The 54,950-nt window shown below is 67.1% G+C and carries 54 protein-coding genes, 5 tRNA genes, 1 other RNA gene and 1 pseudogene (1 of these 61 only partly in view); 23 read left to right on the top strand and 38 right to left on the bottom strand.

What is annotated here, in order from left to right; genetic code table 11:
• Window positions 1-178: 178 nt before the first annotated feature.
• Both tig and ACVWZ7_RS19170 read right to left on the bottom strand, forming a co-directional pair.
• Entirely contained in the window at window positions 179-1,573 is a 1,395-nt protein-coding gene (gene tig / locus ACVWZ7_RS19175; RefSeq protein ID WP_456508763.1) for a trigger factor, read from the bottom strand.
• 67 nt (window positions 1,574-1,640) lie between these two features.
• A tRNA-Pro gene (locus ACVWZ7_RS19170) sits at window positions 1,641-1,715 on the bottom strand.
• A gap of 131 nt (window positions 1,716-1,846) precedes the next feature.
• Between ACVWZ7_RS19170 and ACVWZ7_RS19165 the strand changes: the two genes are divergently transcribed.
• Window positions 1,847-1,920 (top strand) — tRNA-Gly (locus ACVWZ7_RS19165).
• A gap of 74 nt (window positions 1,921-1,994) precedes the next feature.
• Here ACVWZ7_RS19165 and ACVWZ7_RS19160 read toward each other — a convergent pair.
• The 3 genes from ACVWZ7_RS19160 to ACVWZ7_RS19150 all read right to left on the bottom strand — a co-directional run bounded on the left by ACVWZ7_RS19160 (window position 1,995) and on the right by ACVWZ7_RS19150 (window position 4,610).
• Window positions 1,995-2,942, bottom strand: a complete 948-nt coding sequence (locus ACVWZ7_RS19160; RefSeq protein ID WP_456508762.1) for an Fpg/Nei family DNA glycosylase — start codon at window positions 2,940-2,942, stop codon at window positions 1,995-1,997.
• Window positions 2,942-3,433 (bottom strand): ribose-5-phosphate isomerase, encoded by a 492-nt coding sequence (locus ACVWZ7_RS19155; protein WP_091253711.1) that lies wholly within the window; start codon window positions 3,431-3,433, stop codon window positions 2,942-2,944. Before ACVWZ7_RS19155 ends, ACVWZ7_RS19160 begins: the two co-directional genes overlap by 1 nt.
• 175 nt (window positions 3,434-3,608) lie before the next feature.
• Entirely contained in the window at window positions 3,609-4,610 is a 1,002-nt protein-coding gene (locus ACVWZ7_RS19150) for a hypothetical protein (RefSeq protein WP_456508761.1), read from the bottom strand.
• Window positions 4,611-4,848: 238 nt separating this feature from the next.
• Here ACVWZ7_RS19150 and pepN point away from each other — a divergent pair, with 238 nt between their 5' ends.
• Together pepN and ACVWZ7_RS19140 are read left to right on the top strand one after the other, a co-directional pair.
• Window positions 4,849-7,404, top strand: coding sequence for an aminopeptidase N (pepN, locus tag ACVWZ7_RS19145; protein ID WP_456509153.1), 2,556 nt, complete (start codon window positions 4,849-4,851; stop codon window positions 7,402-7,404).
• A gap of 79 nt (window positions 7,405-7,483) precedes the next feature.
• Complete coding sequence (locus ACVWZ7_RS19140; RefSeq protein ID WP_116768447.1) at window positions 7,484-7,963, top strand: OsmC family protein; 480 nt, start codon at window positions 7,484-7,486, stop codon at window positions 7,961-7,963.
• 19 nt (window positions 7,964-7,982) lie between these two features.
• On the opposite strand, the pseudogene ACVWZ7_RS19135 reads toward ACVWZ7_RS19140, so the two are convergent.
• A pseudogene (locus ACVWZ7_RS19135) lies at window positions 7,983-8,784 on the bottom strand (epimerase).
• Window positions 8,785-8,885: 101 nt separating this feature from the next.
• On the opposite strand from ACVWZ7_RS19135, the gene ACVWZ7_RS19130 reads away from it, so the two are divergent.
• Together ACVWZ7_RS19130 and ACVWZ7_RS19125 are read left to right on the top strand one after the other, a co-directional pair.
• Window positions 8,886-9,545: a mechanosensitive ion channel family protein gene (locus ACVWZ7_RS19130; RefSeq protein ID WP_344366269.1), complete on the top strand. Its 660-nt coding sequence runs from the start codon at window positions 8,886-8,888 to the stop codon at window positions 9,543-9,545.
• Between the two features lie 4 nt (window positions 9,546-9,549).
• On the top strand, window positions 9,550-10,008 hold the full coding sequence (locus ACVWZ7_RS19125) for a globin (RefSeq protein WP_344366272.1): 459 nt from the start codon (window positions 9,550-9,552) through the stop codon (window positions 10,006-10,008).
• 24 nt (window positions 10,009-10,032) lie between these two features.
• On the opposite strand, the gene ACVWZ7_RS19120 is transcribed toward ACVWZ7_RS19125, so the two are convergent.
• Complete coding sequence (locus tag ACVWZ7_RS19120) at window positions 10,033-10,740, bottom strand: Pr6Pr family membrane protein (protein WP_456508760.1); 708 nt, start codon at window positions 10,738-10,740, stop codon at window positions 10,033-10,035.
• A 78-nt stretch (window positions 10,741-10,818) separates the two neighbouring features.
• On the bottom strand, window positions 10,819-11,478 hold the full coding sequence (locus ACVWZ7_RS19115; RefSeq protein ID WP_344366279.1) for a hypothetical protein: 660 nt from the start codon (window positions 11,476-11,478) through the stop codon (window positions 10,819-10,821).
• A gap of 62 nt (window positions 11,479-11,540) precedes the next feature.
• On the opposite strand from ACVWZ7_RS19115, the gene ACVWZ7_RS19110 reads away from it, so the two are divergent.
• Window positions 11,541-12,449 (top strand): acyl-CoA thioesterase, encoded by a 909-nt coding sequence (locus ACVWZ7_RS19110; protein WP_116768453.1) that lies wholly within the window; start codon window positions 11,541-11,543, stop codon window positions 12,447-12,449.
• A gap of 75 nt (window positions 12,450-12,524) precedes the next feature.
• Here ACVWZ7_RS19110 and ettA read toward each other — a convergent pair whose 3' ends face one another.
• Together ettA and ACVWZ7_RS19100 are read right to left on the bottom strand one after the other, a co-directional pair.
• Window positions 12,525-14,207 (bottom strand): energy-dependent translational throttle protein EttA, encoded by a 1,683-nt coding sequence (gene ettA / locus ACVWZ7_RS19105; RefSeq protein WP_091253738.1) that lies wholly within the window; start codon window positions 14,205-14,207, stop codon window positions 12,525-12,527.
• Between the two features lie 176 nt (window positions 14,208-14,383).
• Window positions 14,384-14,947 carry a single-stranded DNA-binding protein gene (locus tag ACVWZ7_RS19100; protein ID WP_456508759.1) on the bottom strand — a complete coding sequence of 188 codons (564 nt, stop codon included), beginning with the start codon at window positions 14,945-14,947 and terminating at the stop codon, window positions 14,384-14,386.
• A 253-nt stretch (window positions 14,948-15,200) separates the two neighbouring features.
• Here ACVWZ7_RS19100 and ACVWZ7_RS19095 point away from each other — a divergent pair.
• Window positions 15,201-15,273 (top strand) — tRNA-Arg (locus ACVWZ7_RS19095).
• A gap of 180 nt (window positions 15,274-15,453) precedes the next feature.
• Here ACVWZ7_RS19095 and ACVWZ7_RS19090 read toward each other — a convergent pair.
• Complete coding sequence (locus ACVWZ7_RS19090) at window positions 15,454-16,470, bottom strand: magnesium and cobalt transport protein CorA (protein ID WP_344366289.1); 1,017 nt, start codon at window positions 16,468-16,470, stop codon at window positions 15,454-15,456.
• A gap of 165 nt (window positions 16,471-16,635) precedes the next feature.
• On the opposite strand from ACVWZ7_RS19090, the gene ACVWZ7_RS19085 reads away from it, so the two are divergent.
• Together ACVWZ7_RS19085 and ACVWZ7_RS19080 are read left to right on the top strand one after the other, a co-directional pair.
• The gene (locus ACVWZ7_RS19085) at window positions 16,636-17,154 is read left to right on the top strand and encodes a LapA family protein (RefSeq protein ID WP_456508758.1); all 519 of its coding nucleotides are present in this window, start codon (window positions 16,636-16,638) and stop codon (window positions 17,152-17,154) included.
• A 26-nt stretch (window positions 17,155-17,180) separates the two neighbouring features.
• Window positions 17,181-17,792, top strand: a complete 612-nt coding sequence (locus tag ACVWZ7_RS19080; protein WP_456508757.1) for a GNAT family N-acetyltransferase — start codon at window positions 17,181-17,183, stop codon at window positions 17,790-17,792.
• A gap of 15 nt (window positions 17,793-17,807) precedes the next feature.
• On the opposite strand, the gene map is transcribed toward ACVWZ7_RS19080, so the two are convergent.
• Entirely contained in the window at window positions 17,808-18,575 is a 768-nt protein-coding gene (gene map / locus ACVWZ7_RS19075) for a type I methionyl aminopeptidase (protein ID WP_344366299.1), read from the bottom strand.
• 77 nt (window positions 18,576-18,652) lie between these two features.
• On the opposite strand from map, the gene ACVWZ7_RS19070 reads away from it, so the two are divergent.
• A complete protein-coding gene (locus tag ACVWZ7_RS19070; protein WP_456508756.1) occupies window positions 18,653-19,339 on the top strand; it encodes a DNA alkylation repair protein in 687 nt (228 codons plus the stop codon).
• A gap of 20 nt (window positions 19,340-19,359) precedes the next feature.
• Here ACVWZ7_RS19070 and mptB read toward each other — a convergent pair whose 3' ends face one another.
• Window positions 19,360-21,006 carry a polyprenol phosphomannose-dependent alpha 1,6 mannosyltransferase MptB gene (gene mptB / locus ACVWZ7_RS19065; RefSeq protein ID WP_456508755.1) on the bottom strand — a complete coding sequence of 549 codons (1,647 nt, stop codon included), beginning with the start codon at window positions 21,004-21,006 and terminating at the stop codon, window positions 19,360-19,362.
• Between the two features lie 158 nt (window positions 21,007-21,164).
• Between mptB and orn the strand changes: the two genes are divergently transcribed.
• The 4 genes from orn to def all read left to right on the top strand — a co-directional run bounded on the left by orn (window position 21,165) and on the right by def (window position 23,906).
• Window positions 21,165-21,812, top strand: a complete 648-nt coding sequence (gene orn / locus ACVWZ7_RS19060) for an oligoribonuclease (RefSeq protein WP_456508754.1) — start codon at window positions 21,165-21,167, stop codon at window positions 21,810-21,812.
• Between the two features lie 162 nt (window positions 21,813-21,974).
• A tRNA-His gene (locus tag ACVWZ7_RS19055) sits at window positions 21,975-22,047 on the top strand.
• 93 nt (window positions 22,048-22,140) lie between these two features.
• Window positions 22,141-23,295, top strand: coding sequence for an acyl-CoA dehydrogenase family protein (locus tag ACVWZ7_RS19050; protein ID WP_202615947.1), 1,155 nt, complete (start codon window positions 22,141-22,143; stop codon window positions 23,293-23,295).
• A gap of 38 nt (window positions 23,296-23,333) precedes the next feature.
• A complete protein-coding gene (gene def, locus ACVWZ7_RS19045) occupies window positions 23,334-23,906 on the top strand; it encodes a peptide deformylase (RefSeq protein WP_091253763.1) in 573 nt (190 codons plus the stop codon).
• A gap of 133 nt (window positions 23,907-24,039) precedes the next feature.
• On the opposite strand, the gene ACVWZ7_RS19040 is transcribed toward def, so the two are convergent.
• Both ACVWZ7_RS19040 and ppk2 read right to left on the bottom strand, forming a co-directional pair.
• Window positions 24,040-24,744 (bottom strand): alpha/beta fold hydrolase, encoded by a 705-nt coding sequence (locus ACVWZ7_RS19040; protein ID WP_456508753.1) that lies wholly within the window; start codon window positions 24,742-24,744, stop codon window positions 24,040-24,042.
• An 86-nt stretch (window positions 24,745-24,830) separates the two neighbouring features.
• The gene (ppk2, locus tag ACVWZ7_RS19035) at window positions 24,831-25,760 is read right to left on the bottom strand and encodes a polyphosphate kinase 2 (RefSeq protein ID WP_344366312.1); all 930 of its coding nucleotides are present in this window, start codon (window positions 25,758-25,760) and stop codon (window positions 24,831-24,833) included.
• A gap of 127 nt (window positions 25,761-25,887) precedes the next feature.
• Between ppk2 and ACVWZ7_RS19030 the strand changes: the two genes are divergently transcribed.
• Entirely contained in the window at window positions 25,888-26,856 is a 969-nt protein-coding gene (locus ACVWZ7_RS19030; RefSeq protein WP_456508752.1) for a 1-phosphofructokinase family hexose kinase, read from the top strand.
• Window positions 26,857-26,920: 64 nt separating this feature from the next.
• On the opposite strand, the gene ACVWZ7_RS19025 is transcribed toward ACVWZ7_RS19030, so the two are convergent.
• From ACVWZ7_RS19025 to ACVWZ7_RS19000, 6 genes are all read right to left on the bottom strand, one after another.
• A complete protein-coding gene (locus ACVWZ7_RS19025; protein WP_456508751.1) occupies window positions 26,921-27,274 on the bottom strand; it encodes a hypothetical protein in 354 nt (117 codons plus the stop codon).
• Between the two features lie 135 nt (window positions 27,275-27,409).
• Window positions 27,410-28,207 (bottom strand): HNH endonuclease family protein, encoded by a 798-nt coding sequence (locus ACVWZ7_RS19020; protein ID WP_456508750.1) that lies wholly within the window; start codon window positions 28,205-28,207, stop codon window positions 27,410-27,412.
• 109 nt (window positions 28,208-28,316) lie between these two features.
• Window positions 28,317-28,526 (bottom strand): hypothetical protein, encoded by a 210-nt coding sequence (locus tag ACVWZ7_RS19015; RefSeq protein WP_116768644.1) that lies wholly within the window; start codon window positions 28,524-28,526, stop codon window positions 28,317-28,319.
• A gap of 95 nt (window positions 28,527-28,621) precedes the next feature.
• Window positions 28,622-30,112 carry a glyceraldehyde-3-phosphate dehydrogenase gene (locus ACVWZ7_RS19010; protein ID WP_456508749.1) on the bottom strand — a complete coding sequence of 497 codons (1,491 nt, stop codon included), beginning with the start codon at window positions 30,110-30,112 and terminating at the stop codon, window positions 28,622-28,624.
• A gap of 231 nt (window positions 30,113-30,343) precedes the next feature.
• Complete coding sequence (locus ACVWZ7_RS19005) at window positions 30,344-32,011, bottom strand: GMC family oxidoreductase (RefSeq protein WP_456508748.1); 1,668 nt, start codon at window positions 32,009-32,011, stop codon at window positions 30,344-30,346.
• 231 nt (window positions 32,012-32,242) lie between these two features.
• Window positions 32,243-33,013: a site-specific integrase gene (locus tag ACVWZ7_RS19000; protein ID WP_456508747.1), complete on the bottom strand. Its 771-nt coding sequence runs from the start codon at window positions 33,011-33,013 to the stop codon at window positions 32,243-32,245.
• A gap of 335 nt (window positions 33,014-33,348) precedes the next feature.
• Here ACVWZ7_RS19000 and ACVWZ7_RS18995 point away from each other — a divergent pair, with 335 nt between their 5' ends.
• Window positions 33,349-33,600, top strand: coding sequence for a hypothetical protein (locus tag ACVWZ7_RS18995; RefSeq protein WP_344366329.1), 252 nt, complete (start codon window positions 33,349-33,351; stop codon window positions 33,598-33,600).
• 276 nt (window positions 33,601-33,876) lie between these two features.
• Here the strand turns inward: ACVWZ7_RS18995 and rnpB are convergent.
• Window positions 33,877-34,270: RNase P RNA component class A (gene rnpB / locus ACVWZ7_RS18990), an RNA gene on the bottom strand.
• A gap of 111 nt (window positions 34,271-34,381) precedes the next feature.
• On the opposite strand from rnpB, the gene ACVWZ7_RS18985 reads away from it, so the two are divergent.
• Entirely contained in the window at window positions 34,382-35,347 is a 966-nt protein-coding gene (locus ACVWZ7_RS18985) for a slipin family protein (RefSeq protein ID WP_456508746.1), read from the top strand.
• A gap of 121 nt (window positions 35,348-35,468) precedes the next feature.
• Window positions 35,469-36,233 carry a YaaA family protein gene (locus tag ACVWZ7_RS18980; RefSeq protein ID WP_456508745.1) on the top strand — a complete coding sequence of 255 codons (765 nt, stop codon included), beginning with the start codon at window positions 35,469-35,471 and terminating at the stop codon, window positions 36,231-36,233.
• 48 nt (window positions 36,234-36,281) lie between these two features.
• On the opposite strand, the gene ACVWZ7_RS18975 is transcribed toward ACVWZ7_RS18980, so the two are convergent.
• Complete coding sequence (locus ACVWZ7_RS18975; protein ID WP_456508744.1) at window positions 36,282-37,031, bottom strand: zinc ribbon domain-containing protein; 750 nt, start codon at window positions 37,029-37,031, stop codon at window positions 36,282-36,284.
• 123 nt (window positions 37,032-37,154) lie between these two features.
• Window positions 37,155-38,078, bottom strand: coding sequence for a Nif3-like dinuclear metal center hexameric protein (locus ACVWZ7_RS18970; protein ID WP_116768650.1), 924 nt, complete (start codon window positions 38,076-38,078; stop codon window positions 37,155-37,157).
• A 99-nt stretch (window positions 38,079-38,177) separates the two neighbouring features.
• Here ACVWZ7_RS18970 and msrA point away from each other — a divergent pair, with 99 nt between their 5' ends.
• The 3 genes from msrA to epsC all read left to right on the top strand — a co-directional run bounded on the left by msrA (window position 38,178) and on the right by epsC (window position 40,326).
• Complete coding sequence (gene msrA, locus ACVWZ7_RS18965; protein ID WP_116768651.1) at window positions 38,178-38,702, top strand: peptide-methionine (S)-S-oxide reductase MsrA; 525 nt, start codon at window positions 38,178-38,180, stop codon at window positions 38,700-38,702.
• A 65-nt stretch (window positions 38,703-38,767) separates the two neighbouring features.
• Window positions 38,768-39,703, top strand: a complete 936-nt coding sequence (gene cysK / locus ACVWZ7_RS18960; RefSeq protein ID WP_344366354.1) for a cysteine synthase A — start codon at window positions 38,768-38,770, stop codon at window positions 39,701-39,703.
• Window positions 39,704-39,741: 38 nt separating this feature from the next.
• Window positions 39,742-40,326: a serine O-acetyltransferase EpsC gene (epsC, locus tag ACVWZ7_RS18955; RefSeq protein ID WP_091253804.1), complete on the top strand. Its 585-nt coding sequence runs from the start codon at window positions 39,742-39,744 to the stop codon at window positions 40,324-40,326.
• Window positions 40,327-40,332: 6 nt separating this feature from the next.
• Here epsC and ACVWZ7_RS18950 read toward each other — a convergent pair whose 3' ends face one another.
• Both ACVWZ7_RS18950 and gndA read right to left on the bottom strand, forming a co-directional pair.
• Entirely contained in the window at window positions 40,333-41,166 is an 834-nt protein-coding gene (locus tag ACVWZ7_RS18950; protein ID WP_116768653.1) for an oxidoreductase, read from the bottom strand.
• Window positions 41,167-41,256: 90 nt separating this feature from the next.
• Complete coding sequence (gene gndA / locus ACVWZ7_RS18945) at window positions 41,257-42,693, bottom strand: NADP-dependent phosphogluconate dehydrogenase (RefSeq protein WP_116768654.1); 1,437 nt, start codon at window positions 42,691-42,693, stop codon at window positions 41,257-41,259.
• Between the two features lie 263 nt (window positions 42,694-42,956).
• Between gndA and ACVWZ7_RS18940 the strand changes: the two genes are divergently transcribed.
• A complete protein-coding gene (locus tag ACVWZ7_RS18940) occupies window positions 42,957-43,685 on the top strand; it encodes a FadR/GntR family transcriptional regulator (protein ID WP_091256819.1) in 729 nt (242 codons plus the stop codon).
• Window positions 43,686-43,761: 76 nt separating this feature from the next.
• On the opposite strand, the gene ACVWZ7_RS18935 is transcribed toward ACVWZ7_RS18940, so the two are convergent.
• Genes ACVWZ7_RS18935 through ACVWZ7_RS18925 form a run of 3 tightly spaced genes read right to left on the bottom strand, consistent with a single transcriptional unit; the run spans window position 43,762 to window position 46,566 of the window.
• On the bottom strand, window positions 43,762-44,826 hold the full coding sequence (locus ACVWZ7_RS18935) for an L-idonate 5-dehydrogenase (RefSeq protein WP_456508743.1): 1,065 nt from the start codon (window positions 44,824-44,826) through the stop codon (window positions 43,762-43,764).
• A complete protein-coding gene (locus ACVWZ7_RS18930) occupies window positions 44,826-45,596 on the bottom strand; it encodes an SDR family oxidoreductase (protein ID WP_456508742.1) in 771 nt (256 codons plus the stop codon). The genes ACVWZ7_RS18935 and ACVWZ7_RS18930 overlap by 1 nt, the downstream gene beginning before the upstream one ends.
• A 13-nt stretch (window positions 45,597-45,609) precedes the next feature.
• Window positions 45,610-46,566 carry an NAD(P)-dependent oxidoreductase gene (locus ACVWZ7_RS18925; protein ID WP_456508741.1) on the bottom strand — a complete coding sequence of 319 codons (957 nt, stop codon included), beginning with the start codon at window positions 46,564-46,566 and terminating at the stop codon, window positions 45,610-45,612.
• A gap of 62 nt (window positions 46,567-46,628) precedes the next feature.
• Between ACVWZ7_RS18925 and ACVWZ7_RS18920 the strand changes: the two genes are divergently transcribed.
• Window positions 46,629-47,693: a D-2-hydroxyacid dehydrogenase gene (locus ACVWZ7_RS18920; RefSeq protein ID WP_456508740.1), complete on the top strand. Its 1,065-nt coding sequence runs from the start codon at window positions 46,629-46,631 to the stop codon at window positions 47,691-47,693.
• 302 nt (window positions 47,694-47,995) lie between these two features.
• Here the strand turns inward: ACVWZ7_RS18920 and ACVWZ7_RS18915 are convergent, their stop codons facing one another.
• The 9 genes from ACVWZ7_RS18915 to ACVWZ7_RS18875 all read right to left on the bottom strand — a co-directional run.
• Window positions 47,996-49,345, bottom strand: a complete 1,350-nt coding sequence (locus ACVWZ7_RS18915) for an MFS transporter (RefSeq protein WP_344366377.1) — start codon at window positions 49,343-49,345, stop codon at window positions 47,996-47,998.
• Window positions 49,346-49,509: 164 nt separating this feature from the next.
• Window positions 49,510-50,307 carry an IclR family transcriptional regulator gene (locus ACVWZ7_RS18910; RefSeq protein WP_344366380.1) on the bottom strand — a complete coding sequence of 266 codons (798 nt, stop codon included), beginning with the start codon at window positions 50,305-50,307 and terminating at the stop codon, window positions 49,510-49,512.
• A gap of 38 nt (window positions 50,308-50,345) precedes the next feature.
• Window positions 50,346-51,218, bottom strand: a complete 873-nt coding sequence (locus ACVWZ7_RS18905; RefSeq protein WP_456508739.1) for a fumarylacetoacetate hydrolase family protein — start codon at window positions 51,216-51,218, stop codon at window positions 50,346-50,348.
• Between the two features lie 245 nt (window positions 51,219-51,463).
• Window positions 51,464-51,742, bottom strand: a complete 279-nt coding sequence (locus ACVWZ7_RS18900; RefSeq protein ID WP_091256832.1) for a hypothetical protein — start codon at window positions 51,740-51,742, stop codon at window positions 51,464-51,466.
• Window positions 51,743-51,852: 110 nt separating this feature from the next.
• Window positions 51,853-53,121 (bottom strand): glycosyltransferase, encoded by a 1,269-nt coding sequence (locus ACVWZ7_RS18895; RefSeq protein WP_456509152.1) that lies wholly within the window; start codon window positions 53,119-53,121, stop codon window positions 51,853-51,855.
• A gap of 142 nt (window positions 53,122-53,263) precedes the next feature.
• Window positions 53,264-53,339, bottom strand: a tRNA-Val gene (locus tag ACVWZ7_RS18890).
• 91 nt (window positions 53,340-53,430) lie between these two features.
• Complete coding sequence (locus tag ACVWZ7_RS18885; RefSeq protein WP_456508738.1) at window positions 53,431-54,336, bottom strand: NAD-dependent protein deacetylase; 906 nt, start codon at window positions 54,334-54,336, stop codon at window positions 53,431-53,433.
• Between the two features lie 31 nt (window positions 54,337-54,367).
• A complete protein-coding gene (locus ACVWZ7_RS18880; RefSeq protein ID WP_116768666.1) occupies window positions 54,368-54,829 on the bottom strand; it encodes a peroxiredoxin in 462 nt (153 codons plus the stop codon).
• 62 nt (window positions 54,830-54,891) lie between these two features.
• Window positions 54,892-54,950: the end of a DUF3052 domain-containing protein gene (locus ACVWZ7_RS18875; protein ID WP_091256835.1), read on the bottom strand. It continues 361 nt past the right edge of the window; the window shows 59 of its 420 coding nt (coding positions 362-420); its start codon lies beyond the right edge, outside the window — the gene reads right to left on this strand; it ends in the stop codon at window positions 54,892-54,894.

The following is a 54,950-nucleotide window of genomic DNA, read 5'->3' as shown; positions in this document are numbered from 1 at the left end:
CTGAACGACATCACTGAACTTTCCTACATGGACACTAACGGTTTTCACTGCCCGTTTGTGCGCAGGCGCAGGGCTGTTCGCTGACGGCGCACGATTGCCGGGAGCCTGCCAGCCGGGTCCCGGGGACTTAAAACAGACGGCCCCCGGATCGATGATCCGGGGGCCGTCAGCGGCAATGCTAGAACTTCACTGCTGCGGGGTCGTCGCTCGGCGTGGCGTCGGTGGCAGCTGCTTCCTCGGAAGCTTCTTCCTCAACGGACTCAGCGGCCGGGGCAGCTTCGTCGCCGGGGCGGACGAAGTCGCTCAGGTCAACCTTGTTGCCTTCGGAGTCGGTGACCTCGGCCTGGCCCAGGACGACGGCCAGAGCCTTGCGGCGGCGGACCTCGGACACCATCATGGGGACCTGGCCGCTCTGATCGATGATCTGGGCGAACTGGTTCGGGTCCATGCCGTACTGGCTGGCGGTGGTGACGATGTAGTCGATCAGCTCGTTCTGGCTGACGTTGACTTCTTCCTTTTCGGCGATGGCGTCAAGGATGATCTCGTTCTGGAAAGCGCGCTCGGTGTTGGCCTTGACCTCGGCGCGGTGCTCCTCGGTGTCGTGCTCGCCTTCACCGTGGGCGTTTTCGGCGTTGAAGTGCTGCTCGAGCTGCTCTTCGACGATCGATTCCGGGACGGGAACCGCAACGAGCTCAACGAGCTTGTCCAGGACCTTGTCGCGGGCCTCGACGCCCTGCTCCACAACCTTGGACTCGGCAGCCTGCTTGGCGAGGTCCTCGCGGAGCTCCGCCAGGGTGTCGAATTCGCTGGCCAGCTGGGCGAAGTCGTCGTCGGCGACGGGGAGCTCGCGCTCCTTGACGGCCTTGACCGTGACCTTGACCTGGGCGGACTCGCCAGCGTGCTCGCCACCCACCAGGGTGGTGTCGAAGATGGCGTCCTCGTCGGCGCTGAGGCCCGTGACGGCCTCGTCGAGGCCTTCAAGCATGGTGCCGGCGCCAACCTGGTAGGACAGGCCTGCTGCGGAGTCAACCTCGGCGCCGTCAATCGAGGCGGCGATGTCGATCGTCAGGAAATCCTTGTCCGCGGCCGGGCGGTCGACGGTCTTCAGGGTGCCGAAGCGGCCGCGGAGCTCGTCCAGGGCCTTGTCGACGTCGGCGTCGGACGACTCGGCGGCGGCGACCTCAACCTTGATGCCGGCGTAGTCGGGCAGTTCGATCTCGGGGCGGATGTCAACCTCTGCGTGGAACTTGAGCTCACCATCGGTGGCGGACGGGTCCGGAACCTCGGTGATTTCGACCTCGGGACGGCTCAGGGGGCGGATGCCCGTTTCCTGCACGGCAGCCTGGTACCAGCCGTTGAGGCCTTCGTTGATGGCCGTCTCCAGGACGTAGCCGCGGCCAACGCGCTGGTCAATGAGCTTGGAGGGGACCTTGCCCTTGCGGAAACCGGGGACCTGGATCTGCGAAGCAACAGTCTTGTATGCCTCTGCGATGCTGGGCTTCAATTCCTCAAAGGGGACCTCAACATTGAGCTTGACCCGCGTGGGGGTGAGGTTCTCGACAGCGCTCTTCACAGTCTAAGTACTCCTGGTGTGGGGGAATGGGGTTCTGCATTGCCACGGACTGGCAGTGCTTGCAGAGTCGGGGTGACAGGATTTGAACCTGCGACTTCCTGCTCCCAAAGCAGGCGCTCTAGCCAAGCTGAGCTACACCCCGTAAGTGCACAGAACAGTCTACGGTCATACTGTGCCGAATTGCACATTTGACACCGGGGCCCTGCATTAGGTTTAGTTGTATCCGGCTTGAACAGCCGACCGGAAGTTTTGCTGGATTTCCAGCATCACCCCGGGGACGTAGCTTAATGGTAAAGCCTCAGTCTTCCAAACTGATTACGCGGGTTCGATTCCCGTCGTCCCCTCCACCACAGCCGTCAGGCACACAGAGAAAGCCCCTCTCCGGAGGGGCTTTTTTCATGCGCGGCCCGGCGGAATCCGCTCAGGCCTGCTGGCACTGCGGGCACCAGTACAGTTTCCGGGCTCCCAGTTCCGTCAGCACCACAGGGGTGCCGCAGTCGCGGCAGTCCAGTCCGTGCCTGCGGTAGACGAAGTGCGCCTCATCAGGGTCCGGAAGGACGTCCGGCTGCCCGTCCCAGTACCGGGGCGGCGTCGTAATAATCCGGCCGTCCCGGACGCCGTCGGACATCATCGCCACGGTGTCGTCCCAGAGGCGGCGGGCCGCGTCAGGTGACAGCCCGGCCCCGGGAAGCCAGGGATTGAGGCGCTGCCTGAACAGCAGTTCGGCGCGGTAGACGTTCCCGACGCCGGCAATCACCTTTTGGTCCATGAGCAAGGTTGCCAGGGGCGTGCGTCTGCCCGCCAGGGTGGCGGTGAAGGCGTCGCGGTCCCCCGGCAGGTTGCGCAGCGGGTCCGGGCCGAGGCGGGCTAGGACGCCTCCGGCCTCATCCCCGGTGATCGCCTCACAGGTGGTAGCACCGCGCAGGTCCGCCCAGCCGTGCCCGCTCACCAGCCGGACGCGGACGGCGCCCACCGGCGCCGGCGGCCCTGCGTATGCAGACGCGAGTGCAGGGACAGCAGCAGGCGCGGCGTCCGCAGGAAGAGCGACTGCCGGTGCGTCGCCGTCGTCGTACACCTCCCGCTCCCCCACCTTCCGGGGCGCGCCGATGCTGGACGCGCCGCGGAAGGTGTCGTCCCCGCCGAAATCCCACGCGCCATAGAGGCCCAGGTGGACGTGCAAGACCAGGCCGTGGTCGAACTCGAGGAACAGGTGCTTCCCGTGGGCGGTCGCGGTCATCATGACGTGCCCGTCCAACAACGCGGCGCCGGGCGCGAACCGTCCTTGCGGGCTCGAGACGCTCAGCCTCTCCCCCGCGAAAACGTCACCGAACTGGCGTGCCAGCCGGTGGACGGAGTGCCCTTCCGGCACTACTGAACAACCTCGCCGGTGCGCTCGTAGATGGCGATCTTGCCGATCCGGCGGACGTGGCGCTCGTCGTTGCTGAACGGCTCGGCCAGGAAGGCCTCGATGATTGCTGTTGCCTCGTCCACGCTGTGCTGGCGCCCGCCGACGGCAACCACGTTCGCATCGTTGTGTTCGCGGGCGAGCTGCGCCGTGGACAGGTTCCACGCCAGGGCGGCGCGCACGCCTTTGACCTTGTTTGCGGCAATCTGCTCGCCGTTGCCGGAACCGCCCAGGACGATGCCGAGGGCGTGGGTGCCGGCTTCCTGGTCGGCGACGACGGCGAGGGCGGCGTTGATGCAGAACGACGGGTAGTCATCCAGGGCGTCGTAGACCTTGGGTCCGTGATCCACCACCTCGTAGCCCTTGGCGCTGAGGTGGCTGACGAGGTGGGCGCTGAGCTCCATGCCGGCGTGGTCGGTGGCGATGTGCACGCGCGGGAAGTCAGAAAGAGTCACGGCGATTCCGTTCAGTTGCGGCGCCGGGCGGCGGCCGGGGGCGGTTGGGGGCTGTTCCAAGCCTACTAGGCCGGGCCTTTCGGGGCGGCGCCGGACCGCGCCGGGCGCCGCCCTGCACTGTCGTGTTACAGCACTTGTTACAGCACTTGTTACAGCACTGCGCCACATCTTCGTGTCACACGGCGGGTGCATCACCGTTCCGCCGGGCCCTGTCCGCCACCCGGGAAAGCGTACGGGCAATGTTGTCCGCCGAGGCGGCACTTCCGCCGCTCACGGCCAGCCGCCGGCCGTCCAGACGGTCGACGACTACCGCGGGCCCGCTGCTGACCAGCAGCGCCGTGGTGTTGCCGTGGATCCGGTACCCCCACCCTCCGTAGTCGGCAGCCCGGACATCCCGAGGTGTGGCAGCGTCGATGGCCGCGGCCGGAACGTCCATGACCCGGACGAACCCTGCCGCGAAGACCCGCAGCCCGCTGCGGTCAACCCGGATCCGGGCAAACAGGAACGCCGCCGTTACCAGGGCCGCGGCCACCAGGAGCGCAGCCAGCCAGGGCACGGCAAGGGTGAGGAGGGCCGCGGGCAGGAGTGTCGCGATGCCGAGCATGACGAAGATCGAGCTGCGGGCGTGCACCCAGAGGCTGATGCGGTCCCTGGCCAGTTCCGGATCCTGTTCCCGCTCGAGGGCCTGCCGTATGGCGAGGTCGTCGTCGACGGACCAGCGTTCGTCGGCCTTGAAGACAAAGCCCATGACAACCCCCAGGCCCAGGGCCGCGCCGCTTCCGAGGGCCAGGACCGTGGCATCAACGTGGGACTCGCGCGCGTCGGGCAGCCCCATTTGGCCCACGAGCACAGCGGCGAGGACCGTGGTGATGAAGAGGCTCATGGATAGCCCGGCGCCCATCATGATGCGGCGCATCATCGCGGGGCGGGACAGCGGCACGGCCTGAAGCAGCACGGCCCAGCCGACCACCACGATCAGCGCCGCACCGGCGCCAGCGACGGCGGTGAACGGCGCGAAGTCGACGGCACCGGCGTCGGTCCAGCGGACGGCCAGCGGCTCGGGCAGGTCCGGCCGGACCAGCAGCGCACACACCACGAATCCGGCCGCCAGCATGAGGGGGAAACCGATGGCAAAGCGCAACGCCCTGACATCGACTGAGTCCCGAAACTTTCCCATACTCCAACGCTACCCCCGCCTGCACGTGGAGCGATCCGGGCGCGGCGCGAACGCCCGAAACGGAAATTTACGACGGAACTCGCGGCGGAAACCGGCCATCAGGACCGTCGCGGCGGCAGACATTGGGACAAGGATGCCTTGCCATCGGCCGCTGACGTGAAAGAATAATTTCACAGTATCGCCGGCGGCTGCGGCCGGCCGGCAGTATCCGACTCTTTTGGAGGCCCCCTTGCCCGGTATGAACCTGACCCGCGCCGAAGCCCGCGAGCGCGCCGCCCTGATCGACGTCGAGTCCTACGAGGTCAGCCTCGACCTGACGCGTGGCGAGAAAGTCTTCGGGACCACCACGGCCGTGAAGTTCACCGCCAAGCCGGGGTCTTCGACCTTCATCGACGCCGTGACCCACGCGGTGCACAGCGTGAGCCTCAACGGCCGCGAACTGGATCCGGCAGAGGTCTCAGACGGCGTACGGATCCAGCTGCCGGACCTGGAGGCCGAGAACCACCTCCTCGTGGTCGCGGAGGCGCCCTACATGAACACCGGCGAAGGCCTGCACCGCTTTGTGGATCCGGTGGATAACGAGGTCTACCTGTACACGCAGTTCGAGGTCCCGGATTCGCGGCGCATGTTCGCCGTGTTCGAACAGCCCGACCTCAAGGCCAGCTTCACGTTCACCGTCACCGCCCCTTCACACTGGGACGTGGTTTCCAACTCCCCCACCCCGGTGCCGGTGGAGACCATCCCCGGCGAGGACGGTAGCGCCCGCTCCGTCTGGGAATTCACGCCCACGCCCCGGCTCTCCTCATACGTCACGGCACTGATCGCCGGGCCGTACCAGTCGGTCCGCAGCGAGGTCACCTCGGCGGAGGGCCGCGTCACCCCCCTGGGTATCTTCGCCCGCAAGTCACTCATGCAGTACCTGGATGCGGACAACATCTTCGAACTCACCCGGCAGGGCTTTGAGTTCTTCGAGGCGCAGTTCGGCTGCCCGTACCCGTTCGAGAAGTACGACCAGCTCTTCGTACCGGAGTTCAACGCCGGCGCCATGGAAAATGCCGGCGCCGTCACCATCCTGGAAGGCTACGTCTTCCGCGGCAAGGTCGCCGACGCCCAGGTGGAGCGCCGCGCCATCACCGTGCTGCACGAGCTCGCACACATGTGGTTCGGCGACCTCGTCACGATGCGCTGGTGGAACGATCTCTGGCTCAACGAGTCCTTCGCCGAGTACATGTCCCACCTGGCCGCCGTGGAGAACACCGAGTTTGCCCACGCCTGGACCACGTTCGCCTCCATGGAGAAATCCTGGGCCTACCGCCAGGACCAGCTTCCCACCACGCACCCGATCTTCGCCGAGATCAACGACCTCCAGGACGTCGAGGTGAACTTCGACGGCATCACCTACGCCAAGGGCGCCTCGGTGCTGCGCCAGCTCGTCGCCTGGGTGGGCCCGGAGGAATTCATGTCCGGCGTCCGCGAGTACTTCAGCAAGCACGCCTGGCAAAACACCGAGCTCAGCGACCTCATGGCCGAACTCGAGAAGGCAAGCGGCCGCGACCTGGAAAGGTGGGGCCAGCTCTGGCTGGAGACCGCCGGCGTCAACACCCTGACACCGGAAATCACGGCAGGGGCGGACGGCACCATCAGTTCCTTCGCGATCGTGCAGTCGGCGGTCGAGAGCGAGCCGACGTTGCGGCCGCACCGCCTCGCCGTCGGCTTCTATGACCTCAACAGCGCCGGCAAGCTGGAGCGCGTCCACCGTGAGGAGCTCGACGTCGACGGCGAGCGCACCGAGGTTCCCGCCCTGGCCGGGCTTGCCCGGCCGGACCTGATCCTGCTCAACGACGACGACCTCGCCTACGCCAAGGTCCGGCTCGATCCGACGTCCCTCACCACGGCCACGGCTCACCTCAAGGACTTCAGCCAGAGCCTCCCCCGCACCCTGGTGTGGGGCTCGGCCTGGGACGCGGCGCGCGACGGCGAAACCCCGGCCCGCGGCTACGTGGACCTGATCCTGGCCAACATTGCCGAGGAGTCCGATTCCTCCGTGATCCTGGTCCAGCTCCGCCAGCTTGCCACCACGCTGGCCTTCTACGTGGCCGAGGAGCACAAGGAAGCCACCGCCGTGGCCGCGGCCGACACCCTGTGGGACCTGGCCTCGACCGTGCCGGCCGGCTCCGACGCCCAGCTGCAGTTCGTGAAGTCCTACGCCCTGCTGGCCCGCAGCGCCGGGCAGCTGGATACGGTGTCCGGGTTGCTGGACGGCTCCCGCACGCTCGACGGGCTGACCGTTGACCAGGACCTGCGGTGGGAGTTGCTGGCGTGCCTCGTGGCAGGTGGCCGCGCCGGACAGGAGCGGATCGACGAGGAACTCGCGCACGACAACACCTCCAACGGCCAGAACGCGGCAGCTCTGGCGAAGGCGGCCATTCCCACCCCTGAGGCCAAGGCCGAAGCCTGGGAATCGATTGTGGTCAAGGGCGATCTGTCCAACGCCCTGCAGGGCTCGGCCGTGACCGGTTTCACCCGGGTCCTGGACACCTCCCTCTTGGAGCCCTACGCCGAGAAGTACTTCGAGGCCGTCCCGGAGATCGTGGCCAACCGCACCCACGCGCTGGCCCAGCAGATCGTCGTCGGGCTCTACCCGGCCCTGCTCACCACGCAGGCCACTGTGGACCGGACCGATAAGTTCCTGGCCTCGCTGCCGGAAGACAGCTCCGCGCTGCGCCGGATGATGCTGGAAAACCGCGACGGCGTGGTCCGGTCCCTGCGCGCCCGCCAGGCCGACGTCGGCTAGGACGCGTTTTCCCGGAGTCCCGGCGCCGCCCTCCGGCGGTACCGGGACTCCGGCGTTTAAGCGCCACTAAACTGGCGTCATGAGCCTTGACGAACACCGCTACGCGCTGACTGTCCGCTGGACCGGGAACCTCGGGTCCGGGACGTCCTCCTACCGCGGCTATTCACGGGACCACGACGTCGAGATCCCCGGGCTGCCGGTGCTGCGCGGCTCGGCCGATCCGACATTCCATGGTGACCGCCAGCGCTACAACCCCGAGCAGCTCCTCCTGGCGGCGCTCTCGCAATGCCACATGCTCTCTTTCCTGCACGTGGCCGTGAAGCATGGCGTGGTGGTGACCGGCTATGAGGACCGGGCCGAGGGGCTGATGCGGACCAACCGGGACGGCAGCGGCCAATTCGAGTCCGTCACGCTCAAGCCCCGCGTGACGGTGGCGGAACCTGCGGCCCCGGAGCTTCTCGAGGAGCTCCATGCCGAGGCCAACAAGGTTTGCTTCATTGCCCGCAGCGTCAACTTTCCCGTGCTGCACGAGCCCGTGCCCGTGGCGGAACCGGCCTGATCGCCCAAGCGGCGGCAGCTCAGGCGGGCTGCGCCCGGTACGCGGCCAGGAGTGTCCGCTCCGTGTCCGGGCGCAGGCCGGCCTTGCGTTCACGGGTAAGGCCGCGCCGGCGTTCGTCCTCGAGGGTGTCGCGCAGGGTCTGTGTCCAGGGCCGGAGCCGCAGCCCGGCACCCCGGGCGGCGCTGTTGCTGCGGGCCGAGAAGCCGTCATGACCTGGCGGCAGCCACAACGGCAGCGAGTCGGGCCCGGCCCAGTAGTTCACGCCGTGCCCGGCCAGCCATTCCCCCGGGGCCGCCACCGTCCGGGCCTTCCCGCCGGTCAGCTGCCGGCATGCTTCCAGATAGGCGGCAAACAGCACCGGCTCGCCGACGGCGTTCAGGGCCCCGGTGACGTTTGACTCCGCCGCGGCCACGATCCAGGCCGCGAGGTCCCGCACATCGATGATCTGGGTGGAGTCGGCGGGGATGTCAGGGACCAGGACCGGATCGTCGTCCCGGGCGAAGCGGGCGGGCCAATACCCGTACCGGTCCGAGCCGTCCCCGGGTCCGCCGATCAGCCCGGCGCGGCACAGGTGCGACTTGTCCGCTGCCAGCGCACGCGCCCACTGTTCAATCGCGGTTTTCGCTTCGCCGTAGTTTTCCATCGTCAGTGCCGTGCCCGGGGCCAGTGGCGGGAGCACCTGCGCATCTTCGGCCGTGCCGGCAACCGAATGGTCCGCGTAGACCGAGCAGCTGGAGACGACGGTCATGCCCGGAATTGACGGCTTGCCGGGCTATTTCGGCGGAGAGAAAGGCTGTGCCGCCAAGGATGAGGATGCGCATGGGTGCCACGGTACGGCGCTAATGTTGAAGGGGAACAGAGTGTTATGCGGCCGGCGAACGCCGGCCCCATAGCCAACAACTGCAAGGAGCAAACCCTACCGATGTACAGCATGACAGCCGTCGAGCCCATCACCCCGCAGGAAATTTCGGCGATCAACCTGCCGGGCGTCCTCATCAGCATCGGCGTCGGCGTTGCGGTGTGGCTGGTGGCATCCTTTCTGATCTCCGGAATCACCAAGCGTGTCGCCGAGGGCAGCACCTTCTTCAAGAAGCGGCACTTCCGCTGGGTGACTCCGGCCCTGCGGGCACTGGACCACGAACGCCGGGTCCAGCGCGCCAACACGATCGGTGCGCTGCTCAGGAGCGTGGTGGGCGTCCTGGTCGCTGCATTCACCATCATGTATGTGCTCAACAACCTGAACGTAAACATTGCACCGCTGCTGACCAGCGTCGGGATCCTCGGTATCGCCATCGGCTTCGGCGCCCAGCAGCTGATCCGCGACTTCCTGGCCGGCATCTTCATCACGCTCGAGGACCAGTACGGAATCGGCGACATCATCGAGACCTCCGAGGTGGTGGGCGTCGTGGAGTCCATGAACCTGCGGATCACCCGGGTCCGGGCTGACGACGGCGCCATCTGGTACCTGCGCAACGGCGAAATCCTGCGCGTGGGCAACCGTTCGCAGGGCAATTACATCGCACCGACCGCCCCGCCGGCCGACGAGGCCGATGCCACGCCGCAGCAGCAGGCCGGAGAATAGAGAAATGACGATTCCCAGCGCCGGTGAACCCCGGCAGCCCCGCCAGTTGCTGCAGAACGATCCGTTCAGCCAGCCCGGCTACACCGACAACTTCTACGACGCCGTGGGCGGCCACGAAACCTTCGTCAAACTCATCGACGTGTTCTACGACGGCGTCGCGAGCGATCCGCTGCTGCGCCCCATGTACCCGGAAGAAGACCTCGGCCCCGCCAAACGGCGCTTCCTGATGTTCCTGGAACAGTATTGGGGCGGCCCGACGACCTACGGCGAGGAGCGCGGGCACCCCCGTCTGCGGATGCGCCACATGCCCTTCCGCGTGACGCCGGAGGCCAAGGAACGCTGGCTGCACCACATGCGCACCGCGGTGGATGCCCTGGCGCTTCCGCCGCTGTACGAGGGAACGCTGTGGGACTACATGGAGCGGGCAGCCCTCTCCATGGTCAACAGCCCGTCGGAGGCCTAATCCCCGTCGCGTCCGGAAGCAGGATCAGCGCCGCCCGGTGCCCGCGGCCAGCGCGGCGCGCCCGTTGCCGGCGCCGTGCACGAGGAACGCGATGAGCAGGAACGCGGCGAGCACCTGCGCCGTCGTCGTCAGCGCGGCCGGCCACCCGCCGTCGAGCGTCGGGTCGAGGAAGTCGTAGACGTACCAGCCGTCGATCCCGCCGCGCACCCACGAGAAGGCCAGGAAGGCGGTCGGGTAGCTGAGCCACACCAGCGGCCGCCACCATCTGCCGCGCAGTGTCTTCGTGACGAGGATCCAGTCGAGGACGACGAACAACGGAGCCAGGCGATGGTGTGCCAGCTGGGGCCAGTACATGTCCCAACTCCACCACGGTTCACCCGGCGGGGCGACGAGCACCGCGTAGATGATGCCCGTCATCACCAGATAGAAAACAAGTGCGCCGAAAACGTGGTCCCACCACTCCGGAAGCCGCGTCCGCTGCCAGGCGGCGGACGCGATGAGCACTAGCCCGAGGGCGAGGTTCGACTGGACGGTGAATTCCGAATAGAGCTGGAAGACGTCGACGTCGTTGCCGGGCAGCGTCGCGTCGTACGTCCTCCGGACGACGGCAAAGAGTACGAAGATGCCCACCGCGGCTCGGGGCAGGCGGATCCACGTCCGGTCCGGATGCAGCGCATCGTTGAAGCCAAAGTGTCGCCCGATTGGGGGATCCAGCACCGACACACCGCTCATGCGCCCAGTATGGCATGCCGGTCAACGCGGGGACGGCAACGACGGCGATCCGGGATTCCGCCTCCGGCTACCAGAGTCCTAAAGTCCGGAACCCGTCCGGACCAGCACGTGGCCGCGGGTGCCGCTGAGCCGGAACCAGCGCCCGGCCCGGAAGAGCCGCTGGTCGCCGTCGGCGAGGAAGCCCAAGGTGAGCGCGGCGAACGCGGCACCGGCCGGGAGGCCGCCGGCGTCGGGCAGTTCACGGCCCCAGACCGTTGCCCGGGCGTTGTTGACGATCAGCGCACCCGGCTTGTCCGGGATGATCGCGGCGATCTCCCGGATGCCGGCCTCGGCGGCGTCCCGCAGGGCGGTGTCCCGGAGGGTACCGAGCGGTTCCCAGCCGGCACGCGGCGCCCCGATCCCGGCCCACGACTCGCTGACGGTCATCGGCGGCACGGGAAGTTCGACGTCGGTCTCCCCCGCCCGTGCCAAACGGTCCAGTACGGCGGACAGCGGCACGGTCACGTCAGTGTCCGCCGGCTGTGCCAGCGCCATCGTCCGCAAGCCCAGGATGGTGGGCGTGGATTCGCCGAGGAGCCGGGGCCGCAGGACGCAGACGTAGGCGGCCAGGACCGGGCCCGCGGCTTGGAGCCGGATGGCGCCGTCGTCGATGGACCTGGCGCGCGTCGCGAAGGTGCGAAGGTCGGCGAGGTCACGGGGATCGGTGAACTGCAGGGGCTGGGTTAGGACATCAGACACACTACCGACTCTACCGGCTGCGCTTCTTTGGAGCGGCCCGGGCGTCCGTCTAGAGTCAGAGCATGACTGAAGCCGAAGCCGGACTGCGGGGACTTCCCACGCAGGACCCCACCTCCTCGCTCATCGAACTCCTCAACCTCGGCGAGCTTGAGGGCGCACGGACCGACGAGGACATCTTCATGGGTCCCTCCCAGCGGCAGCCGCGGCAGCGCGTCTTCGGTGGCCAGGTGCTGGCGCAGTCCCTCATTGCCGGGAGCCGCACTGTCGATCCGGACCGCAGCGTGCACTCCATGCACGGCTACTTCCTCCGACCGGGCGACGCCAACCAGCCGATCACCTTTGGGGTGCAGCGCCTGCGCGACGGCCGGTCCTTCTCGGCCCGCCGGGTCCACGCCTATCAGGAGGGCATGCCCATCCTGTCGATGATCGCCTCCTTCCAGGCCGAGGACGAAGGCATTGAGCACCAGTCGGAGATGCCGGCCGGCATCCCGGACCCCGAATCGCTGCCCAGCACCGCCGACCTGCTGGGGAAGTTCGACCACCCCGTGGCCCGGCACTGGGCCTATGAGCGGCCCTTCGATATCCGACACGTCGACCCTGCCCTGTACGTTTCGGCCCACGGGCCCAAGGAAGCGCGCAACGCCGTCTGGATGAAGACCTTCGGCCCGATGCCCGACGACGCCGGCCTGCACCGGGCCGCCCTGGCCTATGCGAGCGACTACACCCTGCTGGAGTCGGTTCTCCGCAGGCACGGGATGAGCTGGATTACGCCCGGGATGTCCGTGGCGAGCCTGGACCACGCCATGTGGTGGCACCGCCCGGTCCGGGTGGACGAATGGCTCTTGTACGTCCAGGAGTCCCCCAGCGCCCAGGGTGCGCGGGGCCTGGCCACGGGCAAGATCTTCAGCCGCGACGGCCGGCACGTGGCAACGGTGGCGCAGGAAGGCATGATCCGCGTCCCGAGACCCTAAGATCACACAACACGACGCGGCTTAACGCAGAAGGCGGGCTCCCCCGGGGGGAGCCCGCCTTCTGCGTTGCGGTGCTTAGTCGCGGGTGAGGCGGCGGTGCGTCACACGGTGCGGCTTGGCCGCGTCCGGGCCCAGGCGCTCCACCTTGTTCTCCTCGTAGGATTCGAAGTTGCCCTCGAACCAGTACCACTTGGACGGGTTCTCCTCGTCGCCTTCGTAGGCGAGGATGTGGGTGGCCACCCGGTCCAGGAACCAGCGGTCGTGCGAGACGACGACGGCGCAGCCCGGGAATTCGAGCAGGGCGTTTTCGAGGCTGCTGAGGGTTTCGACATCGAGGTCGTTAGTCGGTTCGTCGAGGAGCAGCAAGTTGCCGCCCTGCTTGAGGGTCAGCGCCAGGTTGAGGCGGTTGCGCTCACCGCCGGAGAGCACCCCGGCCTTCTTCTGCTGGTCGGGGCCCTTGAAGCCGAAGGCGGCAACATAGGCACGGGACGGCATTTCGACATGGCCGACCTGGATGTAGTCAAGGCCGTCGGACACGACCTCCCACAGGGTCTTGTTGGGGTCGATGCCGCCGCGGCTCTGGTCGGCGTAGGAGATCTTGACGGAGTCGCCGATCTTCAGTTCGCCGCCGTCGAGCGGCTCCAGGCCCACGATGGTCTTGAACAGGGTGGACTTGCCGACGCCGTTGGGGCCAATGACGCCGACGATGCCGTTGCGGGGCAGGCTGAAGGACAGTCCGTCGATCAGCGTGCGGTCATCGAAGCCCTTCTGGAGGTCCTTGGCTTCCAGCACAAGTCCGCCGAGGCGCGGTCCCGGCGGGATCTGGATCTCTTCGAAGTCGAGCTTGCGGGTGCGGTCTGCCTCGGCAGCCATTTCCTCGTAGCGGGCCAGACGGGCCTTGGACTTGGTCTGGCGCCCCTTGGCGTTGGACCGGACCCATTCGAGTTCCTCGGTGAGGCGCTTGGCCTGCTTGGCGTCCTTCTTGCCTTGGACTTCCAGGCGGGCACGCTTCTTCTCCAGGTACGTGGAGTAGTTGCCCTCGTACGGGTAGAGGTGGCCGCGGTCCACTTCGGCGATCCATTCGGCCACGTGGTCAAGGAAGTAGCGGTCGTGGGTGACAGCGAGGACGGCGCCGGGGTAGCTGGAGAGGTGCTGCTCCAGCCACAGCACGCTTTCGGCATCGAGGTGGTTGGTGGGCTCGTCGAGCAGCAGCAGGTCCGGCTTCTGCAGCAGGAGCTTGCAGAGGGCGACGCGGCGGCGCTCACCACCGGAGAGCAGGGTGACATCGGCGTCGGCCGGCGGGCAGCGCAGGGCGTCCATGGCCTGTTCCAGCTGCGAATCGATATCCCAGGCGTCGGCGGCGTCGATCGCTTCCTGCAGCTGACCCATTTCCTCGAGGAGGGCGTCGTAGTCAGCATCGGGGCTGGCCATTTCCTCGGAGATCTCGTTGAAGCGCTGGATCTTGCCGTAGATTTCACCGACACCTTCCTGGACGTTGCCCAGGACGGTCTTGTCTTCGTTCAGCGGCGGCTCCTGCAGCAGGATGCCGACCGTGTAGCCGGGGCTGAGCCGGGCCTCGCCGTTGGAGGGAGTGTCCAGGCCTGCCATGATCTTGAGAATGGTGGACTTACCGGCACCATTCGGGCCGACAACGCCAATCTTGGCCCCCGGGAAGAAGGACATGCTTACGTCATCGAGGATGAGTTTTTCGCCGACAGCCTTACGGGCCTTGGTCATTGTGTAGATAAATTCCGCCATGCCTACAAATCTAGTGGCTCGGCCGGGATAACTCACATTCCGGACGCCCCCAATCGGCCCTTTGACGATGCTAGAGGACGCCGGCGGGCATTGGACGGAGCTGCCCGGAATCCCCGCGCCAATCAGGGACGCGGATATCGTCGCTTCCTGGCTCGCCGCCGGCGTCTTGCCGGGATTCAGGCCGCCGCCCCTTTCAGTTCGCCGGTTTCCCGGTCCACTTCCTCTTCTTCACCGGTCGCCTCATCGATATACGTCGCGTCGTCGGGGGCGCCGTCGCTGTGTCCGTCGGAATCACCGGACTCCGTCGGCGCTGAGCCGCCATCCCCGTCCCCGGCACCGGGCGCGCCGGGTGCGCCCGGCCCGGCGGCCGTCTGGGTTCCGGCTCCGGCCGTGCGCGTGAAGTTGGCGGATCCCCACATGAGGTCGTGGCCAACGGACTCGGCGTCGATTTCTGCTGCATGGTAGATCCGGCCGTCTTTTTCCCAACTCCGCATCTTTAGCCTGCCAACGACAATGACCCGCTGGCCCTTTTTGACGCTGCAGCCCAGATTGCCAGCCAATTGCCGGTAGCCCTGGACGGTGAACCAGTTGGTGTTGCCATCCACCCAGGTGCTGGTCGCCCGGTCGAAACGGCGGTCGGTGGCGCCGAGCCGAAAGGACGCCGTGGCCACGCCACCGGGGGTGGTAGAGCTTCTGATCTCCGTGGCCACGAAGCCGCGGACGGTAATGTTGTCACTCATTCTCATGTCCTGTCTCGAGTTGTCGTGCCCTGGCGGGCAGTTCCAGCATCCTGCGCTGGACGGTCGCCGGGGAGGGCCCGGCTGAGCCATGTGGAAAACCTGCCGCCGGCACCCGCACCGGGGAGGTGTTGGGGAGGAGTTGGCGGGCGGCCCGGACTACCGACAAGCCGGGGGCGGGCGTTGACCGTCGGCGGCCGTCCGGCACTGTAAACTTTTTGAGGCGTCCCCGGCAGCAGCCGGCGGCAGCCAACGTGCCCCAGTAGCTCAGGGGATAGAGCAGCGGCCTTCTAATCCGCCGGTCGGGGGTTCGATTCCCTCCTGGGGCACAAGAAGAGCGGCTCTGGGCTGCGGACTTCCGCAGCCCAGAGTCCCATCAGGGACCTGGCCGCCACCGCAAAAACCGCCACCGCGCATCACGGCCGCACTCCCCCGAATCCGGCTGCGGTTCCCCACCCGGCTGCGGTTCCCCACCCGGCTGCGGTTCCCCATCCGGCTGCGCCGGGGCGTCAGATCCACTTGTTGTGTTTGAACGCCAGGTACAGGATCAAGCCCATGACCACCATGAGCCCGAGTGCCATCGGATAACCGAAGAACCAGTCGAGCTCGGGCATGAGCCGGAAGTTCATGCCGTAGATTGACGCGATCAGCGTCGGGGCGAACAGAATCGCAGCCCACGACGAAATCCGCTTGACCTGCTCGTTCTGGGCGAAGCTCGACTCCGTCAGGAGGCGCATTTCATCGTTTTGCCGTTGTGCCACGAGCGCGGCGTTGACTGCCAGCGCATTCTGCAGCAGCGCACGGAACGCTGCCACCCGTTCCCCGAGCCTGAGGGCATGGTCCAGGACATCGCGGAAGTGGTCCTGCAGTTCGGGATCCGGCACCCCGTCCGGTCCGCCCGCCATGAGTGTCTGCAGGATTCCGGCAAGAGGGGCTGTGGCGCGCTGGAACCCGATGACCTGACGGGAGAGCTCATAGATCCTGCGTGACACGCCGGGATCGGCCGCGAACAGATCATCTTCGATTTCATCGATGTCGTTTTCCAGCCCGGCGGCGACCGGCTCGTACTCGTCCACCACCTGGTCCACGATCGCGTACAGCACCGCATCCGGTCCTAGCGCCAGGAAGTCCGGCTCGGACTCCATGCGCCGGCGTACCCGGGCCAGATCCGGCGACTCGGCACGGCGGACGGTGACGACGAAGTCCGGGCCGGCGAAGACATGGATCTCGCCGAACTCGACCTTCTCCACATCATCCAGATACCGGGCCGGCCGAAGAACCAGGAACAAGGTTTCGCCGTAGTGCTCCAGTTTCGCCCGCTGGTGGCCGGCGAGCGCATCCTCCACGGCCAAGTGGCTCAGGTCGAATTCCTCGGCCACCGATCGCAGCTCGTCAGGTTCGGGCCGGTAGAGCCCGATCCACGCCATGCCCTGGCGCTGCCGCAGCAGGAAATACGTCTCCTCGAGATCTTCCGGGTCGGCGGTCCGGCGACCGTCCACATAAACAGCGTTGTCAATGATTGTCACGGCCGCGCCTCCTCTTCAAGGCTTCCCTTGGCTGTGACGTTATACCGTGCCCGCCCCGGTGCCAACAACCCGCCATCAGCCATCAGCACGCTTAGTATTGAGGGGACAGGCAGGGCACCAGGGAACGCCTGTGCTCCCTGCCCGCAACCGAAAGGTACGGCCGCCATGACCCAGACACCCCGCGGATTTGATCCCAACGATTCCTACGACGCCCCGACCACCCAGTACCCGAGGGCCGCTGACCGCGCGTCCGGATCCGCTGAGGAAGGCGCCAACACCGGAATCCAGTCCGGCCCGGACCTTGTTTCCCCGGCTCCGGCTGCCCCGGCCCCGGCCCCGGCGACGGGGATAGAAACGCCCCGGCCAGAGACGCCCGGAACACCGACTCCCGCACCGGAGGCGCGCCAGGTCACCCGTGCGGGAATGGTCTGGGCCGCGGTTGCCTGCGCGCTGGTGGTGCTGATCCTGCTTATCGCCTTCATCCTGCAGAACCAGGAATATGTGCAGGTCAAGTTCTTTGGCCTCACGGGCTCGGTCCCGCTGGGCATTGCACTGTTCATCGCGGCCGTTGGCGGCGGCGTGCTGGTCGCGATCGCCGGAGCCGCCCGCATCATCCAACTGCGCCTGGCCGCGCATCGTCAGCGTGCCGGCCGTCAGTCCGGCGCCGGCGCGCGCACGCGCTGACGCCGGCGGGGGGCTAGCCTGTTTCCATGGGCGGAGCAGAACCCCGGGGTCCGGAAGCCATCACCACCGCGGCGGCGGACTGGCCCGACGTCGAGCGCCTCTTTGGCGGCCGCGGCGAACCGTCGCGTTGCTGGTGCCGGTTCTTCGCCCTCACCGGAACACAGTGGTCCGTGTCCACCCCCGAACAGCGGAAAGTCCAGTTGCGGGACAAGTTCGACGGCGGCGGCCCGGCCCCGGGGGTGCTCGCCTTCCGCGGCGGGAACCCGGTGGGCTGGTGCGCCGTCGAGGCCCGCGGGTGCTATCCCAGGATCGTCCGATCGAAGGTCTTGACGGCGGCGGGGTCTGACATGGCCCGGGATCATGGCGGGAATCAGGTGTGGTCCGTGAGTTGTTTTGTTGTCTCCCCCGGCCAGCGCCGGACCGGCGTGGCGCGGGCGCTGCTCGCGGCCGCCGTCGAGCACGCCTTTGCCCACGGAGCCACGGTGGTGGAGGGCTATCCGGTCGATCCCGCGCAACGGCCCAAGGCCGGTCCGGCAGACCTTTACCACGGCACGCTGGGGCTCTTCCTGGCCGCTGGCTTCGAAGTGGTCAGCGACGCGGTGCCGGGACGCGCCGTCGTCCGCCTCACGGCGCCCTGACAGCTCCGACTGCCACTACGGCAGCGTCAGGATGACCGGGCCGTCCTTCGTGATGGCAACCGTGTGCTCGCTGTGCGCGGCGCGGCGCCCGTTCGCGGACCGGAGGGTCCACTCGTCCTCGTCATGGTAGTAGTCGTCCTTGCGGCCGAGAATGAGCATCGGCTCAATGGCGATCACAAGGCCCTCGGTCAGTTTGATGCCGCGGCCGGGCCGGCCGTCGTTGGGCACGTGCGGCTCGGCGTGCATGGTCCGGCCGATCCCGTGGCCGCCGTGGTCGGCAAGGAGCCCGTAGCCCGCCCGGCGCGCTTCCCCCCCGATCGCGTAGCCCAGATCGCCCATCTTGTTCCCGATCCGGGCAGCCTCGATCCCCCGCGCCAGGGCGGCGTCCGTGGCGTCGATAAGGGCCTGATCCACGGGGGCCGCCGTGCCGACGACGAAGCTGACGGCGGCATCGCCGCACCAGCCGTCCAGGAACGCGCCACAGTCCACGCTCAGCAGATCCCCGTCCTGCAGCCGGTAGCCGTTGGGAATGCCGTGCACGACGGCGTCATTGACGCTCGTGCAGATGACCCCGGGAAACGGGACGGATGCCCACCGGGGCCGGTAGTTCAGGAACGCCGGCGTGGCACCGGCGTCGGCGATGGACGCCGCGGCGACCTCGTCCAGTTCCTTGAGCGAGACACCGACTGCGGCGGCGTCCCGGACCCGGCCCAGCGTGGTGGCGACCACCCGGCCGGCCTCGCGCATCAGGGCGATCTCTTCGGGACTCTTGATCATGGACATGGGTTTCCTTCCGACGCGGATCCGCGGCTTGCTGGCTTCAACTCTAAAGCCCGCCGCAGGATGTCTACAGTGGCCTCATGGCCACCACCGAACTGATTGATGCGATCCGCGGCCGTCTGCAGGCTGCAGCCGATCCCGGCCGCGCCGCCGGGGCACAGGCCTATATGAGGTCGCAGATGCCGTTTCTGGGCGTGCGGGTTCCCGAAGTCCGCAGAATCGTCAAAGCCGCGGCCGCCGAGCACCCTCCGGGCAGCATCGCGGAATTGCGGTCCGCAGTGCTCGAACTGTGGCGGAACTCCGGCTGTCGTGAGGAACGCTATGCGGCGATCGAACTCACCGGGCTGAAACTCGCGGCCCGGGAGCTCGGCATGCTGGCCGTGTACGAGGAAATCATCCGCACCGGGGCTTGGTGGGACCTGGTGGATGGGGTGGCGCACCGGCTGGGCGGGCTCCTGCAGGCGCACCGGGCAGAACTGACGCCGGTCCTGGGGCGCTGGAGCAAGGACGAGGACTTCTGGATCCGGCGGGCCTCCATCACGGCGCAGCTCGGGGCGAAGGCTGCCACGGACACGGCCCTCCTGACCGCCGTGATCGAGGCCAACCTGGGCGATCAGGAGTTCTTCATCCGGAAGGCGATCGGGTGGGCGCTGCGCCAGTACGCCAGGACGGACCCGGACTGGGTGGTGGCGTTTGTGCAGCGGCACCGGGACGAGCTCAGTCCGCTCTCCCGCAGGGAAGCGCTGAAGAACCTGCCGCCTGACTGATCCAGACCGGACAAACAGATCTAGATGATCGGCCGTGTGGTGACGGGCTCGTCCGACTTGCTGAACAGCAGCTTGGTCTTCGGGTCCAGGAAGATCAGGTACAGCGCAAAGAGCAGGGCGATGATGGCCGCGGCGTTGCGGGCGAGCGCCAGGGCCAGGCCGAGGTCGGCGGTCTGCAGGTACGGGAAGACGTCCAGCTGGTCCGAGATCGCGTACACCATGAAGAAGGACACGATGAAGTAGAGCGCCTTGACCTGCCAGTCGTCGCGGATGCCCGTGACCGCGAACAGCGGAATGAGCCAGACGATGTACCAGGACTGGATCATCGGGGACAGGAGCACGACGGCGGCGAACGCCAGGGTGAGACGGCGCATCAGACGGTCGTAGTCACCGCGGAAGATCTGCCAGGCGACGATCCCGACGGCGACCAGCTTGCCGGCGTCGAACGCCCACTTGGCCAGTCCCCAGCCGTCCAGGCCGAACGCGTTGGAGATGGAGGCGACGACCAGGCCCATCAGACCCACGGGCGCGTACCAGATCCAGATGCTGCCCGGGGCGGACAGGCCGTTGATCCAGCCGAAGCCGAAGCCGTTGACCCGGCTCATGAGGTACAGCAGGGCCAGGCTGATGCCGGCCGTGAGGCCCCAGAAGAGAAACTTGCGCGGCCAGCTGGCGTTCCTTCCCGCCCAGAGCAGGCCGATGAACGGCAAGAAGACGATCGTGATGGGCTTCACCGCGATGGAGAGCGTGACCAGCACGATTCCGCGGATGACCCGGCGGGTTGCGCAGTAATACAGTCCGGCCAGGGCCAGCCCGATCATAAGGGCGTCGTTATGCACGCTGGCGATGAAGTTGGTGAGGAACAGCGGGTTGGCGGCCGTCAGCCACAGGGCCCGGTTCGGGTTCACCCCGTGGAGTTCGGCCAGTTTCGGCACGTAGATCACGCACAGGACGATGCCCACCAGCGCGGCCATCCGGAAGAGCATGATGCTGCCCTCGGGGTTCACGTTGGTGGCCCAGACCACGAACTGCTCGATCCACAGGAAGAGCTGGCCGTACGGAACGGGCGCCTCGGTCCACATCTTGTCCGCGCCGAGCTGGAAGTAGTTGGACAGCGCCGAAATGCCGTTTTCGTAAGGGTTGAACCCCTCCACCATGAGCCGGCCCTGGCCGATGTAGGCGTAGACGTCCCGGCTGAAAAGCGGCACGGAGAACATCAGCGGCAAGCCCCACGCCACGGTCGCCTGGAGCGTGGCCTTGCGGGCCCCCGGCCCCCAGACCCGGACGCGCTGGCCCAGCCGCAGCCACGCGCGGACCAGGAGCATGCCGCCGAAGGCCAGCAGGACAATGGACAGGGCGACGCCGATGGCTTCGGTGCGCATCCAGATGAACAGCGGAACGCGGCGGAGCCCGGACACGGGGGCGAGCCAGCCGACGCCGATCGAACCGATCGCCATGAACAACGATCCGAGGAACCCGGCAAGGATCGGGGACCGGGGGTTGTCGACTTCGTCGACGGCAGCGGGGCGGAGGTCAGCCGTGCCGAGGCCAGCCGTGCCGAGGTCAGCAGGGCGGGACCCGGCCTCGCGGGTCTCAGTCGTACGGGAGTCAGTCGGGCGGGACGTACCGGCAGCCGTTTCCCCCGCCGCAGGCACAGGCGCCGTCATGTCAGGATCGTCCAATCTGTCGTGGGCCATTTTTCCGCCCGCAGTCGGCCGAATTGTGCGGCCCGGGGCACGCCGGCTTGACGAAATACTTCGACGGCCGCGTACCCGAAATCCTAGCACCGGACGGCCCTGTGACGTCGGAACGGTAGGCTGGGCGGGTGCCTATAACTAACGAACGCATCGTCTGGATCGACTGCGAAATGACCGGCCTGGACACCAAGAACGACGCCCTGATCGAGGTCGCCGCCCTGGTGACCGATTCGGAGCTCAACATCCTGGGTGAGGGCGTCGACGTCGTCATCAAGCCCGACGAAGCCGCGCTGGCCCAGATGAACGACTTCGTCCGGGACATGCATACCCGGTCAGGCCTCCTGGCGGAGCTCCCGCACGGCAAGACCATGGCCGAAGCGCAGGCCGCCGTGCTCGACTACATCAAGAAGTGGGTGCCGGACCCCAGGAAGGCCCCGCTCGGCGGCAACTCGGTGGGCACCGACCGCGTGTTCCTGGTCCGCGACATGCCCGAGGTGGTGGAGCACCTGCATTACCGGGTCATCGACGTGAGCACCATCAAGGAACTCTCCCGCCGCTGGTTTGCCCGGGCCTACTTCCAGTCCCCCGCCAAGATGGGCGGACACCGTGCGCTCGGCGACATCAAGGACTCCATCGACGAACTCCGCTACTACCGCGAGGCGGTGTTCGTCCCCGCGCCCGGTCCGGACAGCGCCACGGCGCAGCGGATCGCCAAGCGCGTCATGGGCGACGGCCCGGCTGAGGGCACCCCGGCGGAGTCCACCCAGGCCGAGTAGCGGCACCGGGGACCGTGGCGCGGAAAAGTAATCTGCGCCACGTTTGGCGGAAATTTCGGCGAAAATCGCAAAAGTGGCAAAACCACCCCCAAACAACAGGTAAGCTATTTGTCGTTGCCTTTCCAGCCCGCCGGTTCGCCGGAGGGCCTGATACGGCACATGGTGGGCGTAGCTCAGTTGGCAGAGCGCCTGGTTGTGGTCCAGGAGGTCGCGGGTTCAACCCCCGTCGCTCACCCTCATGAAGGACGGCAGTGATTGTCCGACCTTTTCCAAAGGCCGCACCGGTTATCCGGTGCGGCCTTTGTTGTCTGTACTGGAAGGAAACGCAGTGAAGCGCAAGCTCTTTGAAGAAGACCACGAGATGTTCCGCGAGATGGCTGCCGAGTTCAATTCGCGCGCGGTGGCCCCCCACTATGCCCAGTGGGACAAGGAGCACATGATGTCCCGGGACCTGTGGTCGGCGGCCGGCGAGCAGGGACTGCTGGGCCTGGCCGTGCCGGAGGAGTTCGGCGGCATGGGCATGAACGACTACCGCTTCCGTGCGGTGCTGGACGAGGAGTTCGCCAAGAGCAACCACCTCGCCGTCGGCCTCGCGTTCCACCTGCACGACGACATGGTCCTCCCCCACCTGCTGGCCTACGGCTCCGATGACCTCAAGTCCCGCTGGCTGCCCGCCATGGTCTCCGGCGAAAAGGTCACCTCGATTGCCTGGACCGAGCCGGGCGCCGGCTCCGACCTTCGCGGCATCCGCGCCAAGGCCGTCCGCGACGGCGACGACTGGCTGATCAGCGGCCAGAAGACGTTCATCGGCAACGGCATTTCCGGCGACGCCTCCCTGGTCCTGGCCCGCACCGACGGCGGCACCGGTCGCGGCAACCACGACTCGTTCTCCCTCTTCATGGTCCAGAAGGGTGAGGGTTACAACACCGGCAAGCAGCTGGACAAAATGGGCCTGAAGGCCTCTGACACGGCGGAACTGTTCTTCGACAACGTCCGCGTCCCGCACGCCGATCTGGTGGGCGAGGTGGGCAAGGGCCTGCAGTACGCGGCCGAACAGCTCCCCCAGGGCCGCCTGGCGATCGCGGTGGCGAGCTCCGCCGTCGTGCGCGCCGTCTATGAGGCGACCGTCCGCTACACGAAGGAGCGCAACGCGTTCGGCGAGCGGATCATCGACTTCCAGAACAGCCGCTTCGAACTCGCCGACATCCTCACCGAGGTCGAGGTTACCGAAGCCTACGTGGACCAGGCCATCCTGGCCTTCAACGCCGGCGAACTCGACGCCGCAGGTGCTGCCCGCGCCAAGCTGTGGGCCTCCGAGCGCGCCAAGTCCGTCACGGACCGGTGCCTGCAGCTGCACGGCGGCTACGGCTACATCCTGGAATACCCGGTGGCCCAGGCCTACCTCGCCGCCCGGCTGCTGACGATCTTCGGCGGCACCAACGAAATCATGCGCGACGTCGTCGGCCGCACCATCGCCGGCTGATCCGCACGTCGCCACCAGCACCCGAGGAATCACCTGACATGACCGTCCTGCCCATCACGATCTGGGGCGAGCCCGTGCTGCACCGCCGGGCCGCGGAAGTCGACGTCTTCGACGACGAGCTCCGCACCCTGATCGCCGACATGTTCGAGACCAACGACGCCGCCAACGGGGTCGGGCTGGCCGCTCCCCAGGTGGGGGTCGGCAAACGGCTCTTCGTGTACAAGTACGAGAACGACGACGGCGCCCCGCCCACCGGCGTCGTGGTCAACCCGGTGCTGACCCTCTCCAAGGTCTCCGGCGCGCTGCCGGACCCGGACGAGGACGAGGAAGGCTGCCTGTCCTTCCCGGGCGGCCAGTATCCGCTCAAGCGGGCCGAATGGGCACGCGTCCAGGGCTTCGACGGCGACGGGAAGCCGGTGGAATTCGAGGCGACCGGCTGGTTTGCCCGGGTCATCCAGCACGAGTACGACCACCTCGACGGCAAGCTCTACGTCAACCGGCTGGTCGACCGCTATGCCCGCAAGGCCATGAAGCAGGCCAAACGGAGCGGCTGGGGCGTCCCCGGCCTGACATGGATGCCGGGGGTTGACCCGGACCCGTTCGGCCACTGACGCGTCCGGCGGGCTGCCGGCCAATGCGCCTGTTCTCCCCACCTTTGACCCGGCCGCCGCCAGGAACTTCGACGATTCGCCCGACACGCCGTCGTCACCCGGCCATAGGTGGGGAATTTCCGTCAGGCCGGTTTCAGGCGGTCCGGTCGACAGCGGCCAGGATGGCGGCGCCGAGCTCGGCGGGCCGGGTGAACTGCGGCCAATGCCCGGTGGGCAGGTCAACGTATTCGACGTCGCGGACACGGCCGAGCTCCGCCACATACGGGTGGCCCTCGGCGATCATCCGGGTCAGCAGCGAGGACGGGAATTCGCAGGCGATGATGGTGGCCGGGACCTCGTAGCGGCGTTCGTCACTTAGCTGCTGCCGGTCCTGGGCTACAGCGCGCGGCTCCGGCACGGCGCGGGCGCGGAACATGGCCCGCAGCTCATCGGTGAGGTCGGTGAGGTCTTCGTCCTCAAAGAGTTCCCACGGGGGCAGCGGAACGGCGTCGCCGTCGGCCGGGAGCTCGTCGTTGATGACCCCGCCGTCGCCCAGCGGTCCGCTGTCCACATAGATGGCGCGGGCCACCCGGTCCGGCCGGGCGTCCACCGCGCCATGAATGATGGCGCCGCCGCCCGAGTGCCCCACCAGGACCACAGGCGCGCCGAAGGCATCGATGGCTGCAACGACGGCGTCGATGTGGGTGCGCAGGCCGATGCCCGCCCGCGGCGCGTCCGCCGACTCGAGCCCGGGCAGCGTCAGCGGGTGCACCGCGTGCCCCGCCGCCACCAGCGGGGGCGTCACCTCCGCCCACGACGACGCATCCAGCCAGAATCCGGGAACCAGAATGATATCCATGCCGGTACCATACCCGCCCGGACAGATCCGCGGCACGGGCTCCACCCGGCCGGCAGCGTGTCCGGACCGGACAATGATCCGGCCGGTCAGTCGTCGACCGGGTTTTCCAGGTTGGCCGCGTGGTCCGGAACATAGCGGAAGAGTTCCCTGGGCGGCCGGGTGTAATTGATCGCGCGGGGCCGTTCCGGCAGCGTCACCGGTTCGGTCCGCACTTCGGTGTAGTCGATGCTGGAGAGCAGGTGGGCGATCAGGTTGATCCGGGCCCGGCGTTTGTCCTCGGCTTCCACGACGTACCAGGGTGACTCCGCCGTGTCCGTCTGGACGAACATTTCGTCCTTGGCCCGCGAGTAGTCCTCCCACCGCAGGATTGCCTCCCGGTCCATCGGCGAGAGCTTCCATTGCCGCATGGGGTCATCCAGGCGGGATTTGAACCGCCGTTCCTGCTCCGCGTGGCTGATGGAGAACCAGTATTTAAGGAGCAGGATGCCATCCTGGACCAGGAGCCGTTCAAAGACCGGGCACTGCGCCAGGAAGCGCTTGTGTTCGGCGGGGGTGCAAAAGCCCATGACGTGCTCGACGCCGGCCCGGTTGTACCAGGACCGGTCCATCAGGACAATCTCACCGGCGGCCGGCAGATGCGCTACGTACCGTTGGAAGTACCACTCCCCCCGCTGCCTCTCGGTCGGTGCCGGGAGCGCGACGATCCGGGCAAAGCGCGGATTCAGGTATTCGGTCACCCGCTTGATGGCACTTCCCTTGCCGGCGGCGTCCCGGCCCTCAAAGATCACCAGGACCCGCGCCCCGGTGCTCCGCACCCACTCCTGCAGCGCGACCAACTCCGCCTGGAGTCGCAACAATTCAGCCTCGTAGAGGCCGACGTCGAGCCGGGCGCGTTTGCGCGCCGAGCGACCGGAACCCTTTCCACGACCGTCCTTGCGACCGTCTCTGCGTCCGTTCTTGTGCCCGTCTTTGTGCCCGTCGCGCCCCTTGCCTGCGCCGCCGCTGTCATGTGCCATGTTTCCCGTTCCCGTGCTCCGGCGTGGCGGTTTACCCTGCCGCGCCCATTCTCCGCCGGGCAGCAGAACGGCGACAAGAGTCATCCAGCACGGGAACCGTGCCGGCCGGAACTCCTATGCTTGGGCCATGGAATCCCCCGCTCCGACGGCGATGCTGCCCATCCTCACGCTCACCGTGAACCCGGCCCTTGATGCCAGCACGGTCACCGACCAGGTCATTGGCGAGCACAAACTCCGCTGCCATACCGGTCGGCTGGACCCGGGCGGCGGCGGGGTCAACGTGGCGCGCGTGGTGCACCGGCTCGGAGGGCAGACCATCGCGGCCTACACGGCCGGCGGTCCGACCGGCGAAGCATACCGGCGGCTCGTCGAAGCCGAACGCATCCCCACCCTGGTGGTGCCGATCAGCGGGAGCACACGTCAGAACTTCACGGTCGATGAGACGAGGACCGGCAAGCAGTTCCGTTTTGTCCTTGAGGGGCCCGAGCTCAGCGAGCCGGAGTGGCGGGGGTGCCTGGCTGTGGTCGCGGAATGCGTCCCGGCGGGCGGCTACGTGGTGGCGAGCGGAAGCCTGCCGAAGGGCGTCCCGGACGACTTCTATGCCCGGGTGGCCCGCCTGGCGAACGAGCGCGGGGCTCGCTGCATCGTGGACGCCTCCGGAGCGCCCCTCGCTGCGGCGCTGACGGAGGGGGTCTTCCTGGTCAAGCCGAGCCGGCGGGAACTCGGCGCACACTTCGGCAGGACGCTGGACAGCGAGGAGAGCCAGGTTGAGGCCGCGTCCTCGCTCGTGGCGGACGGGTCATCTCAGCACGTCGCCCTGACCCTCGGTGGTGAAGGAGCGGTGCTTGCGTCACAGACCGGCGTCCTCCGCCTAGCGGTCCCGCACGTGCAGGTTCGCAGCACGGTCGGAGCGGGCGACAGTTTTCTGGCCGCCTTCGTGCTCCGGATGGCACAGGGCCGCAGCCTTCAGGACGCGTTCCGGGCCGCGGTCGCGGCAGGAACCGCCACCGTGACGACGACGGCCACGGAGCTGTGCAGCCGGGCCGACGTCGAACGTCTCGAGGCAGAACTCGGGGCACAGGCACTCGAGCCGTAGCCGGCAGCCGCTGAGACAGTCCCGACGAAACGGAGCTGATGACACTGAGTAGGGGCCTGAAGCGTCAGAGGAGGGGTGTCTGGCTGGCGGCTTCTATCGCCAGGGGAAAGAGCATGATCAGCAGGATTGAATAGAGCACGGTGGCCACGCCCACGGCGGCTGAGTCCTCGCGGCCCCAAAGCAGGTCGGTCCACAGGACCACTGCGATCACTGCAACCATGACCGTGACAAACCAGCCGACGGAGTTCAGGGCGTGATATTCATTTGTCGTGCCCAGGTTCACGCCCAGGACAATGCCAAACCAGCCGATGCCGACTATCAGGGCCGGTCCTAACACTGCCAGTAGCAGCGCCAGCCTGCCGAAGCCCGTGTCCGGAAGCCCCATCCGTCCAAACGCCAGTCTCTTGGTCGCGTTCATCCGTGTACCTCTCCCCCGCATTGAGCGCCGCGCTGCTGCGCCGGATTGCCAGCACACCGCGGCCGTGTCCGGGCGGCCAGAGGACAACGTCCCGGGCATGGCAGTACCGGGCACGGCAATAGGGACACGATGCGGTCAACGAGGAACGATGGTCTGCTGCTGCGGACAGGATCCGAGGATTCGCTTCATCGCCTCCTTCTCTGCGGGCGTGACCCACAGCCGGTAGGCCGCCTTGACGGAAATCTGGCGGGCAACGTAGTGGCAGCGGAACGCCTTGTTCGGCGGCAGCCAGGTGGCGGCGTCGGAGGCACTCTTGTCCTGGTTGGCGGGACCGTCAACGGCGATCAGGTTGAGGGGATCGTTGGCCAGGTGTTCGCGCTGCTGCGCGGTGAGCTGCTGGGCCCCCTTTTGCCAGGCGTCGCCGAGCGCCACGACGTGGTCGATCTGCACGGCTGCGCTGGTCTCGGCGCCCCGCCGGAACGCGATCACGCGGCCTGTATACGGTTCCCGGAGGGTGCCGCCGGAGACCTGGCACCCTGAGCCGTTCACGAATTCAGCCGCCTCAAGGTCCCGGCGGAGGATGTCGTTGCGGGTATCGCAGCCGTTGCGGTCGACGTCGAGCCATGCCTGGCCGAACGCACTGCGGTCATAGGTATCCTTGGCCGACCGGCCTTTGACCGCGAGTGTGTCCAGCACGGCGGCGGCGCTTCCGGCCGGGACGGCCCGGACGGACTCCACGGGCTTCATCCACCCGCCCGCAAGCACGGGGGCCTCGCTTGGACCCGCGCTCTGCGGTTCCGCGAGGGAAAACTGGCCGGCCAGGAAGAACCAGGCCAGGCCGCCGAAGACGGTCAGGGCCGCTGCGGCCAGGAGAAGCCAGGCCTGGCGGGAGCGGCGCCGGGCACGGCGGAACTCCGTCCAGGTGACGGTCATGAGGTTAGCCGCGGGCGGCGATCTGGTTGCACGCCCTGAGCCTAAACCGGCGCTCTGACATCATGGACTTTGTCCACAGTGTTGAGGACCGGTGGCCGGGCAGCCGGGGTTATTGGTCCCGCGTGACCCGTTTCAGGTCTTCGTTGGCCAGGTCCAGCAGTGACTGGAGCTGGTTCACCCGGTCGTCGTTGACTTCACCGGTTTGGCGTTTGGCGACGGCGTCGTCCAGGAGCCGCTTCGCTTCCTTCGCGTTGCTCCGCGCGACGTCCAGCGCGTGTTCCAGGGTGGTCTCGTGCTCAATAGCCGCGTTCTGTTCCATGGCTCCATTGTGGTTCCCTTTCCCGGCCGATTCCAGTACATCGGCCGGGAAAGGACGAACGAGTCCCGGTCAGGGACGAAGGTTCGGCCAGCCGGTTAGACCTCGACGGGGAGCCCGGCGGCCTCGAGGATGGCGGACGCGTCCTTGGCGGGGAACGACGGCGGGTTGACGCCGGCCATTTCCTCCATGACGCGGACCACCTGGCAGGAGTAGCCGAACTCGTTGTCGTACCAGACGTAGAGCACAAGGTTCTTGTCGTTGGAGATGGTGGCCAGGCCGTCGACGATGCCTGCGCGGCGCGAGCCGACGAAGTCCGTGGAGACCACCTCGGGCGAATCAATGTAGTCGACCTGCTTGCGCAGCTCCGAGTGCAGCGACATTTCCCGCAGGTAGTCGTTGACCTCGTCCTTGGTGGTGCCGTTCTCCAGGCTCAGGTTCAGGATGGCCAGGGACACGTCGGGGGTGGGGACACGGATGGAACTGCCGGTGAGCTTGCCGAGGAGTTCCGGCAGGGCCTTTGCCACGGCTTTGGCGGCACCGGTCTCGGTGATCACCATGTTCAGCGCGGCGGAGCGGCCGCGCCGGTCACCCTTGTGGAAGTTGTCGATCAGGTTCTGGTCGTTGGTGAAGGAGTGGACGGTTTCGACGTGGCCGTGCACCACGCCGTAGCGGTCGTTGATCGCCTTCAGGACAGGGGTGATGGCGTTGGTGGTGCAGGAGGCCGCGGAGACGATCTTGTCCGAGTCTGTGATCGTGCCGTGGTTGATGCCGTGCACGATGTTCTTCAGCTCGCCCTTGCCCGGAGCGGTCAGCAGGACCCGGGAGACGCCGGTGCTCTGCAGGTGCTGGGACAGGCCCTCGGCGTCGCGCCAGCGGCCGGTGTTGTCCACCACCAGGGCATCGTGAATGCCGTAGGCGGCGTAGTCGACCGTGGCCGGGTTGTCCGAGTAGATGACCTGGATCTGGACACCGTTGGCAGTGATCGTGTCGTTTTCGAGGTCCACCTTGATGGTGCCCTCGAAGGAGCCGTGGACCGAGTCGCGGCGCAGCAGGCTGGCGCGCTTGGCGAGGTCGTTGTCCGAGCCGCGGCGCACCACGATGGCGCGCAGGCGCAGGCCGTGGCCGCCACCGGCCTTTTCGATCAGGAGGCGGGCCAGGAGCCGGCCGATGCGGCCGAAGCCGTAGAGGACGACGTCGGTGCTGGTGCGGTCGTCGCCGCCGCGCTTGCCGACGATCTCGGCGAGTTCCTCGCGCAGGAAATCGTCCAGGCTGGCGCCGTCGCCCTCGGCACGGTACTTCTCGGTGAGGCGGGCAATATCGATCGCCGCAGCGCCGAGCTCCAGCTTGGTCAGGGCCTCCAGGAGCGGGGCCGTTTCCTCGAGGCGCAGTTCTTCCTTACTCATCCGGCGGGCGAAACGGTGTGCCTTGAGGATATTCATGGTGGACTTGTTGATCAGGCTGCGTCCGTGGATCGAGGTCACCACGTTGTTCTCGCGGTACAGCCGGCCGATCACCGGGATCATGGCCTCGGCGAGTGCCTCACGGCCCATCCACGTATCAAGACAAGAATCTGACGTCTGGCTCACAGAACTACCTTCCTAGAATCCACCCCATACGTCCTCGTAAGGGGAAGTCGGCCGCCGGAGGGTGTCCGGTACCTCGGCGTCGCCGGGGATTCGGTCCACCCCGGGCGCCTCACTGAACGCAAAGAAAATCCGCCGGCTGCGAACGCAGACCCGGCGGCGGAACTTCTACGTTCATCATCAATTCTACGGGCGGCCCGGCGGCCTCCGGTGCCCGGTTACGCGTGAAATGACTCACACACCATCCGGGGCCCTGGACGAGCCGGCGAAACCACTCACGCCTGGCGTCAGCCTGCCCGCGTCTTCAAGGATCATGTCGGCGGCTTTTTCCGCGATCATGATGGTGGGCGCCTGCGTGTTGGCACTGATCAGGCGGGGCATGATCGAGGAGTCCACCACCCGCAGTCCCTCCAGTCCGTGGACCGTAAGCCGGGGGGAGACGACGGACTCATCGGTGGTGCCCATGGAACACGTGCCCACCGGGTGGTACGAGGTCCGTCCGTAGGATCGCACGAAGTTCACGTACTCGTCGCGGGATTCCACCCGTGAGCCGTCGCCGATGTGCTCTCTCTTGACGAAGGCTGCCATAGATGACTGCTCCATGATCTGGCGGCTCTGCTGCACGCCGGCGATCGTCATCTCGAGATCGTAGTCATCCGCGAGGAAATTCGGATCGATGAGCGGTATCTGGGCGGGGTCTGCGGACGCGACCCGGACTGTTCCCCGGCTGAGGGGGCGCAGGAAATAGGAGTTCAGCGTCATGCCAAACCCGGGCTGCAGCGACGCTATGCCCGGCTCCGGCCTCGCCGCGGGCAGGAAGTGGAACTGCAGGTCCGGGGTCTTCTCGTACTTGTTGGCATAGCTGAAGCCGCCGGCCTCCACTAGGTTGGACGCGAACGGTCCCGTCCGGAAGGCCAGGTACTCGAGGCCGGCCAGGACCGTAGCCGGGCGCACGCGATTGAACCGGTCCAGACTGTGGTCGTCGGTGAGTTCATAGATGATGTCCAGGTCCAGATGGTCCTGCAGGTTCTTCCCGACACCGGGCAGAGCATGGAGAACGTCGATGCCGGCGGCTGCAAGGTCTGCCGGGTCGCCAATGCCTGAGAGCTGCAGCAACTTAGGAGATCCAAAAGCGCCGCTGGCGACTATGACCTCGCGCCGTGCGCTGTAGGTTCGTGCCACTCCATCTTCGACCGCCTCGACGCCGACGGCGCGGCCGTTCTTGATGACCACTTTTGATACCGACACATTAACGCGAACCGTGAGGTTGCGCCGCCTGCGCGCGGGTTTCAGGTAGGCGACGGAGGCGCTGCACCGACGGCCGTTCCTGGTGGTGGTCTGGTAGAAACCGACGCCGTACTGTTCCGCGCCGTTAAAATCGTTGTTGTAGGGTAGGCCGAACTCCCGGCCAGCCTGCACGAATGCCGCCGAGAGCGTGTGCGGACGCCGGGGGTCCGAGACACTAAGGGGCCCTTGGGTTCCGTGGTGGGGTCCTGAGAGTCGTGAGTTTGACTCCGAGCGGACGAAATACTTGGACACCTCAGCGGCGGTCCAGCCCTCGCATCCGTAGTCCGCGACCCATCCGTCATAGTCCTCGTCCACGCCCCGCGTGAAGACCTGGGAGTTGATGGAGCCGCCGCCGCCGAGCCCGCGGCCTTGCGGGAGCGGGATGCTGCGGCCGTTGCTGTGCTCTTGCGGAATGCTGTTGTATGCCCACTGGTACGGGCCTCCCTTGAGTCTGGGAAAGCCGGCGGGCACGTGGATGAATGGGTGGCGGTCGGATCTGCCCGCCTCGAGCAGCAGCACGCGAATTGAGGGGTCTTCACTCAGCCTGCCGGCCAGGACGCTGCCACCGGTACCGCCGCCGGCGATCACGTAGTCATATGCTAGGTCGTCCGGCACAATGACTCCTCAACCATCACCGACTGCACCATCATTTGAAGCGTTCATTGCAGTGTCGGGGGCCGCCCGGACGAAGTCAAGGGTGCCTCAAGGTTTTCCCAAGGTTGCACCCATGCAATAGCTCCCTGGGCCTGCAGCCCATGACGGCCGATTGCCGCTCCGAACGCGGGATCCCGGCGGTGTGAGTGGATGAGTTGACCGATACGCCGGGTTCTGACTGAATCGGCTCCATCATTGGGATGTGGGTTCGGTCAGGGGCCAATCAGGGGCATCGAGCCTCACTAGATCGTCCGTGAGGGCCGCCGCCTTGGTGTCATCGTCCGGCCACAGGTGGGCATACGTCTTGAGAGTTTCGGTGGCGTCCTTGTGCCCCAGCCGGTGGGCCACGGCCACAGGGGACATGCCCCCGGCGATCAGCTGCGAGGCGTGATGGTGCCGCAGCTCATGCCAGCCCGTCCCGGCCCCGGGGACAATGTCGCGGATGTGCCTCCAGGCCTCCCCCGCCGTGTGCCTGGTGATGGCCCGGCCAGCCGAGTGGAAGACGATGCCTCCGACGCCTTGCGGCCCCTCCCGCAGACCCTTCAGGACTTGCACTGAGTGATCGCCGATGTGGATGCGCCGGCGGCTGGCCTTCGTCTTGGGCGGGCCCCAAGATGGATCGCTCGAGTTGTTCCCGATGAGTTGCCGGTCGATGCTGATCATTGAGCTGTCGAAGTCGACCCGGTCCCACGTGAGGCCGCGCAACTCGGATGAGCGCAGGCCGGTCGCGGCGCAGAAGACCACCATCGGCCGGTATGGTTTCCAGGTCTCCCCTGCGAGGCGCCGCACAACGTCCGTGCGGAGCGGAACGAGCGCTTCAGGCTCGATCTTCGGCAGCCGGATCGACAGGCATGGCGTCTTCTGCACCTTGCCATCGAGAACCGCCGCCTTGAACATGGCCGCCAAGTACCAGTAGGTCACCTTGACCGTGGATGGCGCCAGGGACTCAGCCCAGTCCCCCACCACGGCTTGGGGCGACAGGCTTCCGGGGTTCCTGCCCGCCTAGGCCGGGCACCCTTGATGCCAGTGTTGCCCGTGTGGTTATACTCATGCTTGGGGGCGCCTTAGCCGGTGTATGTCGGAAGCGTTCAGCAGTCACAAGATATCTGCCAACGAACCGACAGGAGGTACGGGGAGCCGTGCCAGCATTGAAACGATCGATCTTCCGCAAAGCGGCGGCCACTGCCGCCCTTTCCGTTGCCCTGGGAGCCGGAGCGCTCACCGTTGCGGCCCCTGCCAGCGCCAACGGAGGCACTCCCGCCTCATGTGCCGAAACTGCCGCGCCTTGCACAGCCGGCGTGTCCACCGTCTACGTCACTCCAGGAACAATCCTGGGGGCGAACACGTATGGCTGGCCCAAGGGCACCAAGCTGGAATACCGCTGGTTCTTGAATGGCGAAATCTTTGCGGGCGGCTGGAATGCAACCACTAAGGTCTGGGGGCCGCCGGCCGTGGACAGCAAAGGCGACAAGTACGTCGTGCGCGTCAAGGGCACGTTGGCGGGCAAGGTCAGCTATCGGTTCAGCAGGACGTACGTCGTCCGCTACTAACCACGGCGCACAGAAAACCCTCGTCAGTCATCACGACTGACGAGGGTTTTCTTCCATGAGGCATAGTGCCCTGAGCCGCAGGGAATCCATGGACTCGTTAGCCCCATCCAGTGGGGAACCGGCCCCCGGATACCTGCCCGCCTAGGGGCAAATCAGGGGCAAACAGCCCGGCCGGACCCCATCAAATTCAATCAAATCGGCCCGAACCAAGCAGGGCTCAAAGGCAGCCATTTAGGCAAAATTCCCCGAAATCCCGCGGGAAACCGGTCCAGTGAGTGGATGGGTTGACCGATACGCCGGGTTCTGTGTTCCCGCGCTGTTGCCGGCGCGGGAGTAGCGGCCATCCATCTACGGACGCCGTTGCCGACGCCCTCCAGCGGCCTACCCGGACACTCGGGCGAGCAGCCCTCAATCGTGCCCTGTCTGGCCTTGCTCCGGGTGGGGTTTACCTAGCCTTCCCGGTCACCCGGGAAGCTGGTGGTCTCTTACACCACCGTTTCACCCTTACCTGCCCTGCGGCCTGTGCAAGCACACGCCGCACGCAGGCGGTCTGTTCTCTGTGGCACTGGCCTGCGGGTTACCCCGAGTGGGCGTTACCCACCACCCTGCTCTGCGGAGCCCGGACGTTCCTCGAGCCACTTGCGTGACGCGCGGCCGCCTGGTCAACCCATCCGCAGTTCATTCTACGGTCTCGCTCGGCGGTGCCGCCCCACCGGAGCCTTTTGGGGCGCACGGTGGGAGAATTGGACCAGGATTCCTGCTAGCCAAGGACGCGATTTCGATGAACTGGACCGCCATCTTCAGCTGGTTGCTCGCGCTCGTCCTGGTGCTTATTGTCGCCAGGATGTCGATCAAGATTGTTCGCCAGTACGAACAGGGCGTCCTGTTCCGGCTGGGGCGCGTGGTCGCGGTCCGGATGCCCGGCCTGCGGTTGATCATCCCGGTAGTGGACCGGCTTCAGCTGGTGAGCCTGCGGATCGTGACAATGCCGATCCAGTCGCAGGGCATCATCACCCAGGACAACGTCAGTGTGGACATTTCGGCCGTGGCCTATTTCCGGGTGATCGACGCCGTGAAGTCCGTCGTGGCGATCGAGGACGTCGGGGCGGCCATCAACCAGATCGCCCAGACCACCCTGCGGAAGGTGGTCGGCCGCCACAGCCTGGACCAGACGCTGTCCGAGACCGAGCGCATCAACACCGATATCCGGGAAATCCTGGACGCCCTGACCCTGGCATGGGGCGTCGAAGTGACCCTCGTGGAGCTCAAGGATATCCAGCTCCCGGACAGCATGAAGCGGGCCATGGCCCGTCAGGCCGAGGCAGAACGGGAGAAGCGGGCCAAGATCATCTCGGCCGAAGGTGAGTCGATCGCGGCCGTGGCCCTCGGCGAGGCGTCCGACACGATGATGGCCCATCCCGTGGCCCTGCAGCTGCGGAATCTGCAGTCCCTCGTGGAGATCGGGGTAGACAAGAACTCCACCGTCGTCTTCCCGGCTCCCCTGATGAGCACCATCGCCGAGCTGGGCGCCTTCCTGGCACGCGAGGACCTCGCGGCCAGGACAGGGACCGGGAGTGCGGCAGCGTGGCTGGCGGGCAACCCGGCAGCGGCACCGGGCGCGGCACCCCCGGAGTCACCGGCACCGGTACCCGCGGAGCCACCGGCACCGGTACCCGCGGAGCCACCGGCACCGGTACCCGCGGAGCCGCCGGCAGCGTCCCCGGAGTCGCCGATCAAGGCCGCGTAGTTGCCATACCGGCGTCCACCGCCTCGGCAACCGTCCCCTCGGAGCCCTCCGCGCCGGCGGGCCGCCGGTCGGGTCCGGCGAGCTGACATCCCGGGCAGGTGCCCGCCGGTAAGATCGTACGGTGCTAATTCTGCTGCCGCCCTCGGAGGGCAAGACTCCCGCGACGGGCGGGGACGCCGCCGACTGGAACACCCTGAGCTTTCCCGTCCTCAACGGCGCCCGGGCCAAGGTCCTCGACGCCCTCGGCACCGTCAGCGCCCACGAGGACGCCCTGGCCCTGCTGGGCGTCGGCGCATCGCTGAGTGCCGACGTCGAACGCAACACGCGCTTGCACGCAGAACCGGCCGCCCCGGCTCACCAGGTGTATTCCGGGGTGCTCTATGACGCCTTGGGCTATGACTCCCTGACCCCGGCGCAGCGGAAGAAGGCCGACGCATCAGTCCTGGTGGTTTCGGCGCTATGGGGTGCCATCCGCTTCGCGGACCGTGTGCCGGCCTACCGGCTGTCGATGGGAACCTCGCTGCCCGACGTCGGACGGCTCGCCTCGTTCTGGAAGCCGCAACTGGGCGATGCCCTGGCGGCGGCCACCGCCGGTGAGCTGCTGGTGGACTGCCGGTCCAGCACCTACTCCGCGGCCTGGACTCCCCCGCCGGAACAGACGGTCGCTGTCAATGTCTTCACCGAGAACGCCGGTGTGCGCAAGGTGGTCAGCCACTTCGCCAAGCACACCCGCGGCGAGCTGGCCCGGCATCTGCTCACCCGCAGGGGCAACGCCCCCCGGACGCCCGCCCAGCTCCAGAAGGCGGCGGCCGAGAAGTGGGTTGCGGAACTCGTCGAGGGCACGGCCCGCAAGCCACGCACCCTGAACATCATCCTGCCCAACTAGATCGCAGTTGTGGCCGTTTTGAGCGCTCAAAACGGCCTGAGCTGCGAGTTAGTTGGGGGGTCCGGCCCACTCGGCCGAACGGACCAGGATGCAGCCGGAGTCCGGGCAAAAGACGATGTCGTCATCGGCGGCGGCTTTGATCTCGGCGAGGTCCCCGGGGCTGAGCTGCATGCCGGAGCCTTCGGAGGTGCCGTGGAACAGCCGCGCCGCACCCACTCCGCGCTTGGCCAGGGTCTTCTCGTAGACCGCGAGCATTCCCGCGTCGAGTCCGGCGGCGAACTCGGCACGCTTGCCGCGCACCACGGTGGCTTCGGCGTCGATCTCGGCCAGCTGCTCATCCAGTTCGGCGCGGATGGAGCCGAAGGAGCCCTGAATGTCGTCGACGATCTGTTGCTGCGCGGCCTGGCGGGCGCGGAGCGAGTCGAGGCGTTCGAGGACTTCGAGCTCGACGTCCTCGAGGTCAGAGCGGCGCTTGTTGAGGGAGACGAGGTCCCGCTGCAGGGCGACGAGGTCCTTGGACAGGCCCGTGCCGCTGTTGAGTTTGGCCTCATCGCGTTCGATCCGCGAGGCCACCTGCTCTACGTCCGCCTCGGCGCGCTTGAGTTCAAGTTCAGCATCGTGGACTGCCACCTTGGCGGCACCAAGTTCGCCGTTGGCGATGCCGAGGGCTGATTCCAGGTCGGTGATCCGGGAGTCGCTTTCAAGGCTTCGGCGGCGGTTGGACAGGGATTTGAGCTTGGCGTCCAGTCCCTGCAATTCGAGCAACTTCAACTGTTCCGCCGGTGCTGCCTTGGCCACTATTACCTCCGCTTGTTCCCTTCCGGCCGGAGCCGGGCACCGTACCGGCGCTCCTAAGACTCTAGCGCCTAGCGTGCTCCCCGGCCTCGCTACGCTCACCCGGGGGCCCCTCGCACGCCAGGCTTAGCCCGGAGTCAGAATGAAGTCCCAGGGGTCGCTGTTGGTGGTGCTGACGCGGATCTCGACGTCGTGCCCCTGATCGGCGAGCACATTGCCCAGCGCTTCGGCGGCTGCAGGCAGCCACAGCCACTCGCTGGCAAAGTGTGACACGTCGATCAGGTAGGGCCGGTCGTTGACCGCTGCCTCCCGGGCTTCCGAGGCCGGGTGGTGGCGCAGATCCGCCGTCAGGTAGACATCGGCGTTGCTGGCCCGGACCTCGCCAAAGAGGGAATCGCCGGCGCCGCCGCAGACAGCAACCCGCCGGACCAGCCCGTCCCGGTCCCCGGAGACGCGCACGCCGCCGGCCACCGAGGGAAGGATGCCGAACACGCGGGCTGCGAAGTCACCCAGGGTCAGGACCTCTTCAAGATCGCCGACCCGGCCGATCCCTTCCTCGGGCAGCCCGTTCGCGGCCGGGGTCAGCGGGGCCACGTTCTGCAGCCCCAGCGCATCGGCCAGGACGTCGGAGACGCCCCCGACGGCGGAGTCACCGTTGGTGTGCACGGTCATCAGCGCGGTTCCGGACTCGATGAGGCGGTGGACGGCTTTGCCCTTCGCGGTGTTCGCGGCGACGCTCGTGACGCCCTTGAGCAGCAGCGGATGGTGGGTGATGAGCAGCTCGGCGCCGAATTCGATGGCTTCCTCGATCACCTCGGTGGTGGGGTCGACGGCGAAGAGGACCCTGTGCACCTCGGCGTTCGGGTGGCCCGCCACGAGGCCCACCTCGTCCCAGTCCTCGGCGAGCGATTCGGGCCAGAGCTCCTCCACCGCCAGCTGGATCGCGCCCAGCGTTGCCGTGCCGGGGGCCTCCCCGGTGCCGGTAGCGCCGTCGACGGCGACAGCAACGCCGTCGGACTCAGCTGAAACATCGGTGTTCACAGGTTCCATACCCCCATTTTTACCCTATCCGCGCCCGGCCCCGTCACCTGTAACACTCTCGTAAGGTGGCTGGGGAATCATCGGGGGCGCCGAACCATTGAAGAGATCATGAGAACTTTTGTCCTCGGCGGAGGCTGCTTTTGGTGCCTCGACGCCGTCTACCAGAAAACCAAGGGCGTCAGCTCGGTCGTTTCGGGCTACACCGGAGGCCATGACCGCGACCCCGACTACTACTCCGTATGCTCCGGAACCACCGGCCACGCCGAGGTGGTGGCGGTGACGTTCGACGAGGACGTCATTCCCGCCGACGTCATCCTGGACATGTTCTTCGCCCTCCACGACCCCACCACGCTGAACCGGCAGGGCTATGACGTCGGCACGCAGTACCGGTCCTCGATGTTCTACGAGACCACCGAGGAAAAGATCCTGTTCGAGGAGGCCATCGAACGCAACCAGGCCCTGTGGCGGCATCCGATCGTCACCGAGGTCAGCCGGCTGCCGAAGTTCCATGTGGCGGAGGATTTCCACCAGGACTACTTCGCCAAGTACCCCGAGCAGGGCTACTGCCAGGTGATCATCAACCCGAAGCTGGCCAAGGCGAGGAAATATTACTCTGCATGGCTTAATGCTTAGCTAGGGTCTGCACGCGCTCGTTAGGCTGACCTCAGTTATCCCTCTTCAAAGACAGGCATACATACATGGCACCGATCTATGACGATGTAACCCAGCTGGTGGGCGGAACTCCGCTGGTCCGGCTGAACCGGCTGACCGAGGGCCTTGACGCCACCGTGGCAGTCAAGCTGGAGTTCTACAACCCGGCCAACAGCGTCAAGGACCGGATCGGCGTCGCCATCGTCGATGCTGCGGAGAAGTCCGGGGCCCTCAAGCCCGGCGGTACGATCGTCGAAGGCACGTCCGGCAACACCGGAATCGCCCTGGCCATGGTGGGCGCGGCCCGCGGCTACAAGGTCATCCTGACCATGCCGGAAACCATGTCCACGGAACGCCGGGTCATGCTGCGCGCGTACGGCGCCGAGATTGTCCTGACCCCCGGTTCCGAGGGCATGCGCGGGGCCGTGGAGAAGGCCCAGGAGATCGTGGCCAACACGGAGAACTCCATCTGGGCCCAGCAGTTCGCCAACGAGGCCAACCCGGAGGTCCACCGCCGCACCACGGCCGAGGAAATCTGGGCGGACACCGACGGCAAGGTGGACATCTTCGTCGCCGGCGTCGGCACCGGCGGCACCGTCACCGGCGTCGGACAGGTCCTGAAGGAGCGCAAGCCCGACGTCCAGATCATCGCCGTCGAGCCCAAGGACTCCCCCATCCTCAACGGCGGCGCCCCGGGCCCGCACAAGATCCAGGGCCTCGGCGCGAACTTCATCCCCGATATCCTCGACACCAACGTCTACGACGAGGTCATCGACGCCACGCTGGAGGATTCCGTCCGCGTCGCGCGCGATCTCGGCATCAAGGAAGGCATCCTGGGCGGCATCTCCTCCGGCGCCATCGTCTGGGCGGCCCTGGAACTCGCCAAGCGCCCGGAGAACGCCGGTAAACTCATTGTTGCCATCGTCTGCGACTTCGGTGAGCGTTACATCTCCACTGTGCTGTACGACGACATCCGCGGCTAAGCCCGGCCGCTGCCCCACGATTCCCCAGAAAGGTCTTTGTGAGCTTCTTCGCAAGACTGAAGGAAGACCTCGACGCCGCCCGGTCCCACGACCCGGCGGCTCGGGGTTCTTTTGAGAACTTCTTCGCCTACTCCGGCCTGCACGCGATCTGGTTCCACCGCCTGACGCACCGGCTGTGGCAAAACCCGGCGCTGCGGTTCCCGGCCCGGCTCATCTCCCAGCTGGCCAGGTTCCTCACCGGCATCGAGATCCATCCGGGAGCCACCATCGGCCGGCGCTTCTTCATTGACCACGGCATGGGCGTGGTCATCGGCGAGACCGCCGAGATCGGCGAGGACGTCATGATCTACCACGGCGTGACGCTCGGCGGCCGCTCGCTCGCGAAGATCAAGCGCCACCCCACCATCGAGGACCGGGTCGTGATCGGTGCCGGCGCCAAGGTCCTGGGGCCCATCACGATCGGCCGCGACAGCGCCATCGGAGCCAATGCCGTGGTGGTCAAAGACGCCCCGGCCGAATCCATCGTCACCGGCGTGCCCGCCACCTGGCGCCACCGCGACGCCCAGCGCGAGACCAAACCCGCCGTCGACCCGGCCGAGTACCTGATCGAATACCGCATCTAGGCACCCTTACCCGGGGAACCGCTTGTAGATGTTCCAGAGGACGGCGTCGAACGCACGGTCCGGCAGCAGGTGGCGCAGCAGCAGGATCCCCCGGGCGCTGGCGCCCACGGGATAACGCGTCTTGGGCCGGCGGGCGGTGGCCGCGTGCAGGATTGCCTCCGCGACGAGCTCCGGCCGGGTCGAGCTGGCGGGGTTGTCCGTAGTGCCCAGTGCGGCCGCCACGACCCTGGCCTGGGCCGCATAGGGGCCGCTCCCGGAACTGGCCAACAGGCCCTGCGCCGCAATGGCGCCCCATTCCGACTGCGTCCCGGCGGGCTCGATGATCGCCACGTCAATGCCGTGTGGCTTGAGCTCGAGCCGCAGCGAATCACTCAGGCCCTCCACGGCAAACTTCGTCGCGTGGTACCAGGCGCCGAGCGGTTCGTACATCTTTCCCCCGATGGAGGAGATGTTGATGATCCTGCCCGCACGCGCTGCCCGCATGGCCGGGATCACGAGCTGCGTCATGCGCGCCAGGCCGAAGACGTTCACATCGAACTGCCGCCGCCCCTCAGCGAGCTCCACCTCCTCGAGCGAGCCGTACGTCCCGTAGCCGGCGTTGTTGACGAGGACATCGATGCGCCCGTGCGCGGCCAGCACTTCCCCGACGGCGGCGCTCATCGAGTCCTCGTCCGTCACGTCCAGGGCCACCACGTTGACGCCGGAGGCCTTCAGCGGCTCCATTTTCTCCACCCTGCGGGCCCCGGCATAGACCGTGAAGCCGGCCGCGGCGAGCTTCCTCGCGGTTTCAAAGCCGATCCCGGTGGATGCACCGGTGACGAACGCTACGGGCTGGGACATGGGCTGAACTCCTTGGCAGGTGTCGCCGGAAACACGGACGGCCGGCGCCTCCCAGAGTATCTGGAAAGGCGCCGGCCGTCCGGAGTCGCGCTAGTGGGTGTCGACTGCCTCGATCTCGGACTTGTCCTCGCCCCAGAGGGTGTGGAACGTGCCTTCTGCATCGACGCGGCCGTAGGTGTGCGCGCCGAAGAGGTCGCGCTGGCCCTGGATGACGGCGGCCGGCAGGCGCTTGCGGCGCAGGCCGTCGTAGTAGGCCAGCGAGGAGGAGAACACCGGCACCGGGATGCCGAGCTGGACCGCGGTGGACACCACGCGGCGCCAGGCCGGGAGGACGTCGGCGATCGCCTTGGTGAAGGCCGGGGCGAAGAGCAGGTTGGCCGGCTTCTCCGCCGCGGCGTAGGCCTTCGTGATCTCCTTGAGCAGTTCGGCACGGATGATGCAGCCGCCGCGCCACAGCGAGGCGATTTCGTCCAGCTTCAGGTCCCAGCCGTATTCCTTGGCGGCGGACGTGAGCATGTCCAGCCCCTGCGCGTAGGAGACCAGCTTCGAGGCGTAGAGCGCCTGGCGGACGTCCTCGACAAAGCTCTCGGGGACCTCGACGGCGGCCTCGCCGCCGGCCAGCAGTTCCTGGGCCAGCTTGCGCTGTTCGGCCTGGGAGGACAGGGCCCGGGCGAACACGGACTCGGCGATGCCCGAGGTCGGGGAACCGAGCTCAAGCGCGGAGATAACGGTCCAGCGCCCGGTGCCCTTCTGGCCGGCGGCATCCACCACGACGTCGACGAACGGCTTGCCGGTCTTGGCGTCGACGTGGCCGAGGACCTCGGCCGAGATCTCGATCAGGAAGGAGGCGAGGTCGCCCTTGTTCCACTCTTCGAAGATCTTGGCCTGGTCGGCCGGTTCGATTCCAGCGCCCGAGCGCAGCAGGTCGAAGGCCTCGCCGATGACCTGCATGTCGGCGTATTCGATTCCGTTGTGGACCATCTTGACGAAGTGTCCGGCGCCGTCGGTGCCGATCCAGGCGCAGCAGGGCTGGCCGTCGACGTGCGCGGCGATCTTTTCCAGCAGCGGGCCGAGGGCGTCGTAGGACTCCTTGGAACCGCCCGGCATGATCGAGGGGCCGTTCAGGGCGCCCTCTTCACCACCGGAGACGCCGATGCCGACGAAGTGCAGGTCTTTCTTGGCCAGGGCGGCCTCGCGGCGGCGGGTGTCCTCGTAGTGCGAGTTGCCGGCGTCGATGATGATGTCGCCGGGTTCCAGCAGCGGTTCGAGCTGTTCGATCACGGAGTCCACCGGCTTGCCGGCCTTGACCATGATCAGGACGCGGCGCGGCTTCTCCAGGGAGTCCACCAGTTCCTGCAGCGTTTCGGTGCGGACGAAGTCGCCCTCGTCACCGTGCTTGGCGAGCAGTGCGTCCGTCTTTTCCACGGACCGGTTGTGCAGGGCAACGGTGAAGCCGTTCCGGGCCAGGTTGCGTGCGAGGTTGGCCCCCATCACCGCGAGGCCGGTGACACCGATGTGTGCTGACATCAAAACTCCAATTCATTTCTGTACACCACGTCCGTACGGCGATTCCGGTACGACGTTCATGTAGGACTCGGGCAGGTCGTGCCGCATGGGGCGGAACCCGCGCTTGAGGTTCAGTGGCTGTCTATAAACCATATGTATTTCCGCGGGTTGCGGGAAAGCAGCGCCCACGTAGCGGAACACTGCGCGTCACAAACAGTCTATGATCCCCGGCACCCGCCCCGCCGCCCGGCCTGGATGAGGCCCGCGGCATTATGCTTACGACTATGTCAACCAGCCTCCACCATCGTGCCATTGAGCACCTCGGGACCCGGATTGTAGCGGGCGAGCTTCCGCCCGGGCACGTCATGCTTGCCGAGCACCTTGAGGAGGAACTCAAGGTTTCCCGCTCGGTGGTCCGCGAGGCGGTCCGGGTCCTCCAGTCCCTGGGCTTGGTGGAGACCATCAAGCGCGTCGGCATCCGGGTCCTGCCCTCCAGCCGGTGGAACCCGTTCGATCCGCTCGTGATCCGCTGGCGCCTGGCCGGCGAGGGCCGCGGCGCGCAGCTGCGCTCCCTGGCCGAGCTCCGTACCGCCGTCGAGCCCGTGGCTGCCGAGCTCGCAGCAGCCAACGCCCCCCAGGAACTCCGCCAGGAACTCGTAGAGATCTCCCACGCGATGCGCGACGCCGGGCAGGCCGGGGACGTGCCCCGGTTCCTGGAGCTAGACATCCTGTTCCATTCGCTGTTACTGACCGGCTCCGGCAACGAGATGTTCGCCAACATGGTGGGCCAGGTGACCGAAACCCTGACCGGCCGCACCGTCCACGGCCTGATGCCGGACCACCCGCGGGAGACTGCGTTGCAGTGGCATGTGGACGTCGCCGAGGCCATCGCGGCCGGGGACACCGCCGCGGCGCGCGAGGCCTCGGACCGGATCATGCGGGAGACGATCGCGGAGATGGAGCCGAGCTGGAAGAACCAGCCGCGGGTGTTTGTACCCGTTGAGCGCCACTGAGGCGGCGATCCCAGGAGCCCCAACGCACCTAGGATCGCCGGCACGGCGTCCGCTGTGGAAACCATCGCGGCGCCCCTCACGCCGGGGACGGCCGGAAGTCCAGCAGGACCTTGCCTGAAGCTGAGGAGTTCCTGGCCACCTCGAACGCTTCCATTCCGCGGTCCAGCGTGAACGTGTGCGTGACCACCGGGTCCACCGCCAGCGATCCGTCGGCGAGTGCGCCGATGACCTGATCGATTTCGTCGTTGAAGCGGAACGAGCCCACCAGCTCCAGCTCGCGCGTGATGGCCAGCGAGATCAGGACCGGCTGGGGGCCGGTAGGCAGCAGGCCGACCATCACGACGCGGCCGCCGCGGGTTGCGCCCTGGATGGCCGAGGCGAGGCCGTGGTGGCTGCCCGAGGACTCGATGACGACGTCGGCCTCGACGGCGGCGATCGCGCCGGCGTCGTCGCCCTTGAGGACCGCATCCGCTCCCACGGCCGCGGCGATTTCCAGCGGTTTGGCGTGCATGTCGACGGCGACGATCCGGCCTGCGCCGGCGCGTTTGAGGACGGCGACCGCCAGGGCCCCGATGGGTCCGCTGCCAATCACGAGTGCCGTCTTTCCGGCCACATCACCGGCGCGGGAGACGGCGTGCCAGGCGACGCTGGCAGGCTCGATCAGCGCCGCCGTGCGCAGGCCAATGCTCTCCGGCAGCGCCCGGAGCATCCGCACCGGCAGGTTCACATACCGGCTGAACGCGCCGTCGGTGTGCGGAAAGCGTGCGGCGCTGCCGAGGTACGTGCAGCCCGGGGAGAGATTCGGCCGGTCCGCCGGATAGCGCGCCGCACCCGGACCGGGGGTGGCCGGATGCACCGCGACGGCGGTGCCGGCGGCGGGGCCTGATCCGTCCGCCGCGGCGCGGACCACGGTCCCGGAAATCTCGTGCCCGAGCACCAGCGGTGTCTTCAGGACGGACTCCCCCGCGGCGCCGTGCAGCCAGTAGTGCAGGTCGGAGCCGCAGATACCGCCGAAGGCCACTTCGACGACGGCTTCATCGGGTGCCGGCTCGGACACGGGAATGTCCTGGATCCGGAGATCGCCTGCCGCGTGGGCCACCACGGCGGCGGCCGTGGCCGGGAGTTCTGCTGCGCCGCGCATCAGACCACCACCGTCATTCCGCCGTCGATAAAGATGGTCTGGCCGTTCACGAAGTCCGAGCCGCTGGACGCCAGCCACACCGCGGGTCCGGCCAGGTCCTGCACGGTCCCCCACCGGTGCGCCGGGGTCCGGCCCAGGATCCAGGCGTTGAAGGCCTCGTCGTCCACCAGGTTCTGGGTCATTTCGGTGTGGATGTAGCCCGGCGCGATCCCGTTGATCTGCAGCCCCGATCCGGCCCATTCCGCAGTCATGGCCCGGGTCAGGTTCCGCAGCCCGCCCTTGGCCGCAACGTACGGGGCGATGGTGGGCCGGGCGAGGTCGGTCTGGACCGAACAGATGTTGATGATCTTACCCCGGCCGCGCGGGATCATGTGCCGGGCCGCCGCACGCCCCACGAGGAAGGCGCTGGTCAGGTCCGTGGAGATCACCCGCTCCCAGTCGGCGACGTCGAGGTCGAGCATGGGGACGCGGTGCTGGATGCCGGCGTTGTTCACCAGGATCTCCAGCGGCCCGACGTTCTCTTCCACCCAGGCGACGCCCCGGGCGGCCTCGGCGTCGCTGGTGACGTCGAACGCGCAACTGTGCACCCGCCCCGGCGGGTAATCCGCGGCCATCGCCGCCTCGGCGTCCTTGAGCCGTTCGGTGTTGATGCCGTTGAGCACCACCGTGGCGCCGGCGTCGGCCAGGGCACGGGCCAGCGCATTGCCGATCCCTCGGCTGGAGCCGGTGACCAGTGCGGTCCGGCCTGTCAGGTCAAATAGTCCACTCATGGTTCGCTGATCCTCAATTGGTCTTTGCTGCCGGGTTGTTGCTGGTGTTGTCGCTGGTGTTGCCACGTGTGGCGTCGCCGAGGTTGGCGATGGCTTGCCGCACAACGGCGAGGTCCCGGTCCCCCAGGCCCTGGCGCTTGAGCTCCGCGTAGAGCTTCACGCCGGAGGCCGCCATCGGTGCTGCGGCGCCGGCGGCGGCGGCGCTTTCGAGCACGAAGGACAGATCCTTGTGCATGAATTTGGCGGGTCCGGTGGGCTCATAGTCCTTCGCAGCAAGCCGGGGTCCCACGATCTCGAGTACCCGGCTGCCGGCCAGGCCGCCGGCGAGCACCTCGTACAGGGCGTGCACGTCCATGCCGGAGCGTTCGGCGAGCTCCGCTGCCTCGGCGAGCGCCGCCGTCGTGGTTCCCACAATCAGCTGGTTGCACGCCTTGGCGAGCGAGCCGGAGCCCAGCGGCCCCAAGCGCCGCACGGTGCCGCCCATCGCGTCAAAGAGTGGCCGGAGCCGCCGGAAGTCGTCCTCGCCGGCGCCTGCCATGATGGCGAGGGTTCCGTCAACGGCACCTTTGGTGCCGCCGCTGACGGGAGCATCGACGACGACGGCGCGGCCACCGCTGGCCCCGGCGACCCGGGCGCCGAATTCCTTGACCGCTGACGGGGAGACGCTGCTCATGACGACGACGACGACGGTTCCGGCGGCGGGCGGTTCGGCAGCCCAGCCCGCCAGGAGGGAGGCGGCCGAGTCCTCGATGTAGGACAGGTCCGGAAGCATGAAGATGATGACCGGCATGTCGCGGAGCTCGTCCACGCGGGCCACGCGGGAGCCGCCGAGTGCCTCGAATGCGTCCAGTGCCGCAGGTGAGCGGTTCCAGGCGCTGACGTCCCAGCCCGCCTTGAGGAGGTTCGCGGCCATCGGAGCACCCATCAGCCCGAGGCCGACAAACCCGGCTTCCTTTCGGTCCAGTTCCATATTTCCTCACTCCGTCGTGGTTAATCTTCGAAATCTGTTCAGCATCCTAGCCTCCATTCAGTATGATGAACACTATGACGACCAAAACCACCGTCGCAATCGCCGTCCCGCTCGAAGCCGAGCCTGTGGAACGCATCCGCGCCGTAGATCCTTCCGTGACCGTCCTCTACGAACCCGACCTCTTGCCGCCGGAACGCTTTCCCGCGGACCACTCGGGCGACCCGGACTTCCGCCGGACGCCGGAGCAGGAGGAGCGCTACTGGGACATGCTCAACAAGGCCGAGGTCCTGTACGGGTTCCCCAACGAGAGCCCGGCAGGCCTTGCCAGGATCGCCGGCAGCAATCCCCGCCTGGAGTGGATCCATGCCATGGCGGCCGGGGCCGGCGGCGCCGTGAAGGCATCGGGCCTGGACGCCGCGACGCTGCAGAAGTTCAAGGTCACCACCTCCGCCGGGGTCCACGCCCTGCCGCTGGCCGAGTTCGCCGCGCTCGGCATCCTCAACGGTTTCAAGCGGAGCGCGGAACTGGCGCAGGACCAGGCGGCCAAGCTCTGGCCCGAGCTCCGCACCCCCACGCGCCTGGTCAACGGCTCCCGCCTCGTGGTCACCGGACTGGGCGAGATCGGGCTCGAGACGGCCCGGATCGCCCGCGCCCTGGGCATGCGCGTCAGCGGGACCAAGCGGACCGTGGAGAAGATCGACGGCATCGAGCAGGTCACGGACAACGACGGCCTCGCCGGCCTCCTGAGCACGGCCGACGCCGTGGTCAACACCCTTCCCGGCACGCCGTACACGGAGAAGCTCTTTGGCCGGGACGCCTTCGCGGCCATGAAGCCCGGAACGGTCTTCATCAACGTGGGCCGCGGCACCGTGGTTGACGAAGAGGCGCTCCTCGAGGCGCTCGGCAACGGCCAGGTCTCCTATGCCTGCCTCGACGTGTTTGCCGTGGAGCCGCTCCCGCAGGACAGCCCGCTGTGGACCCACCCCAGGGTGATGGTGTCCCCGCACACCTCGGCCCTCAGCGCAGCCGAGAACCGGCTCATCGCCGAGCGCTTCTGCAGCAACCTGCGCACCCACCTCGACGGCGGCGAACTCCCCCACCTCGTGGACACGGTGCACTTCTACTAAAGCCAGACCCGCATATCGCAAGGGGCGGCCTCTCCGGAAACGGAGGGGCCGCCCCTTGCGTTGGTGCACGGCAGCCGCGGTGACCGACGTCCTACTCTGCGATGCGAATATGGCCCATCGACGCGGCATCCTGCTCGGCGACGCGCAGATTGCCCATCGACGCGGGTATCCCGGTAGCGCCGGGCATTTTGCGCGTCGCGCGGCACGTGCCGTGTCGCAGAAACGGCCGCGGCCCCTTCCCGGATTGGAAGGGGCCTCGGCCTGGCGTCCTGAGGACTGCGTGCTGATGAGGGCGCGTGCGCCTAGCGCGCATCCTCGATCAGCAGGAGGTCGCGTCCCACGGTTTCCGGCGTGAAGAACGTGGTGATGAAGGAGATCAGCGCCAGCACCAGCGAGTAGACGGCGAGCACGAGCCAGGAGTGATCGGTGGCGGCCAGCAGCGCGGCGCCCACGAGCGGAACGAGTCCGCCGGCCAGCACGGCGGAGAGCTCGCGGCTCATGGCCACGCCCGTGAAGCGGTACTGCGAGCCGAAGAGTTCCGGCAGCATCGGGCACTGCGGGCCGAGCATGGACTGGACACCGAGCGCGATGCCCACCACCATCACAATCCACACGAGGGTGACATTGCCCAGGGTCACGAGGTAGAACGCGGGCAGCGCGATGGCGGCCTGGAACAGCGCGCCGTAGCGGTAGACGGGCACGCGGCCGAACCGGTCGGACAGCGCACCGAACGTGATCACCATGACGGCGGCGAAGCCGGCGGCGATGAGCAGGCCCACCGGGCCGATGAACTTGTCTCCCGGGAACACGCCGTCTTTGGACGCCAGGAACGCGATGAGCAGGGCGGAGTAGATCGAGGAATTCCCGTTCTCCCCCATCCGCAAGCCGATGCCGATCAGCACATTCTTCTTGGAGTGCTTCCAGAGCTGGCCGATGGGGTTCTTCACCACATTCTTGTGTTTTTCCAGTTCCTGGAAGACCGGCGTTTCCTTCAGCCGCAGCCGGATGAAGATGGCCACCACGATCAGAAGGGCGCTGGCCAGGAAGGGCACGCGCCACAGCCAGCCTTCCAGGACGGCTTTGTCCGCCATGGCAATGAGCGCAAACGTCCCGGCGCCGAGCAGGGTGCCCAGCTGGATACCCACGAACGGGAGCGAGGCGAAAAAGCCGCGACGGCGGCGGGGTGCGACCTCGGAAATCAACGTGGTCGCGCCGGCCTGTTCGGCACCGGCGCCCAGCCCCTGGAGGATGCGCAGCGTCACCAGGAGGACGGCGCCCAGCATGCCTGCCTGCTCGTAGGTCGGCAGCAGGCCGATGGCAAAGCTGGCGGACCCCATCAGGGCGATCGTGAGGATGAGGACCATCTTGCGGCCGAACCGGTCCCCGATATACCCGAAGACCATGCCGCCAAACGGCCGGGCCGCGAAACCGACGCCATAGGTGGCGAACGATGCGATCAGGGCCCCGTCGTCGCCGAGCGGCTTGAAGAAGAGCGGGCCGAAGATCAGGGCCGAGGCCAGGCCGTAGATGTAGAAGTCGTAGTACTCCAGGGCGGAACCCACGGAGCTGGCAAGCGTTGCCCGTCGCAGCTGGTCCGGATCGACGACGGCGCCGTCCGCTTCAGCGAGCGGTGTATTAGTACTAGTTGTCACAAGCACTCCCTCAAGAACACTCCAGACCCCCGTTGGCCTGGTGGGATGTGAGCAACTCCCGAAGAGTCGATCACCATGCTGAACAGCGTACAGCATGGTGATCGGCTAGCCAATGAGTAATCGGATTTATTCCTGCCGGCCCTGCGGAACCCCGTGCGGGCGGGTTAGCCCATGGGATTTCCGAGGGACCGGGCGAGGTCCTTGAGTTCCTTCACCATCATGGCGCCCTGCTCTTCCGAGTAGGTCGCCTTCAACGCGGTGACCGAGAGGCCCAGGCTGGGGCCGTGCGCACCGCGCGTCGGGACGGCCACGGCCAGGCACACGACGCCGGTGGTGGACTCCTCGTCTTCAAAGGCGTAGCCCTGCTCCCGGATCACGGCGAGCTGGGCCTTGAGCTCGGCCCCCGTACGCAGCGATTTCGGCGTCAGGACCGGCAGTTCGGCGTCGTCCGGGAACATCTCGTCGACGTCGTGGTCGTGCAGGCGCGCTATCAGGGCCTTGCCCACGGCGCAGAGGGACACCGGCATCTTGTCGCCGATGTTGGACGTCAGGCGGACCGCGGGGTGGCCTTCATAGCGGGCCAGGTAGATGACGTTTGTTCCGTCAAGCATGGCGATGCGGACGGTCTCCCCCGAAAGCGTTGGGGCCTGTTCGCAGAACCGGTAGAACTCCTGCACCTCATCCAGGCGGCTGAGGTAGGCCGCACCCAGCTCCACCAGCTTGCGTCCGAGCGTGAATTCCGCGCCCTGGCGGTTGATCAGCCTGGCCTCCTCGAGGGCGAGCAGCAGATTGGACGTTGAGGACTTCGGGATTCCCAGCTCCCGGGCCAGATCGCTCAGCGTGAGTCGCCCGGTCGCAGATGCGGCCAGGGCCTCCAGCACGGCGGCGGCGCGGGTGACGGCCGGTGCCGGTGATGCGCTCCCCAATCCGTCGGAGGTTCGGGAAACTCGGGAATCGGCCATGATTCTCCTTCAGGTATCGCGCGCAGTCGCCGCGCCACTCATTCGAATGCCGTCCAGTCAGCTGAACAGTAACCATCATAATGTCTGGCGGCCGCCACGGGATTCGTGAGTTCGCCGACGCCGGCAATGTGGCAGCTGACGGTATCGCCGGGAACGATCGGGGCGGCCTCGGCCGGGAAGCCCGTGAGCACCAGGTCCCCCGGGTGCAGCGTCATGAAGGAGGTGATGTAGGCGAGGATTTCTTCCACCTTCCAGCCGAGATCGGCAGAGCTGGCCGCCTTGAGCTCCACGCCGTTGTGCCTGATGCCGATCTCGAGGTCATCACCTGTCAGATCCGTGACGATCCAGGGACCGGCAGGCGTGAACGTGTCCTGGCTCTTGGCGCTGACCCACAGCTCGTCGGATTGCTGCAGGTCCCTGGCCGAGACGTCGTTTCCGATGGTGTACCCCAGAACCGCGGTCCTCGCGTTGCCGGGTGTCAGCCCCCGGGCCCTGCTCCCGACGACGATTGCCAGCTCCGCTTCCGGCTCGACACGGCCCACTCCGGGCCTGAGTTCGATGGCGTCGCCCGGACCCACCACGCTGGTCGCCGCCTTGTGGAAGGCCTGCGGAGGCAGGTCACGGCCGGCGCGGCCGGTTTTGTGCGCCATGCCCAGGACGTTGGCCGGGATGCTTGGCGCGAGGAAGGTGAATTCCCCTTCATGGACCGTCGCGCCGATGTCCCACCCGCTGCGGGGCCGGCTACCGGCGTTGGCCGGAGAGCCCGGGAAGGGGGTCCCGGTCACCGTCCAGACCTTGCCGGTGTCGCTGTAGAAGTCCGCAGCGTCGTTGGCGATAAAGAAATGCTCGTCCTCGGCAACAGGGGAAAGCGGGCGGACTCGGGCGATGCGGCGGGCAGTCGTGGCGGTCATGAACACATCCTAGGTCTCCGCGGGTACGCGGCGGCTCCGCGCCGACATCCCGGCCACTCCGGGCCCGAATTAGGCCATCGACTGGGGTATTTCTCCCGGCCGGAATCCCGCCCGCGCGTTTCACATTTCCAAATGTTCACGGTATATTCATAACAAGCCTTCCACCGCGGCATCCCCCAATAGTCGCGGTGGAAGGCTTTTCCAATGCCCGGGTTTTCCCAAGGACCGGGTTAGGGGCCGCCGGCCTATGCGGCGTCCGCGACCGCCTCCCGCAGCCGCCAGCCGCCGCCGAGGCCGTCCCGGACGATTTCCATGGTGGTGAGGGCCGATTGCCGGTTGCGGCCAAGCCGTGCCTGGATCTGCCAGACCTCGACGTCCACCCGGCTCAGTCCCTTCGGCATGCGGCGCTCCGCCTCCCACCAGTTGACCCGCTCAAACCAGCGGACCGGTTCGGCCCCGATCAACCATTCCCTGCCTCCGCGCAGCACGGCCTGGGGCCGCCCGTCCGGGCCTGTTTTCACCATCACGTGCTCCATGCCCGTCACACTAGGGGGGAGCACGGACATTTTCGGCGCCCGCACGGAAAGTGGAGGCCCGGGCTCAAAAGCCCGGGCCACAACTCCGCCCTCAGTCGTTAGTCGGCGGCGTGCACGGCCACGACGCGAGGCTGGCGCAAGCGGATAAAGACGTCCGCCGGCTGGCGGTTCTTGCCCCTCAGGGTAATGCCGGAGATGCTGGCCCCGTCCGGGAGAAGAAGGCTCTGGCGCACGACGCCCTGTGAGCTCTTCGACCATGCCTGCCGGCTCCACCCGAAGGTAGCGCTGTTCCGCAGCCCGAGCGCCTCGGGATCAACGCCATCCGCACCATGGAGATCATAGGAGACCACGGCAAATCCTCCCTGAAGCCTCCTGGCCGACTCGAACTCAAACTCAAACTCGACCAGCCCGGCTTCGATTCCCGAATCCAGCGGAAAGGTCAGCACGGTCTCTTCGGTCAGGCGCAGCGGTTCCGAACCGGGCGTGGACAGCTCATGTGCCACGGGTTCGCCGCGGACGATGTCCTCAAAAAGGCTCGGCCATTTCGCGGCGGAAACATCGGCCGAGTGCACGGCCGGGAGCTTATCCAGGCGCGCCAGCGACGCTGCGACCCGTTCGTACGGGGTCTCGTTCAGCGTCGAGTCCTGATCGCTGTGACGGACCTGGAAGAACATGTGCTCCCGGGAGTCAAGGATGGTCGGCATGATCTGGTCCACGCCGTGGTGCGGGCCCGGCGTAATGATCGCGAGGCGGCGCTGAGCAGGGTCGAAGGCAGATACGAAGGCCATGCCCTGGGCAGACTTCGGGTGGTAGTACTCCCGAAGGTTCACCAGTTCATGTTCGCCCTTGTAGGCCGTCAGGCCGAGGCCGAACGAGATGGCCATCCCCACGTGGTTCAAGGTCCGATAGTTCTCAAGGTGCGTCAGGTAGTCGGCAGCCAGCACGTCGTCGTCGTCGAGCCGGAACCACACCACCGGCTGCACGCCGTCGGCAGCGTCAAACTTGCCGGCGAGGTCCTCCTCGACCAGGGGCAGCACTTCTTCGATGCCGGTTCCCCGGACCACCTCGTTCCACTCCACGGGCACCAGGAACGGGTACTTGGCCGCAGCCGCGAACAAGATGTCCTGGTGGCGCTTCGGGAGCAGCTCGGAGTACATCACAAAATGCTTGTAGTCATGGTTTTCCGCCATTACGGCAAGCGCGGGCACGGCCTTGTTGAAGAACATCTCGGCACGGAGGTTAAGGCGCTTTTCCGAGAACAGGTACTGCATGTAGTCATCCGGGGTCCTGAAAACCCCACTGCGCGACGTTTTCCACGAGTGCGATCCGGGTGAGAAGAGGCTGTAGCGCGTGACGCCATAGAACATGGTGATCCCCAATGGTCTTGCGAGGCTGAACAAATCACCTAACTCTACCCGGCAGCCGTCCTCCCCCGTGACGCCGGGCCCGCCGGGAACGACAAAACCCCGCCATTGCCGACCATCTGGTCCGGCATGACGGGGTTTTCTGTGGTGGGTCCTACCGGGATCGAACCGATGACATCCACGGTGTAAACGTGGCGCTCTACCAGCTGAGCTAAAGACCCAAACCGCGGCATCCGCGCCTCAGCGCTTCAACCAACGAACAGCTACTGTACAGGATGCCAGTGGCCAAGCGCCAATCGGTCCGACCCCTTCCTAGAGCGGGGGCAGCTCGGCGGCAAGCCAGCTCAGGGCCCCGCTGACGCCTGCGTCGAGCTTGATGGTGGCGAGGTCATCGCCGCGGGTGGCTCCCCGGTTGATGATGACGACGGCTTTGCCCTGTTTGGCGGCGTGCCGGACAAAGCGCAGGCCGCTCATGACGGTGAGGGACGAGCCTGCCACCAGGAGCGCCCGGGCCGCGTCGACCATGGCGTAGGAGCGCTCCACCCGGTCTTTGGGCACGTTTTCACCGAAGTAGACGAAGTCCGGTTTCAAGGTGCCCCCGCAGGCGGGACAGCGGGCAACGACGAAGGATTCGATCAGCCCGGAGTCCTCAACCGTGGCATCGGCATCGGGGGCCATTTCAATCGCCCCGGCGGCGTGGGCGCGTTCCAGGAATCCCGGGTTGAGTTCCTCGAGGACCCCGGCCAGGAGCCGGCGGCTGTACCGCCGGAGGCAGTCGAGGCACACCACCTGGTCGAAGCGGCCGTGCAGGTCCACGACGTTGACGCTGCCGGCGTCTTCGTGGAGACGGTCGACGTTCTGGGTGATGAGTCCGGTGAGCAGTCCGCGGTGCTCCAGCCGGGCGACGGCGGCATGTCCGTCGTTGGGGTCCGCGCGGCGAAGGTGCGACCAGCCGATGTGATTGCGGGCCCAGTAGCGCTGCCGGTTCGCCGCCTCGCCGATGAATTCCTGGTAGGTCATGGGCGCCCTCGGGGCAGCGCCGGGGCCCCGGTAGTCCGGGATGCCGGAATCGGTGCTCAGGCCGGCGCCGGTCAGCACGGCGAACCGGCCCCCGGCGAGAAGACCGTGGATGTCCTGCAGGACCTCGAGCTCGTCCCGCTGGAGTTCGGCCGAGGTCGCGGCGGCCGTGACCGGCGGGAGGCTGGCAAAGCCAGTCATGCCGATCCCGGGGCGCCGCTGCCTCACCGGATCAGCTCCCGCCGAGCCCCGCCAGGGCGGCCCGGTATTCGGCAAGGTCCCGGGCCTGGCCGCGGGGATTGACGACGACGTAGCGGACAACGCCCGCGGCGTCGATGATGAAGGTGCCTCGCAGTGCCATGCCGCTTTCGGGGTCGAACACGCCGTAGGCCGAGGCCACGGCGCCGTGCGGCCAGAAGTCGGCGAGAAGGTCGAAACCGTAGCCTTCTTTTTCGGCGTAGGCCCGCTGGGCGAACTTGCTGTCCACCGAAACAGCCAGCACTGCGGCGTCGGCATCCTCGAACAGCGCGAGGTTGTCCCGGATTTCACACAGTTCACCGGTGCAGATGCCTGAGAAAGCGAACGGATAGAAGACCACGACGACGTTGCGGCCCCGGAAGTCGGAGAGGCGGACCGGCTCTCCGAACTGATTGGCGAGCTCAAAGTCCGGTGCGGGATCGCCAACGGCCGGCACCCCACCGGGAACAGGGGTAACGGCGCCGGCCGGCCGGGCGGCGTCGTTCTGGACTGCTTGGGTCACTTGTTCTTCCGCGTGACCAGCCGGGTGGCGCTCCAGTCCTTGGAGACGCCGGCCG

It is taken from the genome of Arthrobacter sp. TE12232 (assembly GCF_054062615.1).
The sequence above is the reverse complement of the archived record's forward strand: the minus strand, read 5'-3'. Positions and strand labels throughout refer to the sequence as shown.

What these genes read in the sequence shown, in the direction of transcription:
- ACVWZ7_RS19030 (WP_456508752.1), top strand. Translation starts at nt 25,888, where the DNA reads ATGGAATCCCCCGCTCCGACGGCGATGCTGCCCATCCTCACGCTCACC.
- ettA (WP_091253738.1), bottom strand. Translation starts at nt 14,207, where the DNA reads ATGGCGGAATTTATCTACACAATGACCAAGGCCCGTAAGGCTGTCGGC.
- ACVWZ7_RS18950 (WP_116768653.1), bottom strand. Translation starts at nt 41,166, where the DNA reads ATGTCCCAGCCCGTAGCGTTCGTCACCGGTGCATCCACCGGGATCGGC.
- ACVWZ7_RS19020 (WP_456508750.1), bottom strand. Translation starts at nt 28,207, where the DNA reads ATGACCGTCACCTGGACGGAGTTCCGCCGTGCCCGGCGCCGCTCCCGC.
- ACVWZ7_RS19110 (WP_116768453.1), top strand. Translation starts at nt 11,541, where the DNA reads ATGACTGAAGCCGAAGCCGGACTGCGGGGACTTCCCACGCAGGACCCC.
- map (WP_344366299.1), bottom strand. Translation starts at nt 18,575, where the DNA reads ATGTCCATGATCAAGAGTCCCGAAGAGATCGCCCTGATGCGCGAGGCC.
- ACVWZ7_RS19015 (WP_116768644.1), bottom strand. Translation starts at nt 28,526, where the DNA reads ATGGAACAGAACGCGGCTATTGAGCACGAGACCACCCTGGAACACGCG.
- ACVWZ7_RS19070 (WP_456508756.1), top strand. Translation starts at nt 18,653, where the DNA reads ATGGCCACCACCGAACTGATTGATGCGATCCGCGGCCGTCTGCAGGCT.
- ACVWZ7_RS18920 (WP_456508740.1), top strand. Translation starts at nt 46,629, where the DNA reads ATGATGAACACTATGACGACCAAAACCACCGTCGCAATCGCCGTCCCG.
- ACVWZ7_RS19130 (WP_344366269.1), top strand. Translation starts at nt 8,886, where the DNA reads ATGTACAGCATGACAGCCGTCGAGCCCATCACCCCGCAGGAAATTTCG.
- ACVWZ7_RS18985 (WP_456508746.1), top strand. Translation starts at nt 34,382, where the DNA reads ATGAACTGGACCGCCATCTTCAGCTGGTTGCTCGCGCTCGTCCTGGTG.
- ACVWZ7_RS19140 (WP_116768447.1), top strand. Translation starts at nt 7,484, where the DNA reads ATGAGCCTTGACGAACACCGCTACGCGCTGACTGTCCGCTGGACCGGG.
- ACVWZ7_RS19040 (WP_456508753.1), bottom strand. Translation starts at nt 24,744, where the DNA reads ATGGATATCATTCTGGTTCCCGGATTCTGGCTGGATGCGTCGTCGTGG.
- ACVWZ7_RS18910 (WP_344366380.1), bottom strand. Translation starts at nt 50,307, where the DNA reads ATGGCCGATTCCCGAGTTTCCCGAACCTCCGACGGATTGGGGAGCGCA.
- ACVWZ7_RS18970 (WP_116768650.1), bottom strand. Translation starts at nt 38,078, where the DNA reads ATGGAACCTGTGAACACCGATGTTTCAGCTGAGTCCGACGGCGTTGCT.
- pepN (WP_456509153.1), top strand. Translation starts at nt 4,849, where the DNA reads ATGAACCTGACCCGCGCCGAAGCCCGCGAGCGCGCCGCCCTGATCGAC.
- ACVWZ7_RS18905 (WP_456508739.1), bottom strand. Translation starts at nt 51,218, where the DNA reads ATGACCGCCACGACTGCCCGCCGCATCGCCCGAGTCCGCCCGCTTTCC.
- msrA (WP_116768651.1), top strand. Translation starts at nt 38,178, where the DNA reads ATGAGAACTTTTGTCCTCGGCGGAGGCTGCTTTTGGTGCCTCGACGCC.
- ACVWZ7_RS18895 (WP_456509152.1), bottom strand. Translation starts at nt 53,121, where the DNA reads ATGTTCTATGGCGTCACGCGCTACAGCCTCTTCTCACCCGGATCGCAC.
- ACVWZ7_RS19120 (WP_456508760.1), bottom strand. Translation starts at nt 10,740, where the DNA reads ATGAGCGGTGTGTCGGTGCTGGATCCCCCAATCGGGCGACACTTTGGC.
- ppk2 (WP_344366312.1), bottom strand. Translation starts at nt 25,760, where the DNA reads ATGGCACATGACAGCGGCGGCGCAGGCAAGGGGCGCGACGGGCACAAA.
- ACVWZ7_RS19080 (WP_456508757.1), top strand. Translation starts at nt 17,181, where the DNA reads ATGGGCGGAGCAGAACCCCGGGGTCCGGAAGCCATCACCACCGCGGCG.
- ACVWZ7_RS19125 (WP_344366272.1), top strand. Translation starts at nt 9,550, where the DNA reads ATGACGATTCCCAGCGCCGGTGAACCCCGGCAGCCCCGCCAGTTGCTG.
- ACVWZ7_RS19085 (WP_456508758.1), top strand. Translation starts at nt 16,636, where the DNA reads ATGACCCAGACACCCCGCGGATTTGATCCCAACGATTCCTACGACGCC.
- ACVWZ7_RS18935 (WP_456508743.1), bottom strand. Translation starts at nt 44,826, where the DNA reads ATGCGCGGCGCAGCAGAACTCCCGGCCACGGCCGCCGCCGTGGTGGCC.
- ACVWZ7_RS19150 (WP_456508761.1), bottom strand. Translation starts at nt 4,610, where the DNA reads ATGGGAAAGTTTCGGGACTCAGTCGATGTCAGGGCGTTGCGCTTTGCC.
- cysK (WP_344366354.1), top strand. Translation starts at nt 38,768, where the DNA reads ATGGCACCGATCTATGACGATGTAACCCAGCTGGTGGGCGGAACTCCG.
- ACVWZ7_RS18940 (WP_091256819.1), top strand. Translation starts at nt 42,957, where the DNA reads ATGTCAACCAGCCTCCACCATCGTGCCATTGAGCACCTCGGGACCCGG.
- def (WP_091253763.1), top strand. Translation starts at nt 23,334, where the DNA reads ATGACCGTCCTGCCCATCACGATCTGGGGCGAGCCCGTGCTGCACCGC.
- ACVWZ7_RS19100 (WP_456508759.1), bottom strand. Translation starts at nt 14,947, where the DNA reads ATGAGTGACAACATTACCGTCCGCGGCTTCGTGGCCACGGAGATCAGA.
- ACVWZ7_RS18930 (WP_456508742.1), bottom strand. Translation starts at nt 45,596, where the DNA reads ATGAGTGGACTATTTGACCTGACAGGCCGGACCGCACTGGTCACCGGC.
- mptB (WP_456508755.1), bottom strand. Translation starts at nt 21,006, where the DNA reads ATGACGGCGCCTGTGCCTGCGGCGGGGGAAACGGCTGCCGGTACGTCC.
- ACVWZ7_RS18925 (WP_456508741.1), bottom strand. Translation starts at nt 46,566, where the DNA reads ATGGAACTGGACCGAAAGGAAGCCGGGTTTGTCGGCCTCGGGCTGATG.
- ACVWZ7_RS18885 (WP_456508738.1), bottom strand. Translation starts at nt 54,336, where the DNA reads ATGACTGGCTTTGCCAGCCTCCCGCCGGTCACGGCCGCCGCGACCTCG.
- gndA (WP_116768654.1), bottom strand. Translation starts at nt 42,693, where the DNA reads ATGTCAGCACACATCGGTGTCACCGGCCTCGCGGTGATGGGGGCCAAC.
- ACVWZ7_RS19025 (WP_456508751.1), bottom strand. Translation starts at nt 27,274, where the DNA reads ATGAACGCGACCAAGAGACTGGCGTTTGGACGGATGGGGCTTCCGGAC.
- ACVWZ7_RS18900 (WP_091256832.1), bottom strand. Translation starts at nt 51,742, where the DNA reads ATGGTGAAAACAGGCCCGGACGGGCGGCCCCAGGCCGTGCTGCGCGGA.